Annotated in this window: 51 protein-coding genes (1 of these 51 running past the window's edge); 7 read left to right on the forward strand and 44 right to left on the reverse strand. The window is 47.6% G+C overall.

The features are described 5' to 3' along the window. Positions 1 to 96 precede the first annotated feature (96 nt). The 10 genes from HP401_RS12150 to HP401_RS12195 all read right to left on the reverse strand — a co-directional run bounded on the left by HP401_RS12150 (position 97) and on the right by HP401_RS12195 (position 8512). A complete protein-coding gene (locus HP401_RS12150) occupies positions 97 to 405 on the reverse strand; it encodes a hypothetical protein (protein ID WP_016743537.1) in 309 nt (102 codons plus the stop codon). A gap of 66 nt (positions 406 to 471) precedes the next feature. Continuing rightward, positions 472 to 1038, reverse strand: a complete 567-nt coding sequence (locus HP401_RS12155; RefSeq protein WP_173605180.1) for a thioredoxin family protein — start codon at positions 1036 to 1038, stop codon at positions 472 to 474. 27 nt (positions 1039 to 1065) lie between these two features. Continuing rightward, positions 1066 to 1236 carry a YycC family protein gene (locus tag HP401_RS12160; RefSeq protein WP_144614962.1) on the reverse strand — a complete coding sequence of 57 codons (171 nt, stop codon included), beginning with the start codon at positions 1234 to 1236 and terminating at the stop codon, positions 1066 to 1068. A gap of 81 nt (positions 1237 to 1317) precedes the next feature. After that, on the reverse strand, positions 1318 to 1482 hold the full coding sequence (locus HP401_RS12165; RefSeq protein WP_173605181.1) for a hypothetical protein: 165 nt from the start codon (positions 1480 to 1482) through the stop codon (positions 1318 to 1320). Positions 1483 to 1794: 312 nt separating this feature from the next. Next, on the reverse strand, positions 1795 to 1992 hold the full coding sequence (locus tag HP401_RS12170; protein WP_015891501.1) for a hypothetical protein: 198 nt from the start codon (positions 1990 to 1992) through the stop codon (positions 1795 to 1797). Between the two features lie 171 nt (positions 1993 to 2163). Beyond that, positions 2164 to 2697, reverse strand: a complete 534-nt coding sequence (locus tag HP401_RS12175; protein ID WP_064199206.1) for a TlpA family protein disulfide reductase — start codon at positions 2695 to 2697, stop codon at positions 2164 to 2166. 23 nt (positions 2698 to 2720) lie between these two features. Then, entirely contained in the window at positions 2721 to 3431 is a 711-nt protein-coding gene (locus HP401_RS12180) for a cytochrome c biogenesis CcdA family protein (protein ID WP_015891503.1), read from the reverse strand. A 229-nt stretch (positions 3432 to 3660) separates the two neighbouring features. After that, positions 3661 to 4890 carry an efflux RND transporter periplasmic adaptor subunit gene (locus HP401_RS12185; RefSeq protein ID WP_173605182.1) on the reverse strand — a complete coding sequence of 410 codons (1230 nt, stop codon included), beginning with the start codon at positions 4888 to 4890 and terminating at the stop codon, positions 3661 to 3663. 28 nt (positions 4891 to 4918) lie between these two features. After that, positions 4919 to 8056: an efflux RND transporter permease subunit gene (locus tag HP401_RS12190; RefSeq protein ID WP_173605183.1), complete on the reverse strand. Its 3138-nt coding sequence runs from the start codon at positions 8054 to 8056 to the stop codon at positions 4919 to 4921. Between the two features lie 123 nt (positions 8057 to 8179). Next, positions 8180 to 8512, reverse strand: a complete 333-nt coding sequence (locus HP401_RS12195; RefSeq protein ID WP_035985616.1) for a MarR family winged helix-turn-helix transcriptional regulator — start codon at positions 8510 to 8512, stop codon at positions 8180 to 8182. Positions 8513 to 8685: 173 nt separating this feature from the next. On the opposite strand from HP401_RS12195, the gene HP401_RS12200 reads away from it, so the two are divergent. Next, positions 8686 to 9921: a sensor histidine kinase gene (locus tag HP401_RS12200; protein WP_173605184.1), complete on the forward strand. Its 1236-nt coding sequence runs from the start codon at positions 8686 to 8688 to the stop codon at positions 9919 to 9921. Then, positions 9918 to 10604, forward strand: a complete 687-nt coding sequence (locus HP401_RS12205; RefSeq protein WP_173605185.1) for a response regulator — start codon at positions 9918 to 9920, stop codon at positions 10602 to 10604. The genes HP401_RS12200 and HP401_RS12205 overlap by 4 nt, the downstream gene beginning before the upstream one ends. An 11-nt stretch (positions 10605 to 10615) precedes the next feature. Here the strand turns inward: HP401_RS12205 and HP401_RS12210 are convergent, their stop codons facing one another. The 15 genes from HP401_RS12210 to HP401_RS12275 form a co-directional block, all read right to left on the reverse strand. After that, the gene (locus HP401_RS12210) at positions 10616 to 11125 is read right to left on the reverse strand and encodes a hypothetical protein (protein WP_173605186.1); all 510 of its coding nucleotides are present in this window, start codon (positions 11123 to 11125) and stop codon (positions 10616 to 10618) included. A gap of 192 nt (positions 11126 to 11317) precedes the next feature. After that, positions 11318 to 12844, reverse strand: a complete 1527-nt coding sequence (locus HP401_RS12215; protein WP_173605187.1) for a two-component system sensor histidine kinase NtrB — start codon at positions 12842 to 12844, stop codon at positions 11318 to 11320. A 360-nt stretch (positions 12845 to 13204) separates the two neighbouring features. After that, positions 13205 to 13495, reverse strand: coding sequence for an antibiotic biosynthesis monooxygenase family protein (locus tag HP401_RS12220; RefSeq protein ID WP_007727197.1), 291 nt, complete (start codon positions 13493 to 13495; stop codon positions 13205 to 13207). 86 nt (positions 13496 to 13581) lie between these two features. Next, entirely contained in the window at positions 13582 to 14490 is a 909-nt protein-coding gene (locus HP401_RS12225) for a hypothetical protein (RefSeq protein ID WP_142496752.1), read from the reverse strand. 87 nt (positions 14491 to 14577) lie between these two features. Further along, the gene (gene thiE, locus HP401_RS12230; protein ID WP_173605188.1) at positions 14578 to 15240 is read right to left on the reverse strand and encodes a thiamine phosphate synthase; all 663 of its coding nucleotides are present in this window, start codon (positions 15238 to 15240) and stop codon (positions 14578 to 14580) included. 3 nt (positions 15241 to 15243) lie between these two features. Beyond that, positions 15244 to 15867 (reverse strand): thiamine phosphate synthase, encoded by a 624-nt coding sequence (locus tag HP401_RS12235; RefSeq protein ID WP_173605189.1) that lies wholly within the window; start codon positions 15865 to 15867, stop codon positions 15244 to 15246. Beyond that, complete coding sequence (locus HP401_RS12240) at positions 15851 to 16213, reverse strand: hypothetical protein (RefSeq protein WP_173605190.1); 363 nt, start codon at positions 16211 to 16213, stop codon at positions 15851 to 15853. The genes HP401_RS12235 and HP401_RS12240 overlap by 17 nt, the downstream gene beginning before the upstream one ends. An 83-nt stretch (positions 16214 to 16296) precedes the next feature. Then, on the reverse strand, positions 16297 to 16428 hold the full coding sequence (locus HP401_RS30180) for a hypothetical protein (protein ID WP_255413062.1): 132 nt from the start codon (positions 16426 to 16428) through the stop codon (positions 16297 to 16299). 55 nt (positions 16429 to 16483) lie between these two features. Further along, positions 16484 to 16900, reverse strand: a complete 417-nt coding sequence (locus HP401_RS12245; protein ID WP_173605191.1) for a DUF3054 domain-containing protein — start codon at positions 16898 to 16900, stop codon at positions 16484 to 16486. A gap of 94 nt (positions 16901 to 16994) precedes the next feature. Then, on the reverse strand, positions 16995 to 17585 hold the full coding sequence (locus tag HP401_RS12250; RefSeq protein ID WP_173605192.1) for a GNAT family N-acetyltransferase: 591 nt from the start codon (positions 17583 to 17585) through the stop codon (positions 16995 to 16997). 109 nt (positions 17586 to 17694) lie between these two features. Continuing rightward, a complete protein-coding gene (locus HP401_RS12255) occupies positions 17695 to 19221 on the reverse strand; it encodes a tripartite tricarboxylate transporter permease (protein WP_015891519.1) in 1527 nt (508 codons plus the stop codon). 17 nt (positions 19222 to 19238) lie between these two features. Beyond that, positions 19239 to 19706, reverse strand: coding sequence for a tripartite tricarboxylate transporter TctB family protein (locus HP401_RS12260; RefSeq protein WP_087349084.1), 468 nt, complete (start codon positions 19704 to 19706; stop codon positions 19239 to 19241). A gap of 47 nt (positions 19707 to 19753) precedes the next feature. Further along, the gene (locus tag HP401_RS12265; RefSeq protein ID WP_173605258.1) at positions 19754 to 20794 is read right to left on the reverse strand and encodes a tripartite tricarboxylate transporter substrate binding protein; all 1041 of its coding nucleotides are present in this window, start codon (positions 20792 to 20794) and stop codon (positions 19754 to 19756) included. A 117-nt stretch (positions 20795 to 20911) separates the two neighbouring features. Further along, positions 20912 to 21595, reverse strand: a complete 684-nt coding sequence (locus tag HP401_RS12270; RefSeq protein ID WP_254457063.1) for a response regulator — start codon at positions 21593 to 21595, stop codon at positions 20912 to 20914. A gap of 32 nt (positions 21596 to 21627) precedes the next feature. Continuing rightward, a complete protein-coding gene (locus HP401_RS12275; RefSeq protein ID WP_173605194.1) occupies positions 21628 to 23238 on the reverse strand; it encodes an ATP-binding protein in 1611 nt (536 codons plus the stop codon). A 223-nt stretch (positions 23239 to 23461) separates the two neighbouring features. Between HP401_RS12275 and HP401_RS12280 the strand changes: the two genes are divergently transcribed. Then, positions 23462 to 24952 (forward strand): NCS1 family nucleobase:cation symporter-1, encoded by a 1491-nt coding sequence (locus tag HP401_RS12280; protein WP_173605195.1) that lies wholly within the window; start codon positions 23462 to 23464, stop codon positions 24950 to 24952. Positions 24953 to 25018: 66 nt separating this feature from the next. Here the strand turns inward: HP401_RS12280 and HP401_RS12285 are convergent, their stop codons facing one another. From HP401_RS12285 to HP401_RS12305, 5 genes are all read right to left on the reverse strand, one after another. Beyond that, a complete protein-coding gene (locus tag HP401_RS12285) occupies positions 25019 to 25546 on the reverse strand; it encodes a hypothetical protein (protein ID WP_173605196.1) in 528 nt (175 codons plus the stop codon). Positions 25547 to 25635: 89 nt separating this feature from the next. Further along, positions 25636 to 26526 carry a nitrilase-related carbon-nitrogen hydrolase gene (locus HP401_RS12290; RefSeq protein ID WP_173605197.1) on the reverse strand — a complete coding sequence of 297 codons (891 nt, stop codon included), beginning with the start codon at positions 26524 to 26526 and terminating at the stop codon, positions 25636 to 25638. Positions 26527 to 26560: 34 nt separating this feature from the next. Then, entirely contained in the window at positions 26561 to 27946 is a 1386-nt protein-coding gene (gene hydA, locus HP401_RS12295) for a dihydropyrimidinase (protein WP_173605198.1), read from the reverse strand. An 89-nt stretch (positions 27947 to 28035) separates the two neighbouring features. Beyond that, positions 28036 to 29313 carry an NAD-dependent dihydropyrimidine dehydrogenase subunit PreA gene (gene preA, locus HP401_RS12300; RefSeq protein ID WP_173605199.1) on the reverse strand — a complete coding sequence of 426 codons (1278 nt, stop codon included), beginning with the start codon at positions 29311 to 29313 and terminating at the stop codon, positions 28036 to 28038. Between the two features lie 16 nt (positions 29314 to 29329). Beyond that, positions 29330 to 30676, reverse strand: coding sequence for an NAD(P)-dependent oxidoreductase (locus tag HP401_RS12305; RefSeq protein ID WP_173605200.1), 1347 nt, complete (start codon positions 30674 to 30676; stop codon positions 29330 to 29332). Between the two features lie 216 nt (positions 30677 to 30892). Here HP401_RS12305 and HP401_RS12310 point away from each other — a divergent pair, with 216 nt between their 5' ends. Together HP401_RS12310 and HP401_RS12315 are read left to right on the forward strand one after the other, a co-directional pair. Then, positions 30893 to 31375, forward strand: coding sequence for a hypothetical protein (locus tag HP401_RS12310; RefSeq protein WP_309145124.1), 483 nt, complete (start codon positions 30893 to 30895; stop codon positions 31373 to 31375). Positions 31376 to 31384: 9 nt separating this feature from the next. Then, complete coding sequence (locus HP401_RS12315; RefSeq protein WP_173605202.1) at positions 31385 to 31813, forward strand: hypothetical protein; 429 nt, start codon at positions 31385 to 31387, stop codon at positions 31811 to 31813. A gap of 10 nt (positions 31814 to 31823) precedes the next feature. On the opposite strand, the gene HP401_RS12320 is transcribed toward HP401_RS12315, so the two are convergent. The 3 genes from HP401_RS12320 to HP401_RS12330 form a co-directional block, all read right to left on the reverse strand. Next, positions 31824 to 33083, reverse strand: a complete 1260-nt coding sequence (locus HP401_RS12320; RefSeq protein WP_173605203.1) for a hypothetical protein — start codon at positions 33081 to 33083, stop codon at positions 31824 to 31826. Between the two features lie 184 nt (positions 33084 to 33267). Continuing rightward, complete coding sequence (locus HP401_RS12325) at positions 33268 to 34569, reverse strand: hypothetical protein (protein WP_173605204.1); 1302 nt, start codon at positions 34567 to 34569, stop codon at positions 33268 to 33270. Between the two features lie 165 nt (positions 34570 to 34734). Beyond that, positions 34735 to 35316: an LOG family protein gene (locus HP401_RS12330; protein WP_173605205.1), complete on the reverse strand. Its 582-nt coding sequence runs from the start codon at positions 35314 to 35316 to the stop codon at positions 34735 to 34737. 95 nt (positions 35317 to 35411) lie between these two features. Here HP401_RS12330 and HP401_RS12335 point away from each other — a divergent pair, with 95 nt between their 5' ends. Next, the gene (locus HP401_RS12335) at positions 35412 to 35735 is read left to right on the forward strand and encodes a MazG nucleotide pyrophosphohydrolase domain-containing protein (RefSeq protein WP_173605206.1); all 324 of its coding nucleotides are present in this window, start codon (positions 35412 to 35414) and stop codon (positions 35733 to 35735) included. Positions 35736 to 35818: 83 nt separating this feature from the next. Here the strand turns inward: HP401_RS12335 and HP401_RS12340 are convergent, their stop codons facing one another. Next, on the reverse strand, positions 35819 to 37183 hold the full coding sequence (locus tag HP401_RS12340) for an aspartate aminotransferase family protein (protein ID WP_064199184.1): 1365 nt from the start codon (positions 37181 to 37183) through the stop codon (positions 35819 to 35821). A gap of 30 nt (positions 37184 to 37213) precedes the next feature. After that, positions 37214 to 38722, reverse strand: coding sequence for a CoA-acylating methylmalonate-semialdehyde dehydrogenase (locus HP401_RS12345; RefSeq protein ID WP_173605207.1), 1509 nt, complete (start codon positions 38720 to 38722; stop codon positions 37214 to 37216). A 131-nt stretch (positions 38723 to 38853) separates the two neighbouring features. Between HP401_RS12345 and HP401_RS12350 the strand changes: the two genes are divergently transcribed. Further along, a complete protein-coding gene (locus tag HP401_RS12350; protein ID WP_173605208.1) occupies positions 38854 to 40488 on the forward strand; it encodes a PucR family transcriptional regulator in 1635 nt (544 codons plus the stop codon). Between the two features lie 49 nt (positions 40489 to 40537). On the opposite strand, the gene HP401_RS12355 is transcribed toward HP401_RS12350, so the two are convergent. The 9 genes from HP401_RS12355 to HP401_RS12395 all read right to left on the reverse strand — a co-directional run. Further along, complete coding sequence (locus HP401_RS12355; RefSeq protein ID WP_173605209.1) at positions 40538 to 42820, reverse strand: S8 family serine peptidase; 2283 nt, start codon at positions 42818 to 42820, stop codon at positions 40538 to 40540. A 94-nt stretch (positions 42821 to 42914) separates the two neighbouring features. Then, on the reverse strand, positions 42915 to 45317 hold the full coding sequence (locus HP401_RS12360; protein WP_173605210.1) for an AAA family ATPase: 2403 nt from the start codon (positions 45315 to 45317) through the stop codon (positions 42915 to 42917). 79 nt (positions 45318 to 45396) lie between these two features. Beyond that, on the reverse strand, positions 45397 to 46581 hold the full coding sequence (locus HP401_RS12365) for an MFS transporter (protein ID WP_173605211.1): 1185 nt from the start codon (positions 46579 to 46581) through the stop codon (positions 45397 to 45399). A gap of 86 nt (positions 46582 to 46667) precedes the next feature. Then, positions 46668 to 47135: a MarR family transcriptional regulator gene (locus HP401_RS12370; RefSeq protein ID WP_173605212.1), complete on the reverse strand. Its 468-nt coding sequence runs from the start codon at positions 47133 to 47135 to the stop codon at positions 46668 to 46670. 129 nt (positions 47136 to 47264) lie between these two features. Beyond that, positions 47265 to 47468, reverse strand: coding sequence for a hypothetical protein (locus HP401_RS12375; protein WP_026043127.1), 204 nt, complete (start codon positions 47466 to 47468; stop codon positions 47265 to 47267). 176 nt (positions 47469 to 47644) lie between these two features. Further along, positions 47645 to 50686: an efflux RND transporter permease subunit gene (locus tag HP401_RS12380; protein WP_173605213.1), complete on the reverse strand. Its 3042-nt coding sequence runs from the start codon at positions 50684 to 50686 to the stop codon at positions 47645 to 47647. 3 nt (positions 50687 to 50689) lie between these two features. Next, positions 50690 to 51895 carry an efflux RND transporter periplasmic adaptor subunit gene (locus HP401_RS12385; RefSeq protein ID WP_217366061.1) on the reverse strand — a complete coding sequence of 402 codons (1206 nt, stop codon included), beginning with the start codon at positions 51893 to 51895 and terminating at the stop codon, positions 50690 to 50692. Positions 51896 to 51991: 96 nt separating this feature from the next. After that, positions 51992 to 53269: an MFS transporter gene (locus tag HP401_RS12390; protein WP_015891546.1), complete on the reverse strand. Its 1278-nt coding sequence runs from the start codon at positions 53267 to 53269 to the stop codon at positions 51992 to 51994. A gap of 135 nt (positions 53270 to 53404) precedes the next feature. Next, a protein-coding gene (locus tag HP401_RS12395; protein ID WP_173605215.1) for a non-ribosomal peptide synthetase crosses the window boundary here: on the reverse strand, positions 53405 to 57671 show its 3' portion. It continues 458 nt past the right edge of the window; 4267 of the gene's 4725 nt are visible here — the last part of the coding sequence; the start codon falls outside the window, past its right edge — the gene reads right to left on this strand; the stop codon is at positions 53405 to 53407.

The raw sequence follows: 57671 nt of genomic DNA on the forward strand, positions 1-57671 counted from the left end.
CAATATGTGCTGTCTATCTTCTGCTATTCTCTTCAAGCAGAAGCGACATTTATTAATTTATCATGAACTTTGTTTGACGTCAACATATTATTTTCATTAACTCTCTTTTTTCGCCAAGATCTCCTGTGCCCACTCGTGAAAGACGCGCAGTGCTTCATCTACTTCTTGAAAGATTGCTTCTCCCTCACAGGAGTATTCCGGGAAGTCAAGTATACGGTTTTTGCGAATCTTCACTTGCCCTTCTTCACATTTTATCTCCAAGAAGTAGGGAACAGCTTCATCTATTCCATAACTATTTTCTAAAAACTCGTAGGTACGTACCCACTCCAAAATTCGAACTTCCGATGCTTTTAAGCGAAGCACCTGCTCCAAGGACATAATCGTTTCATTCCCGTAGTAATACATGTTATTCAGCCCTTCTGCATGAAAATGGACGGAGCCGTGACTCCGCCCTGTTATGGATGTGATAGATTAAATCGAGGAAAGTAGCTCTCTCAGCTCTTTGACAATCACTTGCTGGTAGCCAGTTCCTTCTCCATACTGCTCGAGCATTTCGGCACGCGCTACTTTAATCTTGTCTTCATAATCCGTGGCGTTTCGGTCCGGGTTTTGTTGTTTGAATGCCGTCATGATAGCTTGGACATGCTTCGGTCGTGGTCCCCATTTTGCCAGAACATGTCCACCCGTGTCTGCGAAAATAACAACAGGGATCGCCCGACCGCCCATCGTAAGAAACTCCTCCATGAGATCGAGGTGTTCTTCCATCACCATAATTTCCACTGGCATGTCTGTTTCTTTCAAGGCATGCAAAACGACTGGCAAGTTGCGAACGACGTCGCCACACCATTCCGCAGCCAAAATCAAGCATCTGAGGTCATCACGATGCTGGAGAGAAGCAAAAAACGCACGGTCTTGTTCATCCTCCCATGAAAATGCATCCGACCAGTTTTGGTATGTATCCTGATTTTTCGTCATGCTTTCCACAAACGCTTGTGGCTTGAGCCCCGTACGGAATTTATGTGCTACATTTGCCCCCATCTTTTCTCCTCCTTTTGTATCGCTCGCCTAATCTTGATTTTTATTCGCTGCTTCGTTAGCTTCCTTTTCTTGATTAGCCAGCTCCATCATTTTTTGCAACAAAATATGCTGCGGCATGTGCATGAGGCGTTCCAAGGGTACCTGAAGTGCTTCCGCCAGTTTGACTGCCGTTTCCGGTGATATTTGTAATGGACGCATTTTTGCTCCTTTCCCTTGCTTTCATCAGTCCCTTCAGTATAATACACGGTTGTTAAACCTGCCAGCTTGGTATCTTGAGGCTCATCCGCTAACTTGTTGATGCTCCGGGAAAAGCAAATCCAGCAGACGATGAAAATGGGCTAACAGCTCCCCTATCGCCTTCGCTTCACGAAGTGGTAATTCTTCCGGATGATAGCTGCCGCCCGTCGATCCATTCATTTGCTTGGTACGTCTCTCCTTGGTCATGGGCAAGCCATTCCTGATGTAAAAGTACAGGCAAACGCGGTGCTGGAAAGCCTTTCTCTCGTAGTCTTGGCTGAGTGCTAGCCCATTAAGCATCTCCTCATAGCGAGTTTGCAAGCGCCATTTAGCATAAAAACCGTTTTACATAATAGCGTTGACTGCTTGTCCAAACAGAAAAGCTTTCCTCTGATAGGTCTCACTTCTACATGCAAATCCGCTTTTCCTCGCTTTTCTCACTAAAAAGATAGTCCCTCTTGAATGTAAGTGAAGGGACTATCCCCCGTGAACCGTACACTTGCTCATAGAAAAGACAAGCTATTGCTTTTGCTTAGTGAGGATGCATGGTACACCAAAGCCGATCGCGCCGGGCTGGGACATCTGTTCCAGATACGCCAACCCTCGTGCACATTGCTGTTTGCATACTTGACATGTATGGGACGTTACGATTCTTAGCTGTACTTGATTGGGATGCTGTCGTGTATTCTTCTTCTTTACCTTTTTGCCCTTGGCCATCCGTTTTCCTCCCTTTGCCCTAGATCACTCCAGTCTATGAAGGAGAACACCACCGCTCTTTAGGCAAGCATACAAAATCAAGATCTTCACCTGCAAAATGGGCCTTGTCATACGTGTCACAAATAGAAAAAGCCGCCGGAGAATTCTCCCCCAGCGACTTATGTGCCTTCCTTATGGCTTTGGACTTAACAACTGGCGCAGTTCCAGTTCCAGTGTAGGAGCATCAACCATGCCGATGATCTTTTTTCGTACGATCCCATCCGCGTCAATCAAGTAAGTCGTTGGGAATGCCATCACCTTGTAACGGTTCGACACAGTTCCAGCGACGTCCATCGGTATGGGAAATGTCAGCTTATAGTTGGTGACGAAGGCCATGGCTGCTTCCGGGCTGTCATTGCTCGTGACGTTCACACCATACAGATCAACCTGCCCGCCGTATTTTTCATATACTTTTTGTAAATCAGGCGCTTCCAGCTTGCATGGTCCACACCAAGAAGCCCAAAAATTCAAGACCAATGGTTTCGCCCTTTTGCCTTCTACCTTGTACGTCTGCTGATCCAATCCTGTCAGTGTAAAATGAGGAGCCGCAAAGCCAACTTCTGGTTTTTGAACCTCTGCTACGATTGCGGCTGTTTCTTGAGGCTTTTCCCAAACAGCAAGTCCGACCCCCAATAATACGATCACCGCGAGCAACAGCTTTTTCATTTTGTCACCTCTGCCCTACTGAGTTAGAATCCCGTAAAGCCTCCGTACATTTGAATGAGAACGCGTGTAATATCCGTCAGTTTATCTGTATACAGAAGAATACCGAACAAGATCATAATGGCTCCTCCGATTTTCATAAACAGGTCGGAATACTTCACAATCGCTTTCACCTTACTGATGAAGAATGTCATGACAAAAAATGGAATGGCGAAACCAAGTGTATACGCCAATGTGTAAGCCAAGGCGCTTGAAGGATTGGATACACCCATGACGATAATGCCAGAAAGAATGGGTCCCACACAAGGTGTCCATCCAGCTGCATACGTCATTCCCACCAGTATGGACCCAGTATACCCCAATGGCCTCGATTTTAAATCGATTTTAAAAGAACGCATCATCCAATCCATTTTAAACACGCCAAGCATAACAAAGCCAATAACAGCAAGCAAAATACCGCCCAATTGACGAATCAAGTCCTGCTGGTCGGTGAACAAGCTTCCGATCCAAGAGGTAGACAGCCCAAGCGCAACGAAAATGATCGAAAACCCGACAATGAAGAAAAAGGTATGCAAGAAAGCTTCCTTGCGAAAAACTGCTCTCCCTTTCTTTACTTCATCAATCGTTACTCCAGTTATGTAAGACAAAAAGGACGGATAAAGCGGCAGGCAGCAAGGTGAAATAAACGAGAGAAAACCTGCTGCAAAAGCCACAAACACAGTAATATCGCCAGTCATATGTACCTCCGCTGGGTATTTTATCCACTATCTTCTCATTGTATCGAATCTTTGCCCCCTTCAAAAGTAGCAATGACACTTTGTCTTAAATCCGTGACAATTTCCTTTTCATAATTAGATAGATAAAGATAGCTCATGATTCGCTCTGTATCCATAATATGGCCGAGTAGTTCCATTGTACACAAAAAAGAGACGGATGTACTCCGTCCCTTTCTTGCTACTCTTTTTCTTACTGAATCGTAACTTTTCCGCCATCTTGGAGCAATGTTTGCCCTTTTACCACGATCTTATCGCCTGCAGACAAGCCTGTCAAAATTTCGATCTGATCACTGGAGGATTTGCCCGTAGTGACCTCGACTTGTTTCGCAATGTCACCTTCCAGCTTGAATACATACTGTTTGCCATCGCGATCAAAAACGGCACCGCGCGTTACAACGATCGATTTTGCTCCGCTTTCCCCAACCGATGGGAAGATCACATTCACAACCATATCGGACTTCAGCTCATTGGATGGGTTTGGAATCGTAATCTCCACTGGGTATGCCTTGAGCTGCGAATCCATGACTGGACTCATCGCCGTTACTTTGGCATCAATCGTTTTTCCTGTCGATTGTACGTTTACTTTTACGGTTGTTCCTACTTTTATTTTTGTAATATCAGCTTCAGACAGATTTGCTTTTACCAGAAGTGGGTTCGTGTTAACGACAACCACAACCGGCTGCTGACCTGCCATTTGACCAACTGCACCGCTTACGCTGGAAATATATCCGTTGATCGGAGACGTCACAGTCGCATTCGCCAATTGCTCACGAGCATTTTGCAGACTTACTTGTGCTTGCTGCACAGATGCTTCAGAAACTTGTACGCTCGTTTTTTGCCCAGCTGATTGTAAAGTCTGCTGTGCGTTATCATAAGAAGTCTGTGCTGTTGTCAGTTGGGAGTTTGCCTGTTCCATCTGCTGTGCGGAAATCGCTCCTTGTGAAAAGAGCTGTTGCATCCGCTGCTGGTTTACTTTTGCATCCTGAAGGGCAGTTTCTGCCTGCTTCAGGCTATTTTTTGCTTGCACCAAGCCTTGATCTGAACTGCTGCCTGCTTGGTTTAAACTGGCTTTTGATACATTGTAGGCTGCTTCTGCTTGCTTGACACCGTTCACCAGATCTTTTTCATCGAGCTTGAACAATACTTGACCTTTTGTCACGTATTGTCCCAGTTTCACTGGCAGGGAAGAAATTTTCCCGCCCATTTTCGGGGAAACTTGCACTTCCTCACTCGGCGCCAGCTTTGCCGTGAGACCAGAATCTGATACTACTGAGCCTGTAGCGACGGTTTCAATCTGTACAGGGGTTGCGGCGGCTTCCACCGTTTCCGTAGGCGGCGTTTCCGCTTGCGGGCTGGAGCACCCTGCCACTAGAGTGATGGCCAGCAATGCCAAAATGACGGGTTTTTTACTTCGTTTCATGTATGTCCCTCCTCTTCCCACAAACGTCTTACGATTCCAAAGCGGGATTGATTTTCTTTTGTTTCTTAGCAAGTTTCTTTTCTAGTTTCAACTGGCGCTTCAAGCGTCTCTTTTTCCCTGCATCATCAAACCAAGAAGCAACGACAGGAACCAGAACCAGTGTAATCAAGGTAGAGAATCCAAGACCGAAAATAACCGTCACGGCCATTGGTGCGTTCGTCTCAGATCCGGCGCCACCAGAGAACGCAAGTGGTCCAATCGCCAGAATCGTGGTGAGTGTCGTCATCAAAATCGGACGAAGACGAATCGGGCCAGCGTGCAGGATCGCATCAAACAGCTCCATACCTTTTGCACGTAGTTGGTTCACGTAGTCGATCAATACAATCGCGTTGTTCACGACCAGACCGATCAACAAAATGTATCCGATCAAAACCCCAACGCTGATCGTCGTGCCTGTCACCAATAGTCCAAGCAGAACGCCTGTAACGGTTGGTGGCACGGAGAACATGATGATAAATGGGGTGTATAGCGATTCAAACTGCGCAGCCATTACCATATAGAGCAACACGACTGACAGGACAATCGCGAGAGCAAGGCTACTGAATGATTCCATCATTTCTTCACTTTGCCCGCCAAAATCGACTGTGTAGCCATCCGGGAGATTCAGCTTCGAAATTTTCTCTTGCACTTCACGCGTGACAGAGCTCAGGTCACGCCCTGCCAAATCACTTGTTACTTGAACTTCACGGCTGGAGTTGGCACGGTTAATCGATACCGGCACATCTATCTTATTGATAGTCGCAACCGAGGTCAATGCGATCTGTGCGCCACCAGGAGCGGAAATTCGCAAATTGTTCAAGAAGTTGATATCTTCCTGATACGATTTCGGCAGCTTGAGGTTGACGTCAATCTCATCATCACCCGTGCGATAGTGCGTTACCGTTTGACCTTGGAAGGAAGTTCGAACACTGGAGAGAATTTGTCCAGTCGTCAATCCGTACAAGCTCGCCTTCTCAGCATTGATTTTCACTTCCAGCTCTTGTCTTGATTCTTCCAAGCTGGTTGTTACGTTACTCGTACCAGGTACCTTCTCAATCTCGCCTTTAATAATACCACTGATGTCCTTCAGTACGGCCAAGTCATCCCCGCTCACCTTCAATTGAATGGGGGAACCTGTAGACATACCAGCTGGTGCACTTACCTTAATTTCTGGTCCGGCAATATGCTTCAGCTTTTCCTGGAGATCCATCACAATTTCATTGGAGGAACGTTTGCGCTGGTCGAGATCTACCAGCATCAGGGTGATCGTTCCCTGATTGGATGACAATGTGCTCGCTATCGGTGATGCATTGCTACCAACCGAAGTCGCTACAATTTTCTTCTCCGGAACTGTGTTGACAATTTCTTCTACTTGTCTGGTTACTTTCTCGGTTTCAGCGAGAACCGTACCATTCGGCATTTTGATGGAGATATTTACTTGACCTTGGTCCATAGCCGGGATAAACTCTGCCCCGATCATCGGAGTTAATGCGAGAGAGCCCACCATCAGGACAACCGAAGAAATCATGACGGTTTTACGATGGCCCAATGACCATTTCAACAATCCTTGGTAGCCTTTTTCTACTTTGCTAAATCCAATGTTGAACCAAGTAACCGGATTGATTCCACGATAGTTCTCATGATGCGTATGCGACGGAATTTTGTTCAAAATTCTCGAACTCAGCATCGGCACCAGCAAAATGGAGAAGACAAGCGCCGCAATATGTGAGTAAACAACCGTCAATGCAAGTGGTCCAAACAACTCAGAAGCAATACCTTCCGTGAGGGCAATCGGCAAGAATACGCAAATTTGCGCCAAAGCCGAAGCCATTACTGCCGTACCTACTTCTTTGGAACCATCCAAGGCCGCTTCCATCATACCTTTTCCCTGTTCTCGATGACGGAAAACATTCTCGAGCATAACAACCGCAAAGTCAATCAATGATCCCAATCCCAATGTCAAACCGGAGAGGGAGATCAGGTTGATCGTCTGTCCTGACATGTACATCAGCAAGAACGTTGCGACGATCGATACAGGAAGTACAATGACCGCAATTACCATGGATCGCAAGCTGCCCAAGAAGAAGAACAGCAAGATCATACCGATACCGCCACCCAACAGGGCATGTTCAGCGGTCGTGTAAACGGAATCCTTAATGTAGGTGGATGTGTCTAGAGTTGTAATGATTTGAACGCCTTCTGGCAGTTCGCTTTTGATTTTCTCCAGCTCAGCTTTTACATCATCTGCTACCTCAATGGTGTTTCCGCCAGAAGCTTTTGTCACTCTAATACCCAAGCTAGGTGTTCCATTCACGTAACTCATTTGCGTTACATCTTGATGCGTGTCCTTTACCTGGGCAATATCGCTGAGCCTGATGGAGTTTCCTCCGACAGAAATTGGTGTCAGCGCGATTTGATCGACATCAGCAAACTCACCTTGTACACGGATGTTGAGCTTGGCATCACCCTCACGTACCGCTCCACCGGAACCTGACAAGTTGCTGCCCTGTAGAGCCTGCTGGACTTGGTCAAGTGACAAACCATACGCCGCCAGTTTGGCTGGGTCGACGGTAACATCGATGATCCGGCTTTGTCCACCGCTGATGGAAGCAGATGCGACCCCATCAATACGCTCCAGGCGTGATTGGATCATATCCTCTGCCATCTTTTTCAATTTGTTGATATCTTGCTCGCCCGTCACCGCAAACTCAATGATCGGTGTACTGTTCGGGTCAATGCGCAGTACGCGTGGCGCTCTGGCTGAGTCAGGCAAAGAACCACGAACCTGATCTACCTTCTCTCGCATGTCGAGAGTCGCCTGATCAAGGTCTGTCCCCCAGTTAAACATGAGGATAACCTGCGAGGCGCCTTCCATCGATACCGATTGTATACTATCTAAATCGGATACCGTTGCAAGTGCGTCCTCAATCGGCTTCGTTACTAGTTTTTCTACCTCACTTGGAGATCCGCCGTCTACGGATGTAACCACGACAGCAACCGGGAAGTTCAGATCCGGCATGAGATCAATCGCCAAGCGAGGCAGAGAGACGAAACCAAAAATCAGCATGGCCAGAGTCAACATAATCATGGTGACCGGGCGTTTAATCGATAGTTCAGAAAGATTCAATCCACTCACCTCTTTTTTATATATCTGCTAATTTTTTGTGAGAAATAATTCGCATAACGAAATGAACAAGGTAAATCTCATACAACATTTCGCTTAACGAAATATAAAGGGGTGAAACCATTTTTAAACGGTTTGTGAATTTCCCCATTTCACGTCTCGCTGTTGGTACACACGCTCTGTCAGTGACACCCACACAACTCGTCGATCTGCTTGGTCCCGAAATCTGCGTACCAGGTTTTCCTGCTCCAATCGGTTAATAAGACCGGAAGTTGTGCTGTATGAAAGACCGACAGTCTTACTTATGTCCCCCATCGTTTTTGGCCCGTTTCCAAGCTGCTCCAGAATCAAGACCTGTTGCCAGGTTACATCGCTTGTATCCAGCTCTTGCTCAGAAATCGTGGTAAACAAAACACTGGCTTCTTGCAGGAGTTTTGCCAACTGAATCAGTTCTTTCATGAGAACCTCCCTTGCCATCCTTACTTAACCACTCCACACCCATAACTAGTCGTTTATTTCCCAAAAATAATTCTACTGAAAAGTATATGTAGTGAAGTCTACCCAGGGGTAGATTTCTGACAAGGATTTATCTATCTGGAGATAGACGACAACGCATGCTAGAATGAAGTTAAGTGATTATCCGGCAGAGAAAGAAGGACTTCTCATTGTTGAAGATAATGATGAAAGCCATACAAAAACGTTTGCTGATCATGTGGTTTTCCATCTTACTTGTATTAGCTTTGCTTCCTGATTCATTTAAACGGGAAACTCCGTTGCAATTTTCCCTTACCATTGTACTATTTATTTGTTACCTTGTGGTATTTTGGACTTCCAAGAAAAAATGGAAGCCTTTCCAATTCGAATTAGTAGCAGTCGTGCTTGGAATCGTTTCCTTAGTAAAGTCTCTCACCTTGGGGGGAGAGGGCTTCGGCTTGATGCTCCCACTCGCTGTTTTTATCGGTTTTCACATTCATGGACGCCGAGCGTTGGCCTATGCTACTTTTTTTGGTACGTGCAGTACGCTTTTTTTATATTTTGAAGAAAACCTGAGATTCACGCACATCATCTCTTATATTCTAACGTATGTGGGTTGCTATATCGGTGCACGTGGCTATCGGATTCAAAGAGAAGCATACGAAACCAACCAACAGCACCTGGAGCAGCTGCAAAAAGCACATACAGAGTTGCAGGAGGCACACTTACAACTTCAAGAAGCAGCGCTTCATTCCCTGCAAGTAGCGGTTCTGGAGGAACGAACGAGAATTGCCCGTGATATTCACGATGCTTTGGGTCATAGTTTGACTTCACTCATTGTCCAGCTACATGCCTTGAAGTATATGTTGCAGGATGGACCTGACAACGCACAAGAAGCCGTGCGCAACATGCTTGGTGTTGCGAAGCAAAGTCTGGAGGATATTCGCACATCTGTCCATACACTGGCTCTGGATAAAACCTCCTTGGGACTTACGCCTCTGCGAGCTCTTTTGTCGCAGGCTCAAAAGCATACAGGAATAAAGATGGAGCTGATATGCTCCGACCTGGACATCCCGCTCTCTCAGGAAATGACGATAACGTTTTATCGAATCTTGCAAGAAGCGATCACCAATTCCTTACGTCATTCTGACGCAAAAGAAATTCTCGTCATCATTGAACAAAAGAAGGACATCCTTTTGTTGTCCATCCGAGACGATGGAAGCATCACGAGCGACCAAAAAATCAAACCTGGCTTTGGCCTAACTGGCATATTTGAACGGATTCAACTATTGAACGGAACTCTCGCGTACCGCATTCGAGAGCCCCACGGATTCCAACTCGATTTCAGCTTTCCGATTCACCAGACTGAACCAGAAAGGAGCATGCGAACATGACCGTTAAACAAAAAGAAGGAGCCATTCGCGTGGTCCTAGTAGATGACCAAACCATGATTCGCCAAGGTTTAGGTTATGTCATACAAATGCAAGCCGATATGGAAGTTATTGGGGAAGCATCCGATGGTGTAGAAGCAGTAGAGCTGATTGGCTCTCTCGCACCTGATGTCGTTTTGATGGATGTTCAGATGCCCAACAAGTCGGGTATTGAAGCCACAAGAGAAATCATGCTACAGCATCCTCGCACGAAGGTATTGATCCTCACCACCTTTGACAATCATAATTACGTGGTGGAAGGGATTCGCGCGGGAGCGGTTGGCTATATGCTAAAAGACGCCGACTCTCAGGAAATGCTTGATCTGATTCGCAGAGCCCATCAGGGAGAAGCCCTCTTCCACACCGTAACAGCCGCAAAAGCCCTTGCCGAAGCTCTGCAAGGTCAACGTGAGACACCTGATTCTACGACCGCCTCCCAATCAGTCTTGCTAGATGAACTCACGGATCGGGAGTTAGATGTACTTCAACAGATCGCAGATGGCTATCGAAATGATCAGATTGCGCAAAACTTGTTTATATCTGAAGGCACTGTCAAAACACACGTGCATCGCATCTTGCAAAAAATGGGTGTTGAGGATCGTACACAGGCAGTGGCAAAAGCTCTGCGGCATAAAATCGTGAAATAAATCAGACAGTTTTAGGCAGGAGGATGAAGTGGAATCAAGTTTCCATCCTCCTGCTTTATGCTGATGGAAACCCCTTCGCCCACCTTTGCACAAGACATCGCTTCAAATACGGCAGCCGCCGCTTTCTTCGTATCGATCACCCGGCAAATCACTGCCAACGTCCTCTCACTGTCTTCCCCACCGTCACTGTGACCATTCCCTGTCTTTCCCAAGCATTCGTCCAACAGCTGTTCGATCAAATAGCGCATTTCAATCTCTGACTCACGTAAATGGGGAAAGCGAATGATCATTGGATGGAAATCGTGCTCTTTCATGACCTGATATCCTTGTTCTTTCATCTCTTCTGTCCAGCTCTGCAAAACCTCATCAGGTCTTCCCTCGATCTGTTCCGCTACTACAGCAAAATACTCGCCAATTTCCCCGACATTTCCGTAATGAACGGTATAAAGATGCTCTGATTCCTCATACCAAACCTCCCAGTAGCTCCACCTCATTTCGTTTTTTTTCAGCATCCGAATCACAGTTGTTCAACTCCGTTCAAATTGTAACCGTTTTGTAAATTATTCCACTGATCGACAGACCTTGACAACAACTTACAAAAAGATTGATTCGAAAGACTTGCAACTTTTTCTCAAGTAGGACTATCCGCTCATTTCAACATAAAAAAAGACGGATATTTGATCCGTCTACAGTCACAATCCTATTTTGTTTTTTTAGGAAATGGAAAGAGGTAAACGTATCTCAAAGCGGGCTCCTTTCCATTTCGGAGAGTTTTCCGCATAGAGTTCGCCACCGTGATCCGCAATGATGCGTTGTGTCGTAGACAAACCTAATCCCGTTCCCTCTTGTTTGGTCGTATAAAAAGGAACGAATAAATTTTGCAGGCAAGAATCTGATAGACCAGGTCCGTTGTCTTCCACAACAATGATTACTTGATTGAGAGAGGAGTATACCTTCACATGAACGAGGTTGCCTTGGGTCATCAATGCTTCAAGCGCATTTTTCAAGATGTTTAAGATGGCTTGCTTGATTCGTGAACGATGACCAAACACATGCCACTCGCCTTGTGCAATGTCCATCTCTAGCTTGATTCCTCTTCGATTGGCTTCTGGCTCCAGTAAACGAATGACGCCATATAATTCGTCCATCACTAAGAAACGTTCCGATACGATTTTATCATCCCTGTACCGTGCCAAAACAAGGACATCGTTCAATAGCCCATCAATGCGTTCAATTTCCGTTAAGATAACAGAAAAATAGGATTCACTACGATTTGCTTCCCCTTGCTCCCGCAATAACTGAATGAAGCCCTTGATCGCTGTCAGTGGATTCCGAATCTCATGTGCCATCCCGGCAGCCAATTGCCCCACTGCTGCCAGTGCTTCACGCTTGTTCAATTCTTCTTCGTACTTTTTGCTTTCCGTAACATTCCTAAGAACGGCGATTGCTCCCCACATCTCTCCACCGTAATAAATGGGGCTCGTACTCACTGTCGTCCATTTGCCTCTGTATTCCGCAACATAATGGCCGGACTGCCCGCGTTCAATCACCCACTGGACAAAACGCTCGCTTACATGAGGGCGAAGGGCATGATCAATGTTTTGACCAATGAGTTGATTCCGATCCACGCCATATAAATGACAGACCGCGTAATTCGCCTCAATGACTCTTAGCTGGCGGTCAATCATCAAAACGGCAATATCACTGGACTGTAGAACCAATTGGACTAGCTCCTGTTCAGCGAGCATGGTAACATTTTCTCCCTTGGCGTCACTTGTACGAGAAGTTGGTGTTTTTTCAAGTGGAAATTGATGTGAATTTTTGTTGAAGACATCGTCCATTTGTTGCAATATGTAGTCCATCGATTGATAGAGACGAAGCTGTGCTTGCAAAAGCTCTACTCGCTCCATTTCCGTCGTGGCAAGAGAAAATGCGTTGTTATTCATTTCTTCGATAATAACGTCTCGACACTTGCGCAAAAATTGCTGTAAATACGTAAGATTCATTCCGAGCAACGAAAATTGGTACGCCATTTCGCTCCATTCTCGCTCGAATGCACACGTGTCGACTGCATTTACTACTTCAATCCATTTCGTGATTTGCTGAACAAACAAAGCCTCTGTATTTTCGCGGTCTTCTAGAAGCAAAGCAGAGTAATGATGATCTGAAAGAAAGGAAAACGTCTTGGCCACCGCCGCAGGGACCAAATGAGTAAGATACTTACTTATTCGATTTTTCAAAACACTCTGGCTCCTTTTCTCCGTGCTTCATTGAGGCTATTTTCCCAAGTATGTATAGGCTCTATTATGGACGTAAATGAGACAAGATGTAAAGCGGCTTGATGATATCCTGGTGCAGAGAATGACACCATCCAATCAGGTTCTCTTCTTATCCTTACAGACAAACAATCTCGGCTAGCATCCTATTATCGCGCGCTTTTATTGCCGCTTTCGGAGACCCTCACCTCCTAACCGTGTTTGACTGAAACCGCTTTCCCAACATTTTCTATCATATCACGATCGAGCATAAAAAGGTCAAGGATGTTTATTCGTCAACCAATCCAAAAAGCATCTGCCCCCGTGGAGACAAATGCTTTCGCTTTATGAATGGGACTTGACAGCGTAATTGCGCAAATCCGATTTTACCGGGCTATTTGGATTGGTTCCTGTATGCGCGCGCTTGAAAGCCTCGCTTTCCGTCCAATTTTTAAACGATTCTTCATCTGTCCATTTCGTAAACACGATGTATTCGTCACCTTCCGTAGGTGCCAGGAAAAGGAACTCCAAAAAACCAGGAACCTCCTTCATCCGTTCTCCTCCATTACCAAATGCACGTTCCAAATGGGATTGGTAGTCTGCTGGTACAGTCAGTCTGTTCATGGATACATACATGATGGGTCACACGTCCTTTTCATTGGGTTCATCTACCAATTTCCATTATACTACTCCTTTGGCGAAAAACCTAAAAACCGCAAACGCTATTCGCGCCTGCGGTTGATTTGTTGCTCGAGCATGATATCCATCAAAAGTGTATCCTGCAACGGATCTTTCGGGTCTGCCGTCAGCAAGGCAGCGACAGCGGCCATCGAACATCGAACGGATTGGTAGGAATAAAAAGCATCTCTCTCCGATTCACTGAACAAAGATATATCCGATCGCTCTTGGGGCGGATATGGGAAGTCAGTCTCGACACCAGCACGATCGAGGACAATGAGTGCCTGTTTAATCGCAATCAATGCCGCACTGACACTAATTCCGTATTCTTGGCGTAGATCGTCCCACACCTGAAAAGCAGATTTTTCTACCCTTTCCTGATTGGAGCGCGTAATGATTCCTGTTTTGCGCCCTTCTTTCAATAACCAATCCACAAAAATATCGTTACGTGGAGGAAAAGCGTATACTTGCAGCTTCATTTCCAATTCTGTCGGGTTATCCTTGGCAAATCGAGCGTGAGCCAACGACATTTCGTAACGTCTGGACGGATGCCCAGGAACCGTGACAAATACCGTATCTTGTCGCACAGCTGCGATTTGCAGCTTGGTGCGCGCTGGTATCCTGCCTTGAGGTGCCTTTTCCCTACGAATATTACCAGGAATCAATTCTACGCCGAATTGATGGTACTCCAGCGGTGAATCTATCCAGGGAATGGGCTCTCTCGTCTGTATTTCGTATAGCCCGTTAAACGTCACCCATTCGCCAGGGCGGCGCTGACTGCGAACTAAAACAGCATGAGTTTCTTTTTCTGGTGGCAATTCTGTATCTTGATCCTCCGGTGGGGGATGAATTCGCTTGTGTTCGATAAGAATGCAGTCGGTCATGAACAATCGCTCGAGCAATTCCCGCTTGCTCACCCATTCATATCCGATGCGGTAAATCCGATTTTTCATCGGCTTCACCTCCTTTTGATCGCCATTATTGCATCATCCTGGTTTGTTTCTATTACCCTACCTTATGTAATCGTCGCTTTGTCCGTGCTAACGAGTTCGTACAATCCGCTGAAGCGCTTGGGCTGCTTTCTCAGGTGATTCTGCCCGGCTGATCGCACTGATAATCGCGACGCCATCGGCCCCCGCAGCAAGCACTTCAGAGGCATTTTCCAGTGTGATACCACCAATCCCGACGATAGGCAAGTCATGACCGACAGCCTTGCGGATCTCCTCTAGCCCAACTGGTCCGATGGGCTCACCAGCATCTGCCTTGGAACGGGTAGCGAACATCGCTCCTACACCAATACAATCGACGCCACCGTTTTGGGCAGCGAGTGCCTCTTCGACTGTACCTGCCGAAACACCGATGTACATCTCAGAGCCAACTTTGGCTCGTACTTCTGACAACGCCATGTCATCTTGCCCCACATGGACGCCGTCTGCCTGCAAACGAATCGCCAGATCTACATCGTCATTCACAAAAAATAAGGTATCGTATTCACGGCATAGCTGTTGCAACTGAATGCCCAACTCATATTGTTCCCGAGCAGTTAGCTTGCTTCCTTTATCGCGTAGCTGAAGCGTGCCCACTCCACCGCGCAATGCTGCTTCCACGGTTTGCACGGTCTTTTCACTGGAATACCCGCAGTCCTGCGTACCAATGACAAAATATACACCCATCTTTTCTCGAAGTCTTTGTCTATCACGCATGCTTTATTTCCCCTCCCAACGATCCAATGCCTCTCGATAAGCGCTGGCTGCTGACTTGACATCCGTTGCATCTGTGATCCCCGATAAGACAGCAATGCCCGCACACCCCGCTTCCAAAACATGCGTCGTCCGATCTGGTGTGATACCACCGAGTCCGATGATCGGCACATGCCATCTTGCCGTTATTTGCGCAAGTTCGATTGTTCCTCTTGGCGCAAGACCCGGCTTCGAACCACTCGCAAAAATATGCCCGTAGAGCAGGTAATCGACTTTTGCAGCAATGGCTTCCTGTGCTTCCACAACGGAATGGACAGAACGCCCTATTTTTTGACCAGTCTTCAGTACCATTCTCGCTTCCGCAGGAGACAGACTATGGTATGCCAGGTGAGCACCAGCACAACCAGACGCAGCTGCCACGTCCACCCGATCATTCATGATCAAGGACGAAAGGGGGATAACATTCGACAATGCCTTTACCCAGTCCATGCATTCCTTTGCGGTACGCTGTTTTTCCCGTATGTGTAAAAAGTTCATACCACCTGCATAAGCAGCTTCTGCCATTCGCATTGCGTCATCAAGCGAATGTCGGCCGCTCGTAATCACATGCAGCTCACGAGTGCTTGACATTAGGTTGGACACCGCCTCCAGCGAGTGCTGTCACACATTCCTGTAGCCATTGTGTCGTTTTGTCTTCTTTATCCGTCGGCGACTGAGCCAACAGCTCAATCACGAGACGACGCAAGAAAAATGCTTGTTGCACGGTAAGTGGAAAGGTAATATTTTTTGGCTTGGTTTCTTGTTTCTCCAACGTCTCTACACCCGCCAACAAAATATCACCGATGGACTCCACAAGTTCGCGAATCTGCTCATTTTGATTTAATTCGTCATAGCAGCCATCATATAGTCTGCACAAAAGTAAAAACGCCTGTGACGACAAGGTCACCGGCTGTACATTCTGCATCGGTTCCGTCATACGTTTCCCTCCACTCGCTAGAAAAAAACAAAATCTATTATATCACATCATGACCTGTATCAATGAAGAAAACCGCTGATTGCTCAGCGGTCTTTTGCAGTTCCTTCATTTCGATCATTATGATTCGATTGTCGCAAATTTGTGTTGCGATCATTTTCATCCAGCGTTTTACCACGATTTTTCCCGAGGTCTTTGCTGTTGTTGTTCTTTCCCAATTGATTCACCTCCTACGTCGTTCATAGGATAGCGTAACCAATTCGGGTCACTTTATTAGCTGGTTGCAAGTAGTCTCTTGCGTTTGTAGATCGCGTAGCCGATGGCGAACGGTACACGCCACCCAAACAAAAACGCCAGCGTGATGAAATAAGTCACACCTGCAAAAATAAGCGTTGTCGGTACATCTGTCCACCAGGAGCGGATCAGCAAGCCAATGGGTGCCGCAACTGTCCAAGTAATCAGTACTGATAAGAATTGTCGGCCCGCCGATTCATACGTTCGTTGTCCGTAGCTCTTGAAAAGCAGAATCGCGATAATCCATCCTACGAGGAAAGGCGCTAATGTTTCGATCATTCCCATGACCGTGACTGGGTAGTTATGAATGATTTTTCCGTAATAAACAAAAAGCACAAAGGCGATCAGATCCCCGAGCAACAATAAATAGCCCGGTGTCGACAAACGCAGTCTCATGTATACCCTCTTTTCCGGGTCTTGTTAGAGTAAGCCCTCTTGGTTCACCCCTATTGTACACATGCTCTGAACGCCCTTCAATCAATCCAAGCCTTTATTCACCAAACAGCAACAATTGCAGCTTTTGCTTGACCTCTGGCCATTCGCGATCGAGTATGCTGAAGTATACCGAGTCGCGAATATATCCATCTGGCATCACCATATGATTACGCAGGACACCTTCTCGAATGCTACCGATTCGGGCAATCGCACGTTGCGAATTCAAATTGCGCGAATCTGTCTTGAGCTGTACGCGAATACACCCCAGTTGTTCGAAGCAATGGCGCAGAAGCAGCCATTTACATTCCGTATTGACACCCGTTTTCCAGACGGATGGGGTCAGCCATGTAAACCCGATTTCCAGCCCGCGATCTTTTTTCGCTATCCCTAAGAATCTCGTGCTCCCGATAATCTGCTCATCTGCTCGGCGAATGATGACGAATGGCAATTCTGATTGGGCTTGTTCATTTTTTAAAGCCTGCAGGATAAAAGCCTGAGCATCTTCTCTCGTTCGAATGGTGATGGACATATGGGGCCAAATCTCTTCGAATGCACCTGCTTCCCAGATTCCGTCCACATGAGCCATCCTGAGCGGCTCCAATCGGACCAGTTTGCCTTCCAAGATAACAGGTTCAATGTTTAACATGTCTGTCTCTCCTCTACTGTTCTGCTTCAATCATCAGGCAGAACAGTCCCTCGAAATTTTTCCAATGATACGGGCTCACAAGGAAGCTGTCAAGACAAAAAAGAAGAGGTTACGCTTCTTCACTGATAATGACTTGCTTCCCTCTGCGTTTTAAGAGTAGGGGGATCAGCAACCACAAAACCGCACAAACCAGAAAAGCAGCGGAAAGCGGCTTCGTGAAGAAGATTGAGAAGTCGCCATTCGAGGTGGTCAACGCTCTTCTCATGTTATTTTCGATCATCGGTCCCAAAACAAGGCCGAGGACAAGCGGTGCCAGTGGAAAGTCGTTTTTCGTCAGGTAATAGCCAGCTACCCCACAAATCACAAGCAAAATCAAGTCAAACGTACTGATTTGCACAGCGTACACTCCGAAAACGGAAATCGCGATAATGAGCGGAAGCAGGAAATGGGACGGTGTTTCAATAATTTTGGCAAACACTTTTACCAAAGGCATATTCAAAACCAGCAACATGACATTTCCAATAAACATACTAGCAATCAAGCCCCAAGCAATCTGTGGATGATCACTAAACAATAGTGGCCCCGGCTGTACGTTATACATCAATAAGGCACCCATCAAAATCGCAGTGGTACCAGAGCCGGGAATGCCCAACGTCAACAGTGGAATCATCGCACCGCCAGAAGCAGCATTGTTTGCAGACTCCGGTGCTGCTACACCTGCGATCGCTCCTTTTCCAAAGCGGCTAGGATCTTTGCTCAGCTTTTTCTCAAAAATATACGAGAAGAAGGATGCGAGGGTAGCGCCAGCACCAGGCAAAACACCAATGAAAAAGCCGAGCAACGACCCGCGTGTAATCGGCCCGGCACTCTCTTTCAAGTCCTGCTTGGAAGGCAGTACCCTCCCCACTTTAATGATTTCCTTTGAGGATTGATCGTCTTCGATTATCGTCTTGAACACTTCGCCAAGGGCAAACAAACCAACTGCTATCGTGAGGAACTCCAAGCCTTGGTACAAATCGGGAATATCGTAAGTAAATCGCGCCACACCCGAAACGGTATCCATCCCAATTGTCGCAAGCAACAGTCCCATGACTGTCATAATGAGGGCTTTCGTCATCGACTTACCCCCCAGTCCGCTGACCGCACACAAACCGAGAAGCATGAGGGAGAAATATTCAGCGGGGCCGAATTTCAAAGCGAGATCGGATAATGGATCAGCTAAAAACACAAGCGCTATCAACGCTACTAGCCCCGCGACAAAAGAACCGATCGCAGCAATCGACAGCGCTGCGCCAGCACGTCCTTGTTTGGCCATCTGATAGCCATCCAATGTCGTGACGACAGAGGAGGATTCACCCGGTGTATTTAACAAAATGGATGTCGTAGAGCCACCGTACATCGCACCATAGTAAACGCCTGCCAACAAAATCAGTGCGCTAGCCGCCGCACTCTCAGGAGGTAAGCCAGAGGTCAAGGAAGCCGTAACGGGCATCAATAACGCGACGCCGCTCATCGGACCGATGCCGGGAAGGACCCCTACCGCAGTACCGATCAGGACGCCAATAAAGGCAAAGACAAGATTATGCCACTGTAGGGCAACGAGAAAACCATCCGCCAAAAATTGCAAGGCACTCATGCTAATCTATCCCCTCCCTAGACGCCTAGCCAGGCAGGTAGTCCTGGAAGCGTACCTTTTAGCAAATGCACATAGATGACATAAACGCCTACTGAAAACAGTAAGGAAACGATTGCCGATTTAAGTACGCTTTTACTGCCCATCATGGTGAAGGCATACAGAAGGAATGCGAAGCTCGCGATAACATAACCGAGTTGCTCCAGCAACAAAACATACAAAACTGTCGCTGCCAGTATGAATAAAAACCGCTTGTATCGCAGTGGACTCTGTGACACAGATGTGGAAGCAACCACGCCTTTCTTATAGGTTTCCCACAACAGTCGCAAGCTCAACAAGATCAGGATGACGCCAAGTCCGAATGGAAACATATTCGGCCCGACCTGACTTCCATATGCACTAGACGAAATATTTTGACTTTCAGCGATAAAGAGTGCACCTACAAGCGCAAAGAACAGGCTACCGATCCGATCAAACATCAGGTTCATGTATACCTCCTAAGTTGTGGAAAAAGGAGGGGATGCCCCTCCTCTCCCTACTTCGACATTCCCAGTGATGTCAACAGTTCTTTGACCTGCTTATCTTGTTCGTCCAGGAATGCAGAGAAAGCAGCAGCGTCCTTGTACTCGCTTTCCCAACCGTTTGCCGCCAATTCTTTGGCCCATGCCTCATGCTTGGAAAGCTCTTTCAGCTTGGCATCCCAGTAAGCTTTTGCGTCTGCTGGCATATCAGCCGGACCGAAAACACCGCGCCAAATCGTGAACGTCGCATCAATGCCTTGCTCTTTTAATGTCGGGATCTCTTTCAAATTGCCGCCGAGACGTTCATCAGAAGTAACGCCCAACACGCGAATTTTCCCTGCTTTCAAATATTCACCCACACTGGAAGCATCCGTTGCAATGATGTCTGCATTCCCGCCCAGCAAGGCTGCCATTGCTTCTCCACCGCCATCATACGAGACGTATTTGACGCTTTTCGGATCAATTCCATATTTAGCTGCTGGTAATACGCCGATCAGATGGTCCATCGATCCAGGAGCAGAGCCCCCTGCCAGAGTAATTTTGCTAGGGTCAGCCTTGATCGCATCCAGCACACTCTTGATGTCCTTATGAGGTGAATCCGCTTTTACAACAAGAGTACCGAAATCTTTCGTCATTTGCGCCAATGGTGTGACCTCTTTGTAGCCAAATGGGCTGTTCCCCTCTTTTTTGTTATGGTTAATCAAGATAGGAGGAGAGCTCACGAATAATTTATAAGGATTGCCTTTGTCTTTGCTTACATACTCAGCCAAGAACACGGTTCCCCCGCCGCCCGGCTTGTTTTCTACCGTGATGGTTTCTGTCACCAGCTTGCTTTCTGCTAACACCTTTGCTACCGAGCGAGCTGTCTTATCCCAGCCTCCACCTGCACCGGATGGAGCTACATACACGATCGGCTTTTCCGGGTATTTGGATGCCTCTGGGGCAGGCTGCGCTCCGGGAGTTGCTGTTCCCGTATTTCCGGTACCTCCACCACAAGCAGTCAAAACTAGTGTAAGAAAAGTGGACAATGTGATTAGCACTTTTTTTCTTTTCATCAAGCAAATATCCCCCTTAACCCGCTTATTTGTAAGCGCTATCACGCTTGAACATAATGTACCACCGCGGTAGCCAGGGGAATAGTTTTCGTGCATAAGGTCTATTTTGAAAATTAATCACTTTTTGTTCATATTGTTCATGGAACATGACGGAAGATAGCGATATTTTCTTTCCGGTCTGCCAACTGTGCCATAAATCAAGTCAGCACGCGCCTTTTTTTCCAGGACCAAGTATTCTAAATACCGTCGCGCCGTTGTTCGACTGGTTCCAATCTCGCGGCCAATTTCCTCCGCCGAGACCCCCTTGTCTCCCGTCTGTCTGATCGCTTCGATCACCTTTTCAAGCGTTAAGAGATCAATTCCTTTTGGTGCAAGCACATCCCGATTTTTCGGGGCGACCAGTCTTCTGGTCAGCATTTGGTCAATGACTTCCTGGTCTATCTCGACGGCTTCTCTCGTCCGAATGACATGCTTGCGATAGCTTTCCAACCGTTCACGAAAACGCTCGAAAACCAGCGGCTTGACGATGTAATCATACACTCCGCCGCGCAGTGCTTCCTGTACCATTTCCATTTCCTTGGCTGCGGTGATCATGATCACGTCAACTTCGCGGTAATGTTGCCGAATATGCCAGACTAGCTCCGTTCCCAGCATGTCAGGCAGGTACACATCCAACAAAACGAGCTGGGGGCGCGTACAAGACAGCAATTCTTTGGCATCCGTCCCATTCGTTGCTGTAGCAATGACTTCAAAGCCTTCAATCTTGCTGACAAATCGCTTGTTGATATCGATAATCCGCATATCGTCTTCAACGATGAGAACCTCCAGCTTTCTCAAGACGCCACCTCCATTCTTTTGCGTAGAGATACTGTGAAAAGTGCACCACCTAGCTCGCTTTTGCCGACGAGAATATAGCCATCCCATTCATTAATGATTCCATGCGCCTTGGCAAGACCAATTCCACGATCTTCGCCTTTTTTCGTTGAGAAGCCGTGTTCGAATATTTTTTCTCGCAGTTCTTCCCCAACTCCCGGTCCTGAGTCCTCGATTTCAAACATGATCTCATCGCCCGTGTCAGACAAATAACACTCCACTCGTTTGTGCTCGACACATGGCTCGTTGACAGCTTCCATCGCATTTTGGATCAGTGTCCCCAATAAAACCACGATCTGTTGTCGGTTAATCGTCGGCGGGAGCTCCTTCAAGTGACTGTCGTGATGGATGACGAATTGAATTTTCAGCTCCTTGGCTCGATTGTGCATACCTAACAGTAATGCTCCTATTAACGGGTCAGGAATTTGCTTCGCCAAAAATAAAATCATCTCTTGTTGTGCGGACGTTTCACTCGTAATCAGCTCGACCGCTTCCTGAATCGAACCAAGCTGCAACAAGCCGGAAATGGTATACAACAAATTGTGAAATTCATGTGTTTGGGCGCGAAGTACGTCCGCATAACGCCTCGCTTGGGACAATTCAGAAGCTAGCTGGTCAATTTCCGATTTAGGCCGAAAGCTGCTGACTACTCCTACGACCTTCCCCCCGAACTTGATCGGAAGTCGATTCACAATGATTTCTTTTCCGCTCATGATCGTTTCGCGATCGAATTGATGCTCGCCTGATTCCAGAACTTCTGGCATACGACTGTCTGGTAGTACTTCCACTATTTCTTTGCGATGAAACTCTTCTTCCGGTAAGTTCAAAATACGAATGGCAGCCTTGTTCATCATCGTAATGCGTTTATTGCGGTCAATCGCCACGATGCCTTCGCGGACTGACTCCAGTACAGCATTTCTCTCTACGTATAACGATGCGATCTCCTCCGGCTCCAATCCCAAAATTAAGCGCTTTAAATAGCGACTGAGTGCAATGGCACCAGCAACACCGCACAACAAAGCGAGAAGAGTCAGAATCAAGATACGGTCTTGGTAGAGGTCAATGGCCTCCTCGATATCCTCTAGCAGGAACCCAACGGATACGATTCCGATGATGTTCCCTTTCTCATTTTTGATCGGCACCTTCCCTCGCAATGATGGTCCCATGCTGCCGACTGCCTTCGATATGTACGATTGACCATGCGAGAGTCCAGGCTCGTTATCTCCTCCCACCATTTCCTTTCCAATCCGATCCACAATCGGATGCGCATACCGAATTCCCTCATGGTTTCCCACGACCACAAACTCTGCTCCGGTTTGAACACGGACGTTTTCAGCGATAGGTTGAATGAGCGCAGGAGGGTAATCGCTTGTAAAAGCACTACGCAGCTCAGGATCGCTGGCAACAATTTTCGCCACACTCAAAGCTTTTTTGCCCACCTGCTCTTCGATCGAAGAGGCGACAAGGGAAGAAAACACCGCTCCAACTGACGAAACAATCAGAATAATGACAACAGTAATCAATACAATCATTCTGGTTTGCAAAGACACATGGATTTTTCTTGTCGTCACAGCTTGCTCACCCCTTGCTTCATCTTACCACCCTCATTAGGTAAAAAGGTAGAATCATTCCCATTGTCAATGGCGAAGCTTGTCGTTGCAGGCTATCTTTTTACGACGAAAATTCAGGTATTAGGCCTTCTTTCCCCCAATATAATGTTACAACTTGTATTCAAGACAAACTGGGGAGCTTGTCCGAATACGAGACATCTTGAAAAGCAAAGGAGGGAAAGAAGTGAAGACGCAAACGGTATCAAATGGAATTGTTACCCTGACGAAAGAAGGAGAAGAGGCAATCAAGAACAGTCCGCTTTATAATGAAGGTCTTCGACCGACGAGGACAGCAGAGCACACCTGGACATCTTACAACTTCGCCAGCTTGTGGATTGGTATGTCGATCTGTTTGCCGACGTATGCAATGGCGGCAGGGTTAATTTCCTTGGGTATGAACTGGTGGCAGGCCATTTTGACGATCATTCTCGGTAATTGTATTGTCCTTATTCCCATTCTCCTTAACTCTCATGCCGGGACGAAATTTGGCATTCCGTATCCAGTTTTTGCGCGCCTCTGGTTTGGCTCCAAAGGAGCGCACATCCCTGCTGTCGCTCGCGGTTTGATTGGTGCAGGCTGGTTTGGCATCAACTGTTGGTTCGGAGGTGCTGCCATCGATACACTCCTCATGTCGATGACAGGCTGGGCAAATGTTCCCGGACATCTCTGGATATCCTTCTTTGGCTTTTGGTTGTTAAACGTATGGGTCGCTTATCGCGGTCCCGAAGCGATCAAAAAAATGGAGGCATGGGCTGCTCCCATCCTGATCATTATGAGTTTGGCTCTTCTCGTCTGGGCGCTAACGAAAGCAGGCGGATGGGGACCGATGCTCTCTGCACCTTCGAAATTCACTACCACTGCTGAATTTCTGAAGGTTTTCTTCCCAGCATTGACGGGAGCCATTGCTTTTTGGGCAACGATGGCCCTCAACATTCCGGATTTCTGTCGGTATGCCAAAAGTCAAAAAGCCCAAGTCATTGGACAATCCTCTTCGTTACCGACCACGATGGGTTTCTTCTCATTCATTGGAGTTGCAGTCGCTTCTGCTACTGTCGTTATTTACGGAGAAGCGTTGTGGGACCCTGCTGCCGTGTTGGCTAAATTCTCGCCTTTCGCCATTTTCCTCGGAACGATTGGAATTATTCTTGCCACATTGACGACCAACGTAGCGGCCAATATCGTTGCTCCCGCCCGGGCAGTGGAGAATCTGGCCCCTCGCCGTCTCTCCTATGAAGCCGGCGCCCTCATCGCCGGGGTCGTGTCGCTCTTGATGCAGCCTTGGTACATCTTAGAGAACTTCGGCAACTACATTTTTTTATGGCTCGGCACATATGGAGCCTTGTTAGGCCCGATTGACGGAATAGCCATCGCCGACTATTGGCTTGTGCGCAAGCGGCGTATTCATTTAACAGAGTTGTACAAAACAAATGGAATCTACACCTACAAAACGGGTTTTAATGGTAGAGCCATCTGGGCGATGCTCATCGGGATTGCGATTCCTTTTATTAGTAAATACATCCCGGGATTATCCATTATTTGGGACAATGCCTGGACTGTCGGATTACTAATTTCCCTTGTGATTTATACATGGATGATGAAAAATGATGGTTCGATCTTGAGTGCCAACGATTACGAGAAAATCACGGCAAACAACAAACAAACGATGGCTTCCTAATAGCAAGCTACCAAAAAAGACTGGCTGCCCCGTTGGGTTTGCCAGTCTTTCGTTTGCTCCCTTCCTCTATGATTTAAATGGACTGACATCGAGCACGGATAGAATCGCAATCTCTTCGATTTGAACGTCAGGCTCATAGCAAATATAATACGTTAGCTCCGGGCTGATTCGATACCGAATCCCCCGGTATCCACAGGCAATCAAATACGCACGCACCTTGTCCCCTGTCCATTGCAGCCACTCTTCATAGCCCATTCCGTTTTGTCTTTGTTCGAGTTCCTCTTCTGAAAAAGCAGCTCGCAATGCATCGATGCGCAGTTCATTTTCCCCATAGCGCTCGTCCAAACAAACGAGACCCTGCAAATGAAGCTGCTGGCTCAGCACTACTGCCTTCTCCCCATTGGTTTCTGCATGACAAATCGCATACTGTGCGGCGATTTCCGGATTGCTCACCAAGTAAACACCAGCGCCAAACACTGCCTTTGCACTCGCACCGTTTGTAAAATGACGCCTTTCTGCTCTCTCATACTTTTGCGCTTTCACGACACGAAGTCCCTCACCGTATTCGACCCCTCGATATACAATCTGCCTCATCCCTGAACGCTCCTTTTGACTCTGATGGAATCCTTCCAATGATGTGAAAAGGAGGAAGGCGCGTAACCGGCACCTCCCTCACTCTTTTCTTAAGGTAATAGTTTTACCATATCTTCGTAGGTCTCCGGTCTGCGATCCCGATAAAATTGCCACGTATCTCGCACCTCATGAATTTTGTTCCGGTCCATTTCAGCGAGAATGACCTCATCCTGATCCCGGCTCCCCATGGCGACAAATTGTCCGCGCGGATCGACCAAGTACGATTGTCCGTAAAACTCTCCCATGTTCCACGGCGCTTCTGTCCCTACCCGATTGATCGCTGCCACATAGTATCCATTGGCTACAGCATGAGCAGGCTGCTCGAGCTTCCACAAGTATTCGGATAAGCCCGCTACCGTTGCAGACGGATTAAATACAATCTCCGCTCCGTTCAAGCCAAGCAATCGTGCGCCTTCTGGAAAGTGGCGGTCATAGCATATATACACCCCAACCTTGGCAAAAGCGGTTTCAAAAACGGGATACCCGAGATTGCCGGGCTTAAAGTAATATTTCTCCCAGAATCCGCAGCCGCTGCTGCCCACTCCGACATGCGGAATATGCTGCTTGCGATATTTGCCCAAATACGTGCCATCCGCATCAATCACAGCGGCGGTATTGTAATACGTTCCGATCCCTACGCGTTCATACACAGGTAAAATGAGTACGGTTCCTAATTCACGGGCAAGGGAAGCGAAATGTTGTACGGTTGGTCCATTTGGGACTTCTTCCGCTGACTCATACCATTTCGGTTGCTGTTCGGCACAAAAATAGGGGCCATAGAAGATTTCTTGCAGACAGATGATTTGTGCCCCATTGGCTGCCGCCTCTCGCACCATCCTCTCATGCTTCTCGATGGCTTTTTCTTTGTGCAAATGAACCGGTTCGTCTCCGTGGACATCGTTTTTTGCCTGAATCAAGCCGATGCGAATGATATCTGCCATAAGCGCCCTCCTCGCCTTTTTACGCTCTCCCTTATTACGGTCTTGCAAAGGTCGATCGTTTTATAAAGCGTCCAGTCCCGGCTTGACCGACGAATTGCTGATCGCGAATGACAAATGAGCCGCGCGAAAGCACCGAGATGATAGCGCCGTTCACCACCATCCCTTCAAATGGATTGTAGTCGACATTCATATGGTGCGTTTCAACAGAGATCGTGCGCGTAACCGTTGGATCAAACAATACAATATCCGCGTCCGAACCTACCGCAATCGTTCCTTTTTGCGGGAACATCCCGAACAGTTTGGCTACTTTTGTAGAGGTCATATCGACGAACTGATTGAGACTGATCTTGTCCTTTGTTACGCCTTCCGAGAAGAGGAGGCGCATGCGGTCCTCAATGATTGGTCCACCATTCGGGATTTTTGTGAAATCCCCCAGCCCCAGTTCTTTTTGTCCGGAGAAATTAAAGGAGCAATGATCGGAACCAACCGTTTGCAAGATGCCGTTTTTCAACGCGTTCCACAAGACGTCCTGATTCCACTTTTCCCGGAGTGGGGGGGACCAGACGTACTTCGCCCCTTCAAAGCCCGGCTTCTGTAGATCCGTAATGTCGAGTACCAAATATTGCGGGCATGTCTCCCCGTACACATTCCATCCTTTTTCCCGAGCCTCTGCGATCCGGCGCACTGCCTCTGCACATGATACATGCACGACATACAGCTGGGCATCTGCCAGTGCAGTCAATGCGATTGCACGTCCCGTCGCTTCTCCTTCCGCTTCAGGAGGGCGGGTGTAGGCGTGGTACACGGGGTCTGTCTGCCCTTTTGCAATTGCCTGCTTGATCAAATAATCCAAAACGTCTCCATTCTCTGCATGGACCTGTACCAAGGCACCTAGTTCCTTAGCCCGAACCAATGTTTTAAATAACGTCTCATCATCGGCCATCAGCACATTTTTGTAGGCCATGAATACTTTGAGCGAAGTAATCCCTTCATTTCGTACGACTGCTCCTAATTCCTCGAGCACTTGATCGTTCGCATCTGAAACCATCAGGTGAAAGCCGTAATCAATGACCGCTTTCCCTCTTGCTTTTTCGTGCCAGGTCGAAATGGATGAATGCAATGGCTCGCCTTTATTCGTCAGGCAAAAATCGATGATGCTCGTCGTCCCGCCAAAGGCTGCTGCCTTCGTGCCTGTATAAAAGTTATCGGAAGTAACCGTTCCGCCAAAAGGCATATCGAGATGGGTATGTGGGTCAATCCCTCCTGGGAAAACGTAGTACCCGGTAGCATCGATCATTTCGGCTTCTTTCCCATCCAGATTGGAGCCGATTGCGACTACCTTTTCCCCTTCGATCAAAATGTCCGCCTGATACGTGTCTGACGCTGTCACGACTGTGCCATTTCGAATCCATTTTTTCATCCGATGATCATCTCCCCTTCAACCCATCGCTGAGTAGACATGCCTTCCCTTGTACACGCTATGCATCCCACGCCGAAAACATGATTGCTTTACAGCTCGCAGCTACCACCCGCAGCCAAAGTAGCCTGCCGCTGATTCCAGCTGAGAGGGGCTTTGTCGCTCGGGATCTCGACCATCTCGATCGTCCCATCCACTGGACAAACGATCGAGCACAAATTACAGCCCACACAATCTTCCTCTCGTACGACCAAGCGCTCTTTGCCTGTTACTTCATCAGGAACAATGTCAATGCATTGATGCGAGGTGTCCTCACAAGCGATATGACACTTGTTGCAATTGATACAGGTCTCTTCATGGATGCGTGCCACGACCTTGTAATTCAGATTCAAGTGGCCCCAATCCGAGTACGAATGTACGGCTTTTCCGACAATGTCCATCACGGAGGCAATTCCGCGCTGATCCAGGTAATTATTAAGCCCATCAATCATGTCTTCGACGATCCGGAATCCATGATGCATGGCAGCTGTACATACTTGAACACCCGTTGCACCCATCAGCAAAAATTCAACTGTGTCGCGCCAATCAGAGATTCCTCCAATACCAGAGATCGGGATACCAACCTTGGGATCGCGTGCACATTCTGCGACCATGTTCAGGGCGATTGGTTTGACTGCTGGTCCACAATAGCCGCCGTGCGCCCCTTTTCCATCCACGTGTGGGATCGGCAGCCATTTGTCGAGATCAACCCCCATCAAGCTGTTAATCGTGTTGATCATGCTGATGGCATCTGCCCCTCCCTGGCTTGCGGATCGTGCAGTAAAACGAATATCCGTAATGTTTGGGGTGAGCTTGACGATGACAGGGGTTTGGGCGACTTCTTTTACCCATTCGACCTGTTGCCGGATTAAATCTGGATGCTGACCAACCGCAGAGCCCATCCCGCGTTCTGCCATGCCGTGCGGACAACCAAAATTCAATTCCAGACCGTCTACGCCGATTGCCTCTACCTTTTTGACAATCTCGTGCCATGCTTCCCGTTTATGTTCAACCATTAACGACGCAATCAACGTGTGCTTCGGAAAACGCCGCTTCGTTTCATCCATTTCCTTCAAATTGACCTCGAGCGGTTTGTCCGTAATCAGTTCAATGTTGTTGAAACCAAAGACGCGCTGACCCCCGAAGTTCAGACCGGCAAAGCGAGAGGTGACGTTGATGATCGGCTCTCCGAGTGTCTTCCAGACCGCGCCACCCCAGCCCGCTTCAAAGGCACGCTGCACTTGGTAGCCTGAATTGGTCGGCGGCGCAGAAGCCAACCAGAATGGATTCGGGGATTGGATTCCTGCCAGATTCATGCTGAGATCTGCCATGATAGGTCTCCTCCTTTTATACTGGCTGTATTTGATCACGGAGCGATTGGTGGATGGCATGAGCCGCTCGTTTCCCATGATTGGCTGCATCGACGACCATCGCATCTGTTTTGCCTCCACCAAAAATGACATCGCCCGCCGCGTAAACTTTGACATGGGAGGTTCGATAGGTGCCTTCCTCGACCTTGACAATCCCATTGCGATGTTGGAGCCCAAATGCTTCTAGTAATGACAGATGTCTGTTTTGTCCGATCGCTTTGACGACGTAATCGACTTCGATGACAAAATGACTGCCTGGAATTTCTACTGGACGCTTTCTTCCTTTCTCATCTGGCTCACCCAGCTCCATGCGCACCAGTTCCAATCCCTTCACTCGGCCGTTTTCCTCGAGTACACGCGTTGGGGCAACGAGCCAGCGGAATTCTACGCCATCCTGCTTGGCGAATTCGTACTCAAACTGATAACAGGACATCTCCTGAACGGTCCGCCGGTACAGAATCTGGACATTGTCTGCACCCAGCCGTTTCGAACAGGTTGCAGCGTCAATTGCCGTATTCCCCGCACCGATGATCACGACTTTTTTGCCTAGCATCTCGTCTGATAGTGGCTTGGTCTTGGTCTCCTCCACAAGTGCGATGGCATCGAGAACACCTTCCAGTTCTTCTCCCGGGATATTCAACTGAGGGACATTGCCCATACCAACTGCCAATAGGATGGAGTCATACTGGTCAAGTAGCTCATCTGGCGACACATCCTCGCCGATTCGTGTATGCGTACGTATCTCTACCCCCAATGCCTCTACTTGCTCTACTTCCCATAGCGAAATTTCCTGTGGCAGACGGAACGACACGATGCCGTACGTGTTCAGTCCCCCCGCTTTTTCCTTTGCTTCAAATACCGTAACCGCGTAGCCGAGACGCGCAAGCTCACGCGCTGCTGATAATCCCGCAGGGCCCGCTCCGACGATGGCTACCCGTTTTCCATTTGCTTCGCCTTTTGAAAAAAGCGTGACCTGATTTTGGATTGCCCAGTCTGTCGCGTGACGCTGGAGCAGGCCGATCATGATGGGCTTGGAGGCTGAATTGAGTACACAAGCACCCTCACACAGCTCTTCAGTTGGACATACGCGCGCGCAGCTCGCCCCGACTGGATTCGATTCCATGATCGTCCGGGCTGATCCGAACAAATTCCCGGTCGCAATTTTTTTGATAAAGGAAGGGATGTCGATCGACGTGGGACAAGCCTTAATACAAGGTGCGTCGTAGCAATACAAGCAACGATTCGCTTCATGGATGGCTTCCATCGGTTTTAGGGCAGGCACGACTTCCGAGAAATTTTTCGCGAGCTCATTGGGAATGCTCATCTGTCCACAACCTCCTCACCAGATCTAAACATGCTTGCTATTAATCAATGTGCGAATTCGCTTTTTTATGATTGTTACATTTCGTATTTGCCTAGTGAGGAAGCGAAATCAATCTGCTTGAATTGACATGAATGATTTCATGTTCGAATAGGATAAAAACAAACAAGGTAGAAAGGGCCATCCCGTATGAAGGATTACGATCTGGAGATCAGGATAGTGAAACAAAAAATCGCGGAAGCACATACGCTTCTCAGCCAATTGGAAGCCGAGCGCAAAAACTACCTAACGCAACTCGAAAAGCGCAAAGCGTTTCTTTCTTCGCGCGAAATACTCGACATCCTGGAGTCAAAAGCCGGTCGTGCTGGTAGTATGGCTACCGTCAAACGCTGGGCAGATCAAGGCTATTTAGGGGATTGTATAGACGAACGGGAGTCCTTCCCCTTGTTGGTCAGTAAACAAGGAAACAAACGATTTCTTTTTCCTCGAGAATCCGTACTCACTTATCTATATAAAAAAGGGTATCTTCGCCCGAGCTACGAGGTTTTGGATCGTGTCCAACTCACAAGAAAGAGGGATTGCTGCTGGGGAATCATCACATCCATCGAGCGAAGCGATCAGCACTTCACCTACCAAGTCCAATTGGAAAAAACGGGAGAAGTATTGTTGTCGGTACCAGAAGAAGAACTGCTCATCCCGTAAGGAGGCACTATGGAACTGGCCGTACTCACGCTGGAAAATACAGTTGCCAATCAAGAGAGATCACGACAAATCCGCGATGTGCATAAAAAAAAGGGCCAGACCCTCGCCATACGCTTTAGCGAAGAACTGACCCATATTATTTTAGAAGCACCTTGCTTGTATATCCCCGACCATGAATGGTTGGACGAAGCTGCTGTCATCGAAGGAATCGTAAAAAAATCAACGGATTACTACGAGCTGCACCCACGGACCAAAGGGAAGACTGTCAACCTTCACCTTGATTCAGAATTGGTAGCTGAGCTAGAGCTCATTCGCTCACTTGTCAGCAGCAAAACGCAGCAGGAGGTCCTTCGTGAGTTGTTTGTTCGAGGCATGCGCTCGTATCTGGCCGAGAAAGAAGCAGCCACCTCGCCCATCAGCGCCAAAAAAGAGCACTAGTTCCTCCTCTTTACCAGGAGAACGTAATTTTGTTACCCGTGATTTGATAGCGCACCATGTAAGTCTGTTTCTTCTCTTTCATGCTGACTTCAAACACAATTGCTTTTTTCGTCAGATCCGGCTTGACTGAAAGGACATCCAACATATCAAACGGCTCGTTTGCCTTTTTCTCCATCCCTACAATTTCTATCTTTTCATGGGTCGCGACATGATAAACTCCCACACCCATCATGGTCTGATACAAGATCCAATTGTTGTCCAGCCATGTTACTTCATCGATAAAATAACCTGGAAACAGTTGAGCTAGCGGTGTGTAATCTGGCTGGTAGAAACGTAGATTCGCATTATTGTACAAATTGTCTGAATCGATCACGGCAATTTTTTTCTTGTCTGGTGAAGGAACTCCGGCTTTTTTTGCCAATTCGATTGTTTCTTTTTCCGATTCGATTCTCAGTTTTTCGATCAAGAACAGGGAATCTTCTTTCGAAAAGACGATGTTCTTTACGTTTTTCAAATCTGCGAGCTTGTCTTTGCTGGGAAAATTACTGTAGATGGTTAGCGTTGCATCATCTGGCATACCATCGTAGGCGATGCCTCTGGAAGGATACTCCCAGGCGTATGTACCGATTCCTCTAAGGTGATACGAAAAATCCGGCTTACCCCAAGCGCCAAAGATAGAAAAATCAGCAAATTCTGCGGGTGCCCCTAATTTTTCACCATAGTCTTGCAAGTTTTTAGCCATATCAACAAGTGCTTTTGTATCGGCGATCTGATCGCGACGATAAATAGAAATGGCTTTTAGTTTATCCTGCGTGAACGTGAAGAACAAGTGATAGCCCTGTTCCGCATAGCCAATCAACGCAAGCTTTTCATCAGAGAAATGTGGTTTACCCAAGATTCGGATGATCTCGTCTTTTCTTTTAGAGGTCGTAATCCCTTTTAGAACTTCGCCTTTATAGGAAGGTTCAACGAGAACGGCAAACGCTTGCTTGTTTTCGTCCCACTTCATGCTGATTCCTTGTGGATAATACACATAATCATCAAATTCTTTTACGGATTTCCCCAGAAGCTTCGTGAGCGAATCTTGTTTCCACTGATGGGAAGTGAAGGTATTCACGAGCAGCCCTTTTGACAAATCTGCTGGTGCCTGCACGGATGTTCCAGTACCGCTTTGCGTTGAGGTTGGCATTGTCGTTGATGCGTTTGCTGCAAATGCTGTCGAAGCGAACAAACAGCAGGACAACAGTAGCCTTATCGCTTTCTTTTCCACTTCATTCCCTCCCAAACTATCAGCATGACTATACAATCATCGTCATAAAACAACGATTATCCCTAAATTATACCAGAAATAGACAAAATCCGCTAAAAAGTTTTTTATCCAATATCAATGTAACAGAATAAAGCGTCCTTTCCCCAATTTTTTGAAGGGAAGGACGCTTTTCAATGCACTTGATTTACTTTGATTCACCGTTGAGATAATTGAAGAACGGTTGATCTACCCAAAACTTGTATGTCTCTACTTTTACTTTGGCATTCAGCTTCTGGAAGCCTTCCACGACTTTTGGTGATTCTTCATTCAGGGAGAAAGACTGCACAACATAACGGCCGTCTTTTAACACGTTGTTCGTAATGACAGCATAATCTGCCAGCTCCGTACGAGAATGATAAAGCGGCTGCCACCAAGATGCCTTAAGCAATCCGGTCATGTCCTCTTGATCCCGTTTGGCATATTTCAAAACAAGTGGCTGGAACTTCTTCTTCGCCTCTACGCTGTCGAATTCCAGGCTGAGATCGTACTCCTTGGCATACGCAATGTAGTTGCCGTTTTCAATCTGAACTACCTGATAATCGGCTGTTTGAACGGGTTCTCCCCATTCTTTCAGATAAATGAAGGCAGATGTTTTTGGCTCAAATTGAACCTTGGCATTGACGCCTTCACTTTTTAGCAGGCCGATTAATTGAATAGCGTGAGCAATATCACTATGCCCGTACGTAATCGTGCGCTGTGGATCAAAATGAGGATCGAATGCAGCATCCTTCAGGTTGTAGCCAGTAATCAGGTTTTGCTTCAAGCCTTTGTCTACGAGCTCCTGCAATTCACCAGCTTTGATGATTTGCGATTCATTCCATGCTTGTGCCAGCTTGCCAAAAATCTCTTCATCGGCGATTGTTCCCAAATAGTTTTTGGCTGAGCCATGGAATTCTGCTACTTTTGCTAGCAATTGACTCGCAAGCTCTGCGGATACTGCCCCTTCTACCGAAGCTGACTTCAAGGCATTGGCGGACACAAGCCCCGTGTCAACGGCCACTGCCAGCTCTTGTGCAGCCTGCAAGGTAAGTGTGCCGCCTTTTTTATACGAAATCCCTGCTTTTTTCAAGGCAGTCGCTACTTTTTCCTCGCTATATGTATACCCGAGCTCTTTTAACTCTGCCGCTTTTGCAGCAGCACTGACCGCTTCCCATACAAGCAGCTTGGAGGAATCTTTAGATGCAGGCAAGAAAGTTTTGGCTGACAAGTCTTTTTCCGATATACTTGTAGTAGCAGATACGATCTTGAGCAACGCTTTCTCAAATTGCTCGCGAGTCACTGTCTTGTCAAAAGTCACACCGTATTGCTGCTGTAAAAAGCTGTTCCACTCTGCATGTGCTTCAACCGTTGTTTTGGTTGCTGCACCGACTGCCGTTGGAAAAACGAGCGCCGCTGAGAGCACGGCTGCCGAAGTGGAGAGTTGTAGCCATTTCGCTGATCTGTTCATGAAGAATCCTCCTGACGTATGAAGACGAATCATATTAATATTATTCCTATACGTTTACTAGGGATATAATCAACTACAATAACACTCCTGCATTCATCCTGTCAATAACTAGAATAACCCGAAATCCTCCCACATACGGAGGGCTTCGGGTTATTTTTTACGTTCTTATTTATCCAACTCCGACCACTTGTTCACTTTCACTGGCGGTGTGTACTCTCTCATCCGATCTAGCAAGGTAGCGGGCTCACTCTCACACAGGATCAATTCGCCCTGCATAGCAGGAATAAATCCGGCTTCAGTCGCATGCTCTACCATTTGCATCAACGGCGTATAGTAACCATCCACGTTCAACAGTCCGATTGGCTTTTGGTGAATACCAATTTGCCCCCAGCTCACCACTTCAAAAATCTCTTCAAAGGTACCCAATCCGCCTGGCAAAGCAATGAAGCCATCAGACAGATCGATCATTTTCGCTTTGCGCTCGTGCATCGTTAGGACTTCATGCAATTCTGTCAGCCCTTTATGTACGATTTCTCCGCGGAACAGTCCTGTAGGCATGACGCCGATCGCTTTTCCATTGCCTTCCAGTACTGCATTTGCAACGCGCCCCATCAGTCCCATGCTAGAGCCACCATAGACCAATTCAAGACCACGAGCGACCAATTCTTTTCCCAACTCCTGGGCGTAACGCTCAAAAAGTGGATTTACACCAGGATTGGAACCTGCATAAACACAAATACGTTTCATGTCATCCTCCCAAAACTTGTTGAAGTAGAATGGCTTTTCCTAAATTTCTTTGCGTGTAATATAATTATACTAAAATCAGGAAGGGACAGATATATATGAATATAACTGAGTTCCAAAAATGGGTTGGAGATTTTTATCAAGAACGAGGTTGGACTGGGTACGGTCCGTTTATTCGTGTAGGTTTTCTGATGGAAGAGGCTGGCGAGCTGGCAAGAGCTGTACGCGCCATTGAAATCGGTCGAGATCGTCCTGATGAAGGGGAAAAGCCCGCAGCGGAAGCACGACAGGAGCTGGTGGAAGAGCTAGGCGATGTACTTGGGAATTTAATCTTGCTGGCAAACCAATACGAGGTTCCTTTTGAGGAAATTTTGGAAGCACATCGAGCGAAGCTGCAAAAGCGCTATCAGCTGCATCGTTGAATAAATACAGCGGTAGACTAGAATTTTCGCATTTCCTAGTCTGCCGCTGCTTTCATCTATTCGTCTTTTCGTCCAAGCTATTCTTATTCCAATGTATCAAAGGCTTCCTTCATCACTTGCGCAATAAAATCGATATCATCGCTCGTCGTGGTAAACGGTGGCGAGAGTGTCAGCACATTATTGAAGCTCGGGATGGTGTCGCCATTGCGCCCGATGATTAACCCCCGCTTCTTGCACTCGGCAATCACCTGTGTCAATTTCGCTGGTGCCGCAGGCTCCTTCGTATTACGATCCTCTACCATCTCGATCCCCATCAGGAAGCCGAAGCTGCGAATGTCTCCAACGTATGGATGATCTGCGAGAAAAGCCAGCTTGGCACGCAATTCTGCACCGAGTTCCTCGGCTCTCTCCACCAGTTTTTCCTCTTCTAGAATTTCGAGATTTTTCAGGGCAAGTGCACATGCTGCCGGATTGCCGCCGAATGTATTGACATGGCGGAAATGCAGATTATTCCCCTGCTCATTGAATTTGTCTGCGATTTCTGCGCGCACAGCCGTTGCGGAAAGTGGCAAGTAGGCGCTCGTAATACCTTTGGCCATGGTCACGATATCTGGCTTGATTCCGAAATTTTGGTGCCCGAATTTTTGACCGGAGCGACCAAATCCGCAGATGACCTCATCCACGATCATCAACACACCGTACTTATCGCAGATTTCCCGAACTTTTGGCATGTATTCCGGCGAAGGAACGAGGACGCCTCCCCCGGTAATGGTCGGCTCCATGATGACGGCAGCCACTGTCTTCTCGCCTTCCCAATTAATCACTTGATCGTAATATTGGGCGCACTCCAGATTGCATTTGCCGTACGATTTTCCAGCCGGACAGCGATAACAGTAAGGCGGCGGTACATGCAGGAAGCCAGGCGCTAATGGCTCGTATTTTTCCTTGCGTATGGATTGACCAGTTGCAGCGAGAGCGCCCATCGTATTCCCGTGGTAAGCGCGATGTCGCGAAATGAATTTGTAGCGGCCAGGCTCGCCGTTCTGGTGATGATATTGACGGGCAATCTTGAATGCGACTTCGTTCGCTTCCGAGCCGCTGTTGGAAAAAAATACGCGATACTCCTCCCCAAGCCATTCGCTGATCTTCTCGGATAGACGAATAGCAGGAACGTGGCTTTGTGTGAGTGGAAAATAGGCCAATTGCTTCAACTGCTCGTAAGCAGCGTCTGCGAGCTCCTGTCGACCATAGCCAACGTTGACGCACCACAAGCCAGACATCCCATCCAGGTACCGATTCCCGTCGATATCGGTGATCCACGATCCGCTCGCTTCCGTTACGATCATCGGATTGGGGTTGTAGGGGGACATATGGTGCCACATATGCGAACGGTCGGCATCCAGCAAGCTCTCTTTATCAAAATCTTTCGTTACCTGTCCTTGCTCCATCGCACAATCCTCCTTCTTTTTCGTAAGCGGTTATTTTACAAAAACTTTTTGCGAGCCTATGCTGGTATCACCATCTTCGAACCATCTGGATGTGACCGTTTTTTTCTTCGTGAAAAAGAGAACCCCATCTTTTCCATTTGCATGCAAATCACCGTAAAAGGACTGTTTCCAGCCCGAGAAAGCAAAGAAGCCCATCGGAGCAGGCACCCCTACATTGACACCGACCATCCCGGCTTCCACTTGTTGAACGAATTCTCTCCCCCATTTTCCGTTGTTCGTATAGATGGTCGCCCCATTGCCAAAACGGGAGCGACTGATCGTCTCCAAGCCCTCTTCAAAGTCCTTTACACGCATGACACTCAAGACAGGCGCGAAAATCTCGTCGCGGACAATGACCATTTCGGCATCTGCCTTGTCAAAAATCGTTGGCCCGAGGAAGTAGCCATCCGGCAACTTTTGCGCTTCCTCACGACCATCACGAACCAGAGCGGCACCAGACGCGACACCTTTTTCGATATAGTCATGTACTTTAGACAAGTGCGAATCACGGATGACAGGACCGAGGTCGATGCCCTCCTCCAAACCATTCCCCATCGCGAGAGCATTCGCTTCCTCGATCAGATGTGCGATCAGCTCATCGGCAATTTCTTCAACAGCTACTACAGCGCTGGCTGCCATACACCGCTCTCCTGCACAGCCGAATGCTGAGCTCGTAATTGTTTTTGCCGCGCGCTTCAAATCCGTATCAGGCATGACCAAATGATGATTTTTCGCTCCAGCCAGTGCTTGCACACGCTTCCCGTTCGCCGCTGCTGTCTTGTACACGTATTCTGCAACCGGCTGCGAGCCGACAAAGGAGATCGCTTTTACGTCCGGATGCTCCAACAGACCATTGACGACATCATGCGCTCCGTTTACCACATTGAATACACCGTCTGGCAGCCCTGCTTCCTTTAGCAGTTCGGCAATTCGAATCGAAGACAGCGGCGTTCGCTCCGACGGCTTCAGGATAAACGTATTTCCTGCGGTAATCGCAATGGGGTACATCCACATCGGGACCATCACAGGGAAGTTAAACGGTGTAATCCCGCCGACTACCCCCAATGGAAAGCGGATCACCTGACTGTCAATGCTGTTTGCGATATTAGGCAATGTTTCTCCCATCATCAGTGTCGGCATCCCACAAGCGAACTCTACCATTTCCAGCCCACGCAATAGCTCTGCCTGTGCCTCAGGGAGATTTTTGCCGTTCTCCATGGTGATCATCCGGGCCAGTTCATCCTCGTGCTTGACGAGAAGACTATGAAAACGAAACATAATGCGCGCGCGATCCACGACAGGGGTAGCACTCCAGCTCACAAATGCTTCCTTTGCAGCAGCAACAGCCTTGTCCACATCTTCTCTCGTCGACAGTGGTACGCGTGACAACAATTCTCCTGTTGCCGGATTCGGTACATCCTCAAAACGTGTCGTCAGTGAATCTACCCACTGGCCCCCGATGTAGTTTTTCAACGGATTTCCAACGATAGCTGTGTTCATCCCTTCAACTCCTCACGATCAATTGATTGACAATTTCATTTTATCCAAAAATAACGCCTGTCAGCACTAGACAAAACGTAACGCATTCCGTAGGGTTAATCATACAGAGTGCAAATGAAGAGGTGATCCTGATGAGCAACGATTTGCGTCTGACCATTGCAGAAATCATCAAGCGTCCTTTGTTTCAACATGCCCAAGTGGTAGCGGGGCATCGTGGTCTGTCCCGTCCTGTTCGCTGGGTTCACGTCTTGGAGACTGCCGATACGGGACAGTTTTTAAATGGCGGTGAGCTGATCCTATCAACCGGACTCGGATTTGGCGAAGAAAAGGAAAAGCGACTTGCCTATTTAACAGAGCTGATTCGGCGAAAAGCAGTCGGGCTATGCATCGAGCTGGGACGTTACATCCCCTCCATCCCTGAAGATATGCTCGAGCTGGCGAACCACCACCAGTTTCCGTTGCTCGTCTTTCATCAGCCTGTCCGCTTTGTGGACATCACGCAAGATTTGCACGAGCATTTGATCCATGCGCAGATGCAAGCACTCCGCAATCTCGAAGCCTACTCTCGCAGTTTGCAACAGCTCAGTCTGCAGGCAGCGGGCATACTCAAGCTATTGCAGCATTTTCAGGTGGCGGTTCAGACGCAGGTCTTCTATTACGCCCCAGATGGCTCGACACAATTTGCCCCGGTGGTTCCGCATGATGTTGCAGTGGAAATGAGCGATTTAATGCAATCCCATTTTTCCGAACTGGATAGTAGTGAAGCTGGTGTCCGCTTCCTTTCTCTATCGACGACCAGACAGCTTGCCTATCAACCCGTGATGGCAATGGGGCACGTGCTCGCTTATGTCGGCATTGTTTTGTATGAACGCAGTCCGGATGAGTATTTGCTCTTGACCTTAGACAATACGGTCAGCGCGATGGCCCAAATATTAATGCGGAAAATGTTTGTGGAGGAACAGGCCCTTGCTACGGAAAACCGTCTGTTTGATGATTTGATTGCCAATCGCTCCATACCAGAGGAACAAATGCGTTCCTTGCTCGGTATCACAGGCAGCAGTAAAGCAACTGGCTATCACATGATTATTTTATCGTTTGAGAAGCCGAAGAACCTGGCCGAGGATTCCCTTCCACCGCACGATCTGACGGCTATCTTCCGTTCACTATTGACTCGTCATCACTTTCGTCCTTTCATACGCTGCATGGGCCATCGGTTTTACTTTTTGCTGATCGAACAACGACCGCTTGCAGATTCCCGTCGCACCATAGAAAAAGCCTTTCGCGAGGTCAAAAGGATCATGACGCAAATGCTAGGCGCGGATGTTCCCATACGAATGGGCGTCAGTCGAGCCGGAAAACGGTTGTCAGACGCTGGGCGGCACCTCACGGAGGCGGAACAGGCACTGGCTTTTTGTCAGGAATCTTCCAGTCCGTTTTTCGCTGATCTCGGATTGTTCCGGCTCCTGTTCCACGTACCTAGTGAGCCTGTGCTAAAGACCTTCATCAGCGATTACCTCGGCCCACTGTTAGCCCACGACCAAGCACATGGCTCCTCGCTCGTTCATACGCTACGTGTCTATTTGGATAGTAACCTCTCCAAGCAGGAGGCGGCGGAAAAACTGTTCATTCATCGTCAAACGCTCTATCATCGCTTGGAAAAAATCGCAGAAATTCTCGGTGAGGATTACACGGTAACGCAAAACAGAATTTGCCTGGAAATCGCCATGCGTGCACGGGAGTGGTTAAGCAAAGAAGAGGAGCATTAAAAAAGACACAACCTTTCATCTGTTTGGAGAGAAAGGTTGTGTCTTTGATTTATTTTTCTGGCTTATTCATATACATGCGATAATTCGCTTCTTTTCCTTCCGTTAGCACAACCCGGATTTTGTACAGACCAGTTTGTTCGATATTCACCGTTAGTTGCTCAGGACTGTTGGACGTTGTGGCAGAAGCAAGCTCTTTTGAACGACTGTTATACACGTACAAATCAACGTCTGCATCCTCTTTCCAGTCTACAGACAATTCCAAATCCCCAGGCTTATTGACACGAATGGAATAATCCATGTATTTCTGCTTCTTCGTCAGCTTTCCTGTTCGGAAAGGCTTCTGTTCAACCGGTGGCTTTTCCTTTTCCTCTTCCTCTTCCTCGTCATCGGCCTTTTGCCATTTTCCCGTTGTCGCTAGCGCATACGGCTGAGGTCCTTTCGGGATGTTATAACCTTCGACCGTCACGGTGTAGGTTCCCTGTTCCGGCTCGGTAATCCATACTTGCTCGACGTTGTTGAGGTTGTCCTCTTCGTCGTTGTACGGTGCCTCAAAAAAGTCGTTGCCATTCAGTTTTTCTCCACTCGGTGTCGTCACTTTCAGATTCAAATCGTTGACAAGTGCACGCTTTGCGACAATGGCGGCGGGATAATCCGTCCACGCAAGCGTAATTGCCAACGGCTTGGAATCATCCGAGACCTTGACCTTATACGTAACTTTTTCACGTGTGCGAATGCCGTCCTTCTCGTCCTTGTAGTTCGTTTCAATCGCATTTGCCAGATTGGCTCGTCCGAAGCCTTGCTCTCGCATATCTTCATCCAAGTTGTCTGCACTCGTCAACAGCATGGCTTTTACTAATGCACCACTCGGGTTTTTTTCCCCTTCTTCCTGCAAAAATTCCCGGATTTGTGCCACACCGCCCGCTAAAATTGGCGTAGCCATGCTCGTGCCGTTCATATACGCGTACTGTTCGTTAAAGCGCTTGTAGAAATTTTTGCTCGGTGCCAATGAAGAGCGCGTGGACAAGATCGCTGTACCGGGCGCGACAATATCCGGCTTCAAACGCCCGTCGCCTGTTAACCCACGACTACTCGATACCCACACGTCGTCCGCTTTATCGGAGTTCTTCCCCAAGTTGGGACGAACATTTTCCGTAGCGCCAACGGCGATCACGTTTTTAGCCGTGGCTGGGCTCCCAATCGTTTTATAGCCCTTCTCGCCTTCGTTTCCAGCCGCAACAAGCACCGTCATATCTGGATGCTCCCATAAAAAGCGATCAAACAGTAGTGATGACAGGCTGTACTCTCCCTTATCATTCGCCCCCCATGAATTGGAGTGAATGCGGGCTCCCTCTTCGTATGCTTCCTGCAAAATGGTCTCGACATCCGTTTCGAGCTTTCCTTTCGCATTCTCTATGGAATGAAATACGAGCTTGGCACCCGGTGCCGTTCCTTTATACTGTCCATTTGATGCTGCTCCTGTGCCTACAATGGAGCCGGCTACATGCGTACCATGACCATGGACATCACTCGCATCATTCGGTCGACCAAGTGAAATGAGCTTCTCAATTTGGCCTTTAAAATCTGGATGCATCGTTTGGAGCTTCCCTGTATCAAGTCCGGTATCGGCGACTCCGACAATTTGTCCCTTGCCTGTGTACCCTGTCGAGGCCAGCTTGTCCGAATGAATGATGGTAGCCGCCACATCATTGTGTAGCTTGTTTTCTGGCACGGGGACAACCGCAACGACATCATCTGATTCGATCACTTGTTCAATCGTTTGCTGATCCATCTTAGCGATTGATATATGCGGAGCATCCTCTGGTGTTTGAATATCTCGTATATCTTGATCCTCCGTCATTTTCGTCATCGTTCGATACATGTCCACCCGTTGGTTGAAACCGATGACGGCAACCTCGACCCGCTCTCTGTTGCCTCCTTCAAAGCGAAGCTCGGACGATACCTTTGACTTCGGTGTATAAGCCATAACCTCTTCGACAAAGGACAGCTCCTCGACTTCCTTTCTTACCTGTTCATTTTCCATTTTTGCGATGAATGCATAATCCGGTATGTAATCACCAAGCGTGACGCCGAGATTTTCCAGTTCTTCTTTCCACTCCTCACGAACAGGACCAGATAACTGAATAACGACGAGCTCAGACTCTCTCTTCTTCGACGAAAGCTTGTCCAATGCAAGACCCTTATCCGCTTCGATCTGGATGTTGCCCCGACGCTCTCCCTCTTGCTTGGCATCCGCCGGAATGCCCTCCAGTGAAAGTGTCAGAACAAGTGTCGTGCATAAAGCTGCCTGCCATTTTTTTCGCAAACCAAACACCCTTCCCCCATGGCATAAGAAAACCATTTCTATCCATTATATGAGAAAGGGTGAATTGTCAAAAGAGTAAGAAGGCATAGACATGGGACAAAAACTAATTTTTTGCCCCATTTTCTTCTACTGTCCACTGTAATAGCGGTTGAAAATCGGCCCATGCCAACTGCATCAGCATTTCCTGATTCCATTCCTGCTTCGGAATATCCATCAGTCGCACAGCCTGGTTTTGGATCGCCTCTTGCAACAGGTTATGGCTAAAACGACCGTTTCCATTCAATCGATGATCACTGACTGCTTGATCCAAAGACTGTGAGATCTTTTCCAGCACGGTCTTCTCAATCGCATACCCCACCTCACATGCAGCCTGTTCAAGAATGTGCACGAGTTCCTTCACGGTGTAGTCTGGGAACGCAATGTATTTTTTAAAACGCGACAAAAGTCCAGGGTTGCTCATCATTAAAGAATTCATTTCGAGAGGGTAGCCTGCGAGGACCACGACCAGATTCTCTTCGTGTTTGGTCATCTCCTCTACGAGCGTATCAACCGCTTCCTGCCCAAAATCCCGCTCTCCTCCGCCTAGCAGCGAATACGCTTCATCGATAAACAAGACGCCACCCAACGCTTCGCGAACTTTTCGTCGTGTAAGCGCTGCGGTCTGTCCGACATACCCCGCTACCAAGTCGGCTCTACTCGCTGTAACAAGATGACCGCGTTTCAAATAGCCGATTTCTTGCAAAATCTGCGCATACAGCTGTGCCACTGTCGTCTTCCCTGTTCCTGGATTTCCAGTAAAGACGGCATGCAGTTCAATCGGACTTTTCGGCAAGCCTCTAGCTTCGCGTTCTTGCTGGACGGACACATACGCAGCGATTTTTTTCAGCTCCGTCTTCACTTGAGCAAGACCAATCAACGCTTGCAGTCGAGCTTCCGCATTTCTTTCTGTTTGCGGCGGATCGAAGCCACGTACATCCTCGGGTTTCAGAATCGTAAAGTCATCCCATTTCAGTTCCTTACCGTCTGTCTCGCGCCCTTTGGCAAAGATCGCATCGAGTACGATATTAGTGACTGCCCGTGCATTGCCAAACGTCTCGTCTACTTGCGCTTTTTCAATGCGCTGGCGCAGCGTAATTTTTGCCGCTTCTGTCAGAGTAAAATCGTTCCGTCCGGCTACTTCTTCTGCGATTTTCACCAGTTCGTCCGCCTGATAGTCCGGCAGCAAAAAGTGGCCCGTCTCTGGAAAACGGCTATTCAACCCTGGGTTGGCGTACAAAAAATGACGCATTTCTTCCGGATAGCCCGCCAGCATTACGACGAAGCGTCCCGCATACTCGCCACTTGTCATAGCGGATACAAGCGTGTCAATGGCCACTTGCCCGTAATCACTGCCAGAGCTATCTGGGCGCTTCAAGCTGTATGCCTCATCGATAAACAGGACGCCGCCGTCTGCCTGCTTGATCGCATCCATGACGCGCTGCTCTGTCTGTCCCACGTAAGCGCCGACCAACTGAGAACGATCCACCTCGATGAGCTGCCCTTTTGCCAACAACCCGAGCTCTTGATACAGCTTGGCGATCAAGCGAGCCAAAGTCGTCTTCCCCGTGCCTGGGTTCCCCATCAGTACGAGATGTAGGGGGAGCTGGTCTTTCATATGCCAGCCCTTTTCTTCACGCAGCTGGCGATATTGCAGAAATTGCGCCAACTGCCGAACCCGCTGTTTGATCTCGTCCAAGCCGATCAACTGCTCCAATTGCTCTAACGCACTCAAATCTTGCTGAGGCGCTTTTTCGCGATCTTCTATCCTTTCGTTCCTTTGCGGCAGAAGGTTTTCTTTCTGGTCTTGCTGGTTCGTTAAAGCGCGAATCGTTTCTTGCAATTGGACAAGCATTTCACTCGAGTAAAAGACCCCGGATAAAGACGCTCCATACGCTTGCACACGTTCTTGCAATTGTACTAATAAATTTTGTCGTTCTGTGTATAACAGCACGAGGCCAGCAGCCGTAGCTTCCGCCTCCGAATCGTTCCACTTTTGCGCTACCAGTAGCGTCTCCTCCGCAAGAGCGCGCCACTTCGTGATTTCCGCCAGCTCATTGGTTGCTTGCTCCCCCAGCACTTCAACTGTTCTCCTGCGCATGACGACATTATCCGTTTCACGCACAGATTTGAATTCAGTGAGAAAGGCATGTGATCGCAACTGAGAAAAATACAACTCGAGCTTAACCTCTCTCGCGTAGCGATAATCAGGGACTAGTTGAAGCGCACGGTCGACCCATTCAGCTGCAAGTGTATGGCCTCCTGTTTTGTGCATTCGCAAAGCAGACATCTGCGTCAACACCATCGCCTCAGCCAAATCAAGCTCTTCGTCTGGATGTTCCATGCGTTGCTGTTCGAGCATTTGCAGGAATGTAAGGCACTCGCCTTCGGTTAATGACTGGATGCTAGACGGATTTTCGCTAATACCTGCAATCAGTACCCTCGGGTCCCGTTCTTCTTGATGCTGCATCTTTTGATTGCTCCTCCCGCTCCATTGTTTCATCCCTGTTGTAGCATATTTAGCCGAACATGAAAAGTCTGTCCGAACATTAGAGCTTCGCTTGCATGTTCACTGTGGTTCTTTTCACCTTTTGCCGTGCGAATAAGGTCGCCAAAGCAATGAGGATACCAGCCAGCCCAAAATCAAGCCAGACCCCTCCCCATTCTAACAGCATCGCACCTACAACCGGACCTGCAGCCATCCCTGTATAGCGGATGAAATTGTACACACCAATGGACGTTGCACGCTCTGCTTCAAATTCTTCGGATAGCAAAATTGTATGTGCAGGCATACCTACACCTAAGGTTAAGGCAAACAGCGTACTTGTTAGTACAAGCAGGAGAAAAGAAACATCCGCCGCAGTCATAAAAAGAAACATCGCGAAAGCATTTGAACCGGTCGTCACCAGTAATGTTTTACGTGCTCCCCATCGATTTTGCAAGACAGCAGACAGCTTGCTACTGATAATAAAGACGACTGACACGAGCAAGAAAACCAATCCGATTATTTCAACGGAGACTGCGTAATGGTTCGTCAATTGGACAGGGAGAAAAAGCAGGAAGCAATAATAGGCGTACATTTGGCTAAAACCGATCAAAATGACAGATGCTCCGACTGGGTGGAGCAAAATATTTCGGAAAGACCCTTGTGTAAAGCCGCCTGATGATGTAGCTTGAGCCTTTTTCGTTTCGGGTAACCATATCGCATTGATGCCAACGAGAAAGACTGCACAAATCGCCAAAAACAAAAAGACCGCAGAATGTCCGCCGATACCGCCAATCCAGCCTCCTAACAGTGGTCCAAGTGCCGGACTGAGCGCAAGCAGCATCTGATAAGTACCCATTGCAGATGCACGCTGGACTCCTGTAAATATGTCTCCAATAATCGTTGCGGCTACGATCGGAATGGCAGCAAACCCCGCCCCTTGTAAAGCACGGAAAAATAGTAGCCCATAAATAGAATCGACCAGATAGCATCCGATTGACGCGATTGTAAATAGGATCAGGGCAGGTATCATGACACGTTTTCGGCCGAACTGATCGATAAATGGTCCGTAGATGATTTGCATAATCGCAAGCATGACGGTAAAGATTGAAACGGTCCAGTTAATCATGGCTGCACTCGTCTGAAACTCTTTTTGCATGGCTGGTAAAATAGGCATGAACAAATTTTGCGCGAACATACCTAACATAAGTGTTATCCCCAGTAGGTACAGTACTTTTTTTGGATTCATAGTTACTCTCCTCTTATCTCTTTAACATTGTGTCCTTGGAAACAATTTTCGTAAAAAAAATAATGAACACCTGTTGTATGTTTCTCCTAATCTTCTGTTGCTTCTCTTATGACCTCATCCAAAAATGCCAATTCATCGGGAGTATACCTATCCAAGAATCGGTACACATCATTCTCCAGGCGTTGATGGTAGTGTTCGTGAATCTTATTTACCATCTCCCCTACTGATGTCAGCCTGAAAAAAACTTCCTTCTGATTGTCTTCGAGCTGATAGCGCTCGAGTAACCCTTTCTTCAAAAGTTTGACTGTTATTTTGGATATCGCACTCTTAGTTACCCCAATATGCTGTGCAATTGTCGTAACATTGACTCGATCTTTTCCCCCTACCTCTTGAAGGACGTGGAGCTCTGTTACGGATAACCTTCCAACTCTATCATAATCAGGTACACTGTTTTTGATCTGGCGCAATAGCAACTCTTCACGTAGCTTGCTGCGCTCCTCCTGCTTATGTAGGAAGGTGATCCATCGATTCCAAAGCTTCTTTTTAGGGTCCAATGCAGCATCAGCTCCTTATCTATTCGACTTTTGTTTCCGCGGAAACAAAATAACCTTATCATGAGACTTCCTTTTACGCAAGAAAAAACCGCAGCCCTGCATTCGCAAGCTGCGTTCCGAGACCAATCTCTATCCATTTAGATTGCCCAATTCCTTATCGGCACTGAAATGAGCACGGGCTGCCTCAAACACTTCACTTTCCGATCCGGCCGAGATTTTGAAACTCGATACCACTTTTTTGCCACATCGTACTTGTACGTTGTACTGTGAATCCCCATCATATGTTGACTCGAAATGATAATCCTCACCATTGACCTGAATGGTTCGTTCCATGGTTACACCTCCCACCTTAGTGTGACCAAGCAACATGGCAATCATCCAATATTTTGTTGCAAAGAAATCGTTGTGTTTCACCCTTGGTCGACTCACCTGTCGTCATGCTATTCGGCTCTATGAAACGGTTAGAGGGCACAACGCTGGTTCACCAGCGCCGTGCCCCGTTTTCCTTTTTACATATCAGCAATGCGAGTTGCTTTTTTTCGCGCTACTCTCTTTTCGCGAATCCCCTCAAAGATCGAATAAAGAACAGGAACCAATACAAGCGTTACGAGCGTGTGAAAAATCAGCCCCGCAATTACCCCGGTAGCAAGCGGCGCCTCTAGTTCCGCTCCTTCCGCAACAGCGAGTCCCATCGGCAGCATACCGAGGATCGCTGTCAGTTTGGTCATGATTACCGGACGAACACGATCTCGCGTGCCCTGTACAATCGCTTCTTCCAATCCCATCCCCCGTGAGCGGAGCAGATTGATTCTGTCAATTAACAGAATCGCATTGGAAACAACAATTCCTACCAGCATGATGAGCCCAATCATCGCCATCTCACCAAAAGTTCGCTGCGTGACCACGAATCCGAGAATGACTCCCACCAAGGCCATTGGCAACGACAGCATGATAATAAACGGCTGAGATAGCCTCCCAAACTGTGCAACCATAATCACATAAATAAGGGAGATGACCGCTATCAGAACAAGAATTCCTTGCGTAAAGGTGTTATTCTGTTCCTTCAAATCACCAGCGATCTCAATCTTGTATCCAGCAGGCATTTCCACTGTACCCAGCTTCTCATTTATTTGTCTGCCCGCGGTACCAATATCCGTGCCCAACAGTTCAGCGGATACCGTGATGATTTGCTCTCCTTTTTCATGTTTGATCGTAATCGGAGATTTGCTGAAATGAAAATCAACCAGCTCGTGTAGCGGCACCTGCGTGCCTGTTTCTGTTCGTATCATGATCTGCTGGAGCTGGTCAGGATGTGTCACCCATGTCTCTGGAAATCTGGCAACAATCGAGGTTTCGATACCATTTTGACTGATTGTGGATAGGGGCTGCTCCCCAAGCAGCATGCTGATTTGGCTGTCCAATGAACCGGAGTCAACCTGTAATTGAGACATTGCCTCCTGATTCGGTGTGAGCGTTACTTTTTCTTTCCCTCTTTCGAAGTCATTCCGAATATTGACTACACCGGGAATGCTCGCCAGCATTTCTTCTACTTTTGCGGAAATCGCCCGCGAAACCTCCAAATCTTCGCCCGCAACCTGCAACTCAATGGGGGCCGATTTACCTGAAAATCCAAATGCCATACTCGTTTGTTCCACACCGTCAATCGCATTCAAGCGACCGTTTACTTCTTGCATAAGTTCTTCTTTCTCTTGCGTTCGTTGCGACTTGGTCACTAATGTAATATTTAACTCCACTGTCTCTTTCTTTGCCGTAAAAAAGACTTGATTCACATCGGACAGCTCTCGTAACGCTTTTTCCGCTTCAACTGCTGCTGTTCGCGCCTGTTCCAAGCTAGTGCCATCAGGCATTGTTAACGTGGCAAAAATTTGATTCTCATTGGCATTCAAGCCGTTTCCTATTTTAATCAAAGGGAAGAGACTCAAGGCCCCTACAAACACCCCAAGAGCCACCAGCAATGTGAGAACTCGATGACGAAGGGTTAACAGCAGTAATCGCTGAAAGAGCGAAACAATGCGATTTTTCCCTTCTTCGCTAGGGGTCTGCAACTGTTTATCATGTTGGAGAAAACGCTCTGAAAAAATCGGAACAAACAGAAAAGCTGCAATCGTTGAAGCAAGAATGGTAGAGGTAACGGTAAACGCAATGGTATGAAGGATAGGCTTCAGCCACTGTTCAAAATCCGCGACCACTAGCGGTAAAAACACAACAATCAAGGTTAATTGGGAAGCAAATACAGGTGCTATCACCTCTTTTGAGCCCTGAACGATGGCCTGTCTCAGCTGCATTCCTTTTTCTCTCAAATGATAAATACTCTCCAGAACAACGATCGCGGCGTCAACAATCAATCCGATCGACAAGCTCAGTGATATCAAAACCACCATGTCAATGTTATATCCGGCAGCTTTCAGTGCGATGAACGTCATCAGGATTGAGAGAGGCAGCGTCGTTGCGATGACCATTGTCACACGCCAATTTCGCAGGAATACCCAGAGCACGAGGATTGCCAATATTCCCCCAATGACAACATCTCGACTCAAATTGGTGATCGCTTTTTTAATAAAGGAGACGGATTCAAACATGACTCTTAGCTCATAGCTTCCGCCCGCTTCCTCATTGATTTGCCTCACAACTTCCTCGACTTTCTTCTGTGTGGTGATCAGGTCACTCCCCGCAGCCCGCTTGACACTCATTTGCACAAAGAGGTTTCCTTCTGTCATGGAAATAGCGTCCTTCACGCTTCCACGCAAGTCACTCACCGATGCCAGTTGTTCGAGTGCAACCTTGCCCTTGGGTGTCTTGATCAAAATGCTTTTGAACTCTTCTACATTCTTTAAACTGTTGTCAATCATCACAACCGTGTCGAACCCGGGATTTTCCAATATCCCCACGGCTTTTTTCCAATTCGTACCCTGTAGCTGACCAACAACATCTGCTGGTGTCGTTCGATAGGTAGTAAGCCGTTCAGGTCGAAATGTTATCGCAACCTTATTTTCAAAACCGTCCTCGGATACGACCACTTCCTTCACACCCGGGACGGATTCTATTCGATCCTTAATGGTCGTTTTCAGCAAGGTGAGCATGGTCTGTGTATCGGCACCCACTATTGCGTAGTCGATTAAGTCCTCGTCACCTAAATTCGTTTGCGTGACGGTTACAGTATCCACTACTTTGGGAAATTCGTTGCGCAGCCGATTCACAATATTTTGGGTCTCTTGCTTGACCTTTTCACCTTCCCCATCCTCAGCAAGGATCGAGATGCCAGAAAACCCTGTCCCTGTTTTTGATGAGAAGTTTTTAATCCCAGCTACAGATTTCAATTCCTGCTCTATTTTTTTCGTGACCTTTTCCACCATCTCTTCAGGCGGCAGCGCTCCTCCTGAAATATTCACTTCTATCCAAGGCAAATTCGTTTTCGGTACGAGCTCCACATGGAAAGAAAAGAGAGCACCGATTCCCGTAAGCACGATGAGGAATGTACACAAATAGAGAATCACTTTTCGTTTCAGCAAAAAGAGAATGACCTTGTCCATCGGTTACTCCCCTTTCACCGTAACGACTTCTCCTTCGGCGTAGTACGTTATGCCGGAGATTAGGATTTGATTGCCTGACTGTAAACCCGATAAAATCTCAACGTTATTTCCAATAATTTGCCCAACTTCCACATCGCGTCTCTTGAGTACACCATTCTCGACAACCATGACGAAGCGCTGTGTTTCTTTAATGCCCACGCTTTGGACGGGTACGAGCATCCCGTTTACTTTGCGTGACATCTCTACAGTCGCGACCATCCCCTCGATCAACACGTTGTCTTTATTGGAAACAGCTATCTCTACCAGATACTTCCCCGTTTCCTCGTTGAGAACGGGCGAGATAAATGTTATGGTCCCTGTTATTTTAGCCTTTCCCTCCACTGCCACAGGCACCGTGTCCCCTTGCTTGTAGTTTTCCATCACATCCAATGGGACATCGACCTTTAGCTTCACTTCCGAGCCGTCGACAAGGTGAATGATACTTTGACCAGGCTGAGCAAGACTGCCTGCCTTTTGGGTCACATCGATGACCGTACCACTAAACGGCGCGACGAGTTGCGTTTCTTGAAGGGTTTTCTTTGCGAGCTCTACTTCACTGGCTGCTTGTTTCAGATTGGCATCCGCACTAGCAATCTCGTTGACTTCCGCACCTTTTAGCAGCTTATCCAACGTAATTCGCGCCTCTTGTAGCGAAATCTCGATTTGCTCTTTTTCCGACTGAGCACTGTCCAGCTCACTCTGCGAAATAGCGCCGCCCTTAAACAGCTCCTGAGCTGTCTCCCATTTCCGCTGCGCATCCTTCAGTCGCTTTTCCTGGCTGTCCACTGCCAAGCGTTGCTTGCTGATGAGGTCCGCGCTTGCTCCTTGCAACGTTTTTGAACGCAACGCAGATGCACTTTGAACCTGACTTTGTGCCGCTTCCAGCCCTTTTTGATAATAGTTCGTATTTAATGAACTTAATACCTGGCCCTGTGCCACCTTTGCCCCTTTTGTTACGTTCATTCGTTCAATCGTACCAGAAGCCCCAAAGGCTAAGTGGCTCTCCTGTTTGTATTCAACGATAGCAGTAAGAGGGATCGGCAAGGAATCCGTCTGTTTTACCGTGTGCACCTGTACGATCTTTTGTTTCGTTTGCTCCGTCTCCTGTTTCGTTTCGACTCCACATCCCGTGATGAACATCAGTACAACGGTCAAAACGACATAGTGCATACTCTTCACGTAGAGTCCTCCAGTAGTTTTGTCATTGTCTTTTTGAATGAAGCTGACATCCTATTCTCTCTCTCGTTATCGTTATCGTGACCTTGCTCAAGCAGACTTGTCTGTAGCAACAACCTGTTCTTCTTTTTTCTTAAAGTATTGACTCACTTGCTTGTTCAGATGAGCGATCAAGGCAATCACGAAAATGACGGCACCTGAGGCCAACACGAGATACGGCCAATAAACGGCCTCCAGTAAAATACCGTACAACCAGATCCCAAACGGTACGGCCACTCCGGTAAAAGTGCCGACCACACCAAACATGCTGGCACGCAAATGCTCAGGCGTGTTCAATTGAACAAAGGTAAAGATAGGGATGTTCCCCATGGAGTTGAAGATGGCGGAGACCAATAAAATCCCGACAAACACGCCCGTAATGATCCACGAGGCGTTACTCGTTTCCGGAACAAAAATCGGAAAGATCCACGACATCAAGAGAATCCCTTGCACTTGAATCAAAAGGAAGATTTTATTCTCAACGTATTTGCTTACCTTTTTCATCGAGACAATAGCCGCTCCGATAATGATCCCAATAAACCAGGAGGACTGAATAAAGGAGAATTGCTCCATCGATACTTTTTCGACTCGATAGGCAATATGCAGCAGCCCCACGTACATGAGCGGAGGGAAAATAAAGTTGAGCAAAAGGAAAATCAGGAACAAGTACTTGATAACAACCTGTTCTCGGATATATTGGAAGACTTCCTTGATTGTTTCTGTATAGCTTTGTGTTGTCTCCTGTACTACCTCGGCCTTGCGGAAACGGAGGAACATTTGCAAGATACCTGCTCCGATAAAAGAAAGACCATCAATCAGCAAAATCATTTCCATCCCCATTAAACGATAGGCAATCGCCCCTACCAAAGGACCCGCTACATTGAGAATGGCGCTGATTGCTTGGTAAATAGAGTTCATGCTTCCTACTCTGTCCTCATCTACCAGCTCAGGAATGGATGCTTGCAAAGCGAGATACGTAAAAGCCTGAATGGTACTGATCACGAAGGCGTATCCGACAAACAGCCATAGATTCGTGGGAAACTGAAGGAAAAACAGTAAAAACAAGAGAACGAGCGCACCGCTTAACAGCTCGGTGACAATCATAATCTTTTTCTTGTTGTGTCTATCAATATAGGCACCTGCAAAAATATTAATCAGCACCCCTGGCAAATACGAAAAGCCCAGAACAGTTGCAAATGCAGCAGAAGAACCCGTCACATCCGCAATGTAAAGAGCAAGAGCAAATTTGTATACACCACTACCTAATTCCGTGATGAAACGAGTAAAAGAAAAGAGAAAAATATTTAATCCGTATGTTTGGTTGCCCATCTTAACCTCCCTGAATAGTAATCCCTCTAGGTGACGATTTATTTCGGCAAGATGATCCCGCTACACATCACGGTCATAAACCCGGAATAGAGCGGAATCCATCTGCCGATTTTCAATACGATGCCTAGGCCACTCTTAGCGTATGACTAGAGGCATTCCTATCAATTTTTTCGCTTCCTCCTCCAAGACCGCTCTCAGCTTCCGTTCATCCTCTCGATATGGCAAAGCCATAAAAATAGTCATTTTACCCGTGGATGTATAAGAAGCCTCAAAGAGAATTCGCTTTTTCCCTTTTATAAACAGGTGATCGTATTCACTTGGTTGACTCTTGTTCTGCTCACCCAAGAAGTTGCAAATCATAGGTGTCATCTGTAAGGATTGGATGAGTGAGTGATGGGAAAGAGAATAGTTCTCCGTTACGTCTGGATTTTGCACGAGATTGGTGAAATGAATGTTGCTCTCCTTTGCGAGATCCAACCGAACTTTCACATACGTTTCCATCTCATCGAGACTCCACGACGGATCAATATGAAGCGGAATATGATCGATGCACTCGCCAAGCACATCGAAGAAATGGTTCCCCATAAAGGATCTGCCAAAGTTCATTAGAAAGATGGGAGCCTTTTGGATTCCATAACTTCTTTCACAAAATCTGGCTAAAAGAGCAATCGGAATCCGCGCATTTTCTATCTCCTGTGGGTTATCCATATCCATTTCGCAGGTAACAATCGTGTATCCGTCCAAAGCGGATGAAGATGGAAGCTGTCTTTCGATTGACAAAAGACTATTCTCAAATCCGTGAAGATCAAATTCCTCCATAATCTGCTGATCTTCGATTCCGACTGGACCCTTCGTGATTTGCCGTACAAAGTCCCAATACGTATTCCGACCATTTTCCGGGAGTTCTGTGCCATTCTCCAAAGCTTCGTAATACAGGTTCAAGTCGTTTTGCAGAACCTCACTGCTAATAAAATCAAAAATGAGATGCGACGCCGGGAATATGAACGAGTACTCCTTCTCGCTCTCTTTCAGCAAGATCACTTTGTATGACAACGAGCCGATCGAATCATCCTGCTTGTAAAAATATTCGCTCTGTAAACGATGGCGCACCGCTTCTTTTCTTTCTTCCGAAGCGCCCGATACATCAACAACAGGGAGTGCAATTTCACTAGGGCAAGGATATTCCTTCCAATATGGCTCTTCTCCCTCAAAAGCCAGCGTGCATCGCAGCAAATGATGCCGCTCTAAGACGTTAAGAAAGGCCTTTTCCAGCGTCCTAGAATCGATCATCCGCTCAAAGCGAATCACGGTTCCAGAAATGTCCTTTTCCTGTACATGATAGCGCTGTGAAGGTGACAGCGGCTGTCTGACAAAGGTCTGCTGATTGATGATCGCCTCCGAATAACGAAGGAGCTGCTGATCAAGGTCGTTGACGAAGCGTTCCTGCCAGGACAACGATTCCGCCTCGTCAAACATAGCCTCTTGGGAAAGCTTCTTCTCTTTTTCCCATGCTTTTTGCCCGAGATTCAGATATTGAATGGCGTGCGGCTGAATCGAAGGATCACAAGATCTACGCAATAAGGACAGGATTTCTTGGTGTTTGTCCCGCGCATTTTCCTCCACGTACAGAACAGCTCGGGGCTTGCTTCCGAACGGCACCTCTACATAGTTGCTTCGTACTTGGAAATGGGCGTAGATCAAGGTTTCCAGCTCATTTTTATCGTGCGCTTTTGTGGTACGAATCCGGTTTACGGTATCTACATATCCTGCTAGCGCTCTGACCGTATCGTATTGGAAGATCGTTTGAATCTTTACTTCTATGCCTTCCTTATGCAGTCGCGCTACCAGTTGGATCGCTTTGATAGAATGCCCGCCCAGATCATAAAAATGGTCATCCACACTGATTTCCTGGAGGTCGAGCACTTCTTTCCAGATTTCCGCCAGCTTCATCTCTTGCTCTGTAACAGGTGGGTTCAGTTGCTTACCCGCCTCCCTGATCATGACAGGCTCAGGTAATGCTTTCCGATCTATTTTTCCATTCGGTGTTACAGGCATTCTCTCAAGGACGTGGATATACGTTGGTACCATATAGGCCGGAAGGGTAGCCAAAAGCTCCTGACGCAAATCTCTGTTCCACTCAGGCTGTTCCCAGACCAGATAAGCGATCAGGTTGGCTTCTCCTCCCTGCTGTTTTTGGGCCAACACGACTGCTTCCTTCACTCCTGTCTGGGATTGGATCACGTTTTCAACCTCATCAAGCTCGATACGGAAACCGCGTATCTTGACCTGGTTGTCCATTCGCCCCAAATATTCCAGACTTCCATCCGCAAGCCATTTCACCATATCTCCCGTCTTGTAGAGCCTTGAACCAGAAGTAAACGGATCTGCCAAAAATTTCTCGTTCGTCAATTCCTCTCGATTGATGTAGCCATCAGCGACGCTAATGCCCGCAATCGCTAACTCACCTGGAATTCCCTCAGGCTGCAAATGACCATGCGGATCTAACACATATACTTTTGTGTTGGCGATGGGCTTCCCGATTGGAACTTGCTGCGGCAGCTCCTCTTGCCCTTCATACGTCCAAGTCGTTGCACAAATGGTTGTTTCGGTTGGACCGTATGCGTTAATGTATCGGCAATGCGCGCTCCATTTATGCACGAGCTCCCAGTTTGTTGCGGAACCTGCGGTGATTAACGTTTGCAATTTCGGGAAATTTTCCGGCTCCAAATACGTCACGAATGTAGGCGGGAGCGTCGCGACCGTTACTTCATGCCGCAGTAAATACTCACTGAAAGCCTGCGATTCGAGTGCGACTTCCTTTGAAACAATAACCAATCTCGCCCCCGTCAATACCCCCATCGTAAATTCCCAGACAGAGGCATCAAAGGAGATGCTGGCAAACTGCAACACTCTGTCATTTTTGGTGATGCCGAGATCGTTGATGAAAAACTGCTGGAGGTTGGCGATTCCGACGTGGTGTAGCCTTACCCCTTTTGGCTTTCCCGTTGACCCGGAGGTATAGATGACGTAGGCCAGGTCACTAGAACGATGAAGGGTCTGTACATCAGATGTAACGTCGGTGTATTTGCTCCTATCATCAAGATTGATCAACATTGTTGCAGGGAGAATACGCTCTGCGTACGCTACCGTCGGATCATGGACCAAAACAATGCTGGCCCCACTATCTTCGATCATATAGCTGATCCGTTCGCTCGGATGGTCGGTGCTAATTGGGAGAAAGGCACCGCCAGCTTTTAAAACGGCCAAGATGGCGAGGCTGTAAGCGGTAGAACGCTCCACCATCACACCAACAACGCTGCCTGGTTTTACCCCTTTCTTACGCAACACGTGAGCCAGCGCATCGGACTTGTCATCTAATTCTTGATACGTGTAGCTGCCATCCTGATCGACCACGGCAATATGATGCGGTCCCTTTTTGACCTGTTCCTTAAATAGCTGGTCAATCGTTCGCGTTTGATCAACCAGCATCTCCGTGTCATTCCATTGTTGCAGAATGAGAGCCTGCTCCTCGTCCGTGACCATTTGCATGTTCGCAATCGGCTGGTCAGGATTGCGGACGACACTTTGAATCAGCTGATTCAAATGCGCTCGCACTTTTTGCAGGTAGGCATCACTGTAGGCAAGTGCGTTATAAATAAAGTGAACTTCTAATTCCTTCCCGGGAATCATGCACAAGTTGAAGTCATAGCTGGTTTGCTCATATCCTTGGACATCCGTGATTCCGAATAAACCGCCTTTTCCATCTTCATCGGATGCCTCCTCCGTCAATGGATAGTTCTCAAAGACCATCAGATGCTGAATCAGGTTTTGTTTTAATGTGGTTTCGGACTGAATATCCGCCAGAGACATGTATTGGTAGCTGCTTGTGGCTGTGAAGAATTGTTGCACCTGCCCGAGCAACTCCGAAAAAGTCTGTTTGCCTTCACTGCGAATCCGCATGGGGATCGTATTGACAAACAGCCCAACCATTTCTTCTACACCAACGAGCTCAGAGGGACGGCCTGAAACGACTGATCCGAAGACAACATCATTGGCATAATTGTATCGTTGCAGCACCAATCCCCAAAGGGAATGAAAGACGATGCTCAGTGTCACATCATTTGATCTCGCTATTTGCTCCAAACGGGCAGTCGTTTCCCGATCAATGCGGAACACGATCGATTCTCGTTGGTACCCTTTACCGGTTGAAGTATATTCAACCGGTAAAGGAGATTGCTGATCAAATCCATCCAGACTATCTCGCCAGAACGAGAGTCCTTCTTGTTTATTTTGCTTGCCAAGCCAAGTGACATAGCTACTGAAGGAATACGGTGGAGCCAGCTCAGCCTTCTTATTTTGAAGATACGAGCGATAGATATGGAAAAAGTCTTTTGCGACAATC

This window comes from Brevibacillus sp. HB2.2, from assembly GCF_013284275.1.
Classification (GTDB): Bacteria; Bacillota; Bacilli; order Brevibacillales; family Brevibacillaceae; genus Brevibacillus; species Brevibacillus brevis_D.

What these genes read in the sequence shown, in the direction of transcription:
- HP401_RS12150 (WP_016743537.1), bottom strand. Translation starts at nt 405, where the DNA reads ATGTATTACTACGGGAATGAAACGATTATGTCCTTGGAGCAGGTGCTT.
- HP401_RS12155 (WP_173605180.1), bottom strand. Translation starts at nt 1,038, where the DNA reads ATGGGGGCAAATGTAGCACATAAATTCCGTACGGGGCTCAAGCCACAA.
- HP401_RS12160 (WP_144614962.1), bottom strand. Translation starts at nt 1,236, where the DNA reads ATGCGTCCATTACAAATATCACCGGAAACGGCAGTCAAACTGGCGGAA.
- HP401_RS12165 (WP_173605181.1), bottom strand. Translation starts at nt 1,482, where the DNA reads ATGACCAAGGAGAGACGTACCAAGCAAATGAATGGATCGACGGGCGGC.
- HP401_RS12170 (WP_015891501.1), bottom strand. Translation starts at nt 1,992, where the DNA reads ATGGCCAAGGGCAAAAAGGTAAAGAAGAAGAATACACGACAGCATCCC.
- HP401_RS12175 (WP_064199206.1), bottom strand. Translation starts at nt 2,697, where the DNA reads ATGAAAAAGCTGTTGCTCGCGGTGATCGTATTATTGGGGGTCGGACTT.
- HP401_RS12180 (WP_015891503.1), bottom strand. Translation starts at nt 3,431, where the DNA reads ATGACTGGCGATATTACTGTGTTTGTGGCTTTTGCAGCAGGTTTTCTC.
- HP401_RS12185 (WP_173605182.1), bottom strand. Translation starts at nt 4,890, where the DNA reads ATGAAACGAAGTAAAAAACCCGTCATTTTGGCATTGCTGGCCATCACT.
- HP401_RS12195 (WP_035985616.1), bottom strand. Translation starts at nt 8,512, where the DNA reads ATGAAAGAACTGATTCAGTTGGCAAAACTCCTGCAAGAAGCCAGTGTT.
- HP401_RS12205 (WP_173605185.1), top strand. Translation starts at nt 9,918, where the DNA reads ATGACCGTTAAACAAAAAGAAGGAGCCATTCGCGTGGTCCTAGTAGAT.
- HP401_RS12220 (WP_007727197.1), bottom strand. Translation starts at nt 13,495, where the DNA reads ATGTATGTATCCATGAACAGACTGACTGTACCAGCAGACTACCAATCC.
- HP401_RS12225 (WP_142496752.1), bottom strand. Translation starts at nt 14,490, where the DNA reads ATGAAAAATCGGATTTACCGCATCGGATATGAATGGGTGAGCAAGCGG.
- thiE (WP_173605188.1), bottom strand. Translation starts at nt 15,240, where the DNA reads ATGCGTGATAGACAAAGACTTCGAGAAAAGATGGGTGTATATTTTGTC.
- HP401_RS12235 (WP_173605189.1), bottom strand. Translation starts at nt 15,867, where the DNA reads ATGTCAAGCACTCGTGAGCTGCATGTGATTACGAGCGGCCGACATTCG.
- HP401_RS12240 (WP_173605190.1), bottom strand. Translation starts at nt 16,213, where the DNA reads ATGACGGAACCGATGCAGAATGTACAGCCGGTGACCTTGTCGTCACAG.
- HP401_RS12245 (WP_173605191.1), bottom strand. Translation starts at nt 16,900, where the DNA reads ATGAGACTGCGTTTGTCGACACCGGGCTATTTATTGTTGCTCGGGGAT.
- HP401_RS12250 (WP_173605192.1), bottom strand. Translation starts at nt 17,585, where the DNA reads ATGTTAAACATTGAACCTGTTATCTTGGAAGGCAAACTGGTCCGATTG.
- HP401_RS12255 (WP_015891519.1), bottom strand. Translation starts at nt 19,221, where the DNA reads ATGAGTGCCTTGCAATTTTTGGCGGATGGTTTTCTCGTTGCCCTACAG.
- HP401_RS12260 (WP_087349084.1), bottom strand. Translation starts at nt 19,706, where the DNA reads ATGAACCTGATGTTTGATCGGATCGGTAGCCTGTTCTTTGCGCTTGTA.
- HP401_RS12265 (WP_173605258.1), bottom strand. Translation starts at nt 20,794, where the DNA reads ATGAAAAGAAAAAAAGTGCTAATCACATTGTCCACTTTTCTTACACTA.
- HP401_RS12270 (WP_254457063.1), bottom strand. Translation starts at nt 21,595, where the DNA reads ATGCGGATTATCGATATCAACAAGCGATTTGTCAGCAAGATTGAAGGC.
- HP401_RS12285 (WP_173605196.1), bottom strand. Translation starts at nt 25,546, where the DNA reads ATGAGGCAGATTGTATATCGAGGGGTCGAATACGGTGAGGGACTTCGT.
- HP401_RS12290 (WP_173605197.1), bottom strand. Translation starts at nt 26,526, where the DNA reads ATGGCAGATATCATTCGCATCGGCTTGATTCAGGCAAAAAACGATGTC.
- hydA (WP_173605198.1), bottom strand. Translation starts at nt 27,946, where the DNA reads ATGAAAAAATGGATTCGAAATGGCACAGTCGTGACAGCGTCAGACACG.
- preA (WP_173605199.1), bottom strand. Translation starts at nt 29,313, where the DNA reads ATGGCAGATCTCAGCATGAATCTGGCAGGAATCCAATCCCCGAATCCA.
- HP401_RS12305 (WP_173605200.1), bottom strand. Translation starts at nt 30,676, where the DNA reads ATGAGCATTCCCAATGAGCTCGCGAAAAATTTCTCGGAAGTCGTGCCT.
- HP401_RS12315 (WP_173605202.1), top strand. Translation starts at nt 31,385, where the DNA reads ATGGAACTGGCCGTACTCACGCTGGAAAATACAGTTGCCAATCAAGAG.
- HP401_RS12325 (WP_173605204.1), bottom strand. Translation starts at nt 34,569, where the DNA reads ATGAACAGATCAGCGAAATGGCTACAACTCTCCACTTCGGCAGCCGTG.
- HP401_RS12330 (WP_173605205.1), bottom strand. Translation starts at nt 35,316, where the DNA reads ATGAAACGTATTTGTGTTTATGCAGGTTCCAATCCTGGTGTAAATCCA.
- HP401_RS12335 (WP_173605206.1), top strand. Translation starts at nt 35,412, where the DNA reads ATGAATATAACTGAGTTCCAAAAATGGGTTGGAGATTTTTATCAAGAA.
- HP401_RS12340 (WP_064199184.1), bottom strand. Translation starts at nt 37,183, where the DNA reads ATGGAGCAAGGACAGGTAACGAAAGATTTTGATAAAGAGAGCTTGCTG.
- HP401_RS12345 (WP_173605207.1), bottom strand. Translation starts at nt 38,722, where the DNA reads ATGAACACAGCTATCGTTGGAAATCCGTTGAAAAACTACATCGGGGGC.
- HP401_RS12350 (WP_173605208.1), top strand. Translation starts at nt 38,854, where the DNA reads ATGAGCAACGATTTGCGTCTGACCATTGCAGAAATCATCAAGCGTCCT.
- HP401_RS12360 (WP_173605210.1), bottom strand. Translation starts at nt 45,317, where the DNA reads ATGCAGCATCAAGAAGAACGGGACCCGAGGGTACTGATTGCAGGTATT.
- HP401_RS12365 (WP_173605211.1), bottom strand. Translation starts at nt 46,581, where the DNA reads ATGAATCCAAAAAAAGTACTGTACCTACTGGGGATAACACTTATGTTA.
- HP401_RS12375 (WP_026043127.1), bottom strand. Translation starts at nt 47,468, where the DNA reads ATGGAACGAACCATTCAGGTCAATGGTGAGGATTATCATTTCGAGTCA.
- HP401_RS12380 (WP_173605213.1), bottom strand. Translation starts at nt 50,686, where the DNA reads ATGGACAAGGTCATTCTCTTTTTGCTGAAACGAAAAGTGATTCTCTAT.
- HP401_RS12385 (WP_217366061.1), bottom strand. Translation starts at nt 51,895, where the DNA reads ATGCACTATGTCGTTTTGACCGTTGTACTGATGTTCATCACGGGATGT.
- HP401_RS12390 (WP_015891546.1), bottom strand. Translation starts at nt 53,269, where the DNA reads ATGGGCAACCAAACATACGGATTAAATATTTTTCTCTTTTCTTTTACT.